33 protein-coding genes are annotated in these 42,711 nt (G+C 39.0%); 2 read left to right on the forward strand and 31 right to left on the reverse strand.

What is annotated here, in order from left to right:
* Nucleotides 1-330: 330 nt before the first annotated feature.
* Nucleotides 331-2,559 (reverse strand): glycoside hydrolase family 3 N-terminal domain-containing protein, encoded by a 2,229-nt coding sequence (locus DFR58_RS18920; protein ID WP_114299657.1) that lies wholly within the window; start codon nt 2,557-2,559, stop codon nt 331-333.
* Nucleotides 2,560-2,647: 88 nt separating this feature from the next.
* On the opposite strand from DFR58_RS18920, the gene DFR58_RS21980 reads away from it, so the two are divergent.
* Nucleotides 2,648-2,788, forward strand: coding sequence for a hypothetical protein (locus DFR58_RS21980; RefSeq protein ID WP_170138230.1), 141 nt, complete (start codon nt 2,648-2,650; stop codon nt 2,786-2,788).
* A gap of 131 nt (nt 2,789-2,919) precedes the next feature.
* On the opposite strand, the gene DFR58_RS18925 is transcribed toward DFR58_RS21980, so the two are convergent.
* The 18 genes from DFR58_RS18925 to DFR58_RS19010 form a co-directional block, all read right to left on the reverse strand.
* A complete protein-coding gene (locus DFR58_RS18925; RefSeq protein WP_114299658.1) occupies nt 2,920-4,245 on the reverse strand; it encodes a hexokinase family protein in 1,326 nt (441 codons plus the stop codon).
* An 11-nt stretch (nt 4,246-4,256) separates the two neighbouring features.
* The gene (locus DFR58_RS18930; RefSeq protein ID WP_114299659.1) at nt 4,257-5,171 is read right to left on the reverse strand and encodes a sugar phosphate isomerase/epimerase family protein; all 915 of its coding nucleotides are present in this window, start codon (nt 5,169-5,171) and stop codon (nt 4,257-4,259) included.
* Between the two features lie 407 nt (nt 5,172-5,578).
* Complete coding sequence (locus tag DFR58_RS18935) at nt 5,579-8,260, reverse strand: glycosylhydrolase-like jelly roll fold domain-containing protein (protein ID WP_114299660.1); 2,682 nt, start codon at nt 8,258-8,260, stop codon at nt 5,579-5,581.
* Nucleotides 8,261-8,394: 134 nt separating this feature from the next.
* Nucleotides 8,395-9,285, reverse strand: coding sequence for a carbohydrate ABC transporter permease (locus DFR58_RS18940; RefSeq protein ID WP_114299661.1), 891 nt, complete (start codon nt 9,283-9,285; stop codon nt 8,395-8,397).
* Between the two features lie 21 nt (nt 9,286-9,306).
* A complete protein-coding gene (locus DFR58_RS18945; protein WP_341457414.1) occupies nt 9,307-10,281 on the reverse strand; it encodes an ABC transporter permease in 975 nt (324 codons plus the stop codon).
* 77 nt (nt 10,282-10,358) lie between these two features.
* Nucleotides 10,359-11,909 (reverse strand): ABC transporter substrate-binding protein, encoded by a 1,551-nt coding sequence (locus DFR58_RS18950; protein ID WP_114299662.1) that lies wholly within the window; start codon nt 11,907-11,909, stop codon nt 10,359-10,361.
* A gap of 121 nt (nt 11,910-12,030) precedes the next feature.
* Entirely contained in the window at nt 12,031-13,632 is a 1,602-nt protein-coding gene (locus DFR58_RS18955) for a helix-turn-helix domain-containing protein (RefSeq protein ID WP_114299663.1), read from the reverse strand.
* Nucleotides 13,629-15,245 (reverse strand): sensor histidine kinase, encoded by a 1,617-nt coding sequence (locus DFR58_RS18960; RefSeq protein WP_207659283.1) that lies wholly within the window; start codon nt 15,243-15,245, stop codon nt 13,629-13,631. The genes DFR58_RS18955 and DFR58_RS18960 overlap by 4 nt, the downstream gene beginning before the upstream one ends.
* A gap of 513 nt (nt 15,246-15,758) precedes the next feature.
* On the reverse strand, nt 15,759-16,730 hold the full coding sequence (locus tag DFR58_RS18965) for a sugar phosphate isomerase/epimerase family protein (protein ID WP_114299665.1): 972 nt from the start codon (nt 16,728-16,730) through the stop codon (nt 15,759-15,761).
* A gap of 14 nt (nt 16,731-16,744) precedes the next feature.
* On the reverse strand, nt 16,745-17,176 hold the full coding sequence (locus tag DFR58_RS18970) for a C-glycoside deglycosidase beta subunit domain-containing protein (protein WP_114299666.1): 432 nt from the start codon (nt 17,174-17,176) through the stop codon (nt 16,745-16,747).
* Nucleotides 17,177-17,394: 218 nt separating this feature from the next.
* Complete coding sequence (locus DFR58_RS18975) at nt 17,395-18,399, reverse strand: ABC transporter permease (RefSeq protein ID WP_114299667.1); 1,005 nt, start codon at nt 18,397-18,399, stop codon at nt 17,395-17,397.
* Nucleotides 18,400-18,418: 19 nt separating this feature from the next.
* Nucleotides 18,419-19,900 (reverse strand): sugar ABC transporter ATP-binding protein, encoded by a 1,482-nt coding sequence (locus DFR58_RS18980; protein ID WP_114299668.1) that lies wholly within the window; start codon nt 19,898-19,900, stop codon nt 18,419-18,421.
* Nucleotides 19,901-19,993: 93 nt separating this feature from the next.
* The gene (locus DFR58_RS18985) at nt 19,994-21,058 is read right to left on the reverse strand and encodes a sugar ABC transporter substrate-binding protein (RefSeq protein WP_114299669.1); all 1,065 of its coding nucleotides are present in this window, start codon (nt 21,056-21,058) and stop codon (nt 19,994-19,996) included.
* Between the two features lie 225 nt (nt 21,059-21,283).
* On the reverse strand, nt 21,284-22,828 hold the full coding sequence (locus DFR58_RS18990) for an ABC transporter substrate-binding protein (protein ID WP_114299670.1): 1,545 nt from the start codon (nt 22,826-22,828) through the stop codon (nt 21,284-21,286).
* Complete coding sequence (locus DFR58_RS18995; RefSeq protein WP_170138231.1) at nt 22,828-24,420, reverse strand: response regulator transcription factor; 1,593 nt, start codon at nt 24,418-24,420, stop codon at nt 22,828-22,830. Before DFR58_RS18995 ends, DFR58_RS18990 begins: the two co-directional genes overlap by 1 nt.
* Before the next feature lie 28 nt (nt 24,421-24,448).
* Nucleotides 24,449-26,107, reverse strand: a complete 1,659-nt coding sequence (locus DFR58_RS19000) for a sensor histidine kinase (protein WP_207659284.1) — start codon at nt 26,105-26,107, stop codon at nt 24,449-24,451.
* Nucleotides 26,108-26,375: 268 nt separating this feature from the next.
* Nucleotides 26,376-26,768, reverse strand: a complete 393-nt coding sequence (locus DFR58_RS19005) for a C-glycoside deglycosidase beta subunit domain-containing protein (protein ID WP_114299673.1) — start codon at nt 26,766-26,768, stop codon at nt 26,376-26,378.
* Nucleotides 26,769-26,779: 11 nt separating this feature from the next.
* Complete coding sequence (locus tag DFR58_RS19010; protein ID WP_114299674.1) at nt 26,780-27,790, reverse strand: sugar phosphate isomerase/epimerase family protein; 1,011 nt, start codon at nt 27,788-27,790, stop codon at nt 26,780-26,782.
* A 551-nt stretch (nt 27,791-28,341) separates the two neighbouring features.
* Here DFR58_RS19010 and DFR58_RS19015 point away from each other — a divergent pair.
* Nucleotides 28,342-29,151, forward strand: a complete 810-nt coding sequence (locus tag DFR58_RS19015; RefSeq protein WP_114299675.1) for an AraC family transcriptional regulator — start codon at nt 28,342-28,344, stop codon at nt 29,149-29,151.
* Nucleotides 29,152-29,325: 174 nt separating this feature from the next.
* Here the strand turns inward: DFR58_RS19015 and DFR58_RS19020 are convergent, their stop codons facing one another.
* The 12 genes from DFR58_RS19020 to DFR58_RS19075 form a co-directional block, all read right to left on the reverse strand.
* Complete coding sequence (locus DFR58_RS19020; protein ID WP_114299676.1) at nt 29,326-30,252, reverse strand: flavodoxin family protein; 927 nt, start codon at nt 30,250-30,252, stop codon at nt 29,326-29,328.
* Nucleotides 30,253-30,382: 130 nt separating this feature from the next.
* Nucleotides 30,383-30,808, reverse strand: a complete 426-nt coding sequence (gene acpS / locus DFR58_RS19025; RefSeq protein ID WP_242987729.1) for a holo-ACP synthase — start codon at nt 30,806-30,808, stop codon at nt 30,383-30,385.
* The gene (locus tag DFR58_RS19030; RefSeq protein WP_114299677.1) at nt 30,792-32,243 is read right to left on the reverse strand and encodes an FAD-dependent oxidoreductase; all 1,452 of its coding nucleotides are present in this window, start codon (nt 32,241-32,243) and stop codon (nt 30,792-30,794) included. Before DFR58_RS19030 ends, acpS begins: the two co-directional genes overlap by 17 nt.
* Before the next feature lie 46 nt (nt 32,244-32,289).
* Nucleotides 32,290-33,552 carry an NADH-ubiquinone oxidoreductase-F iron-sulfur binding region domain-containing protein gene (locus tag DFR58_RS19035; RefSeq protein WP_114299678.1) on the reverse strand — a complete coding sequence of 421 codons (1,263 nt, stop codon included), beginning with the start codon at nt 33,550-33,552 and terminating at the stop codon, nt 32,290-32,292.
* A 1-nt stretch (nt 33,553) separates the two neighbouring features.
* Nucleotides 33,554-35,677, reverse strand: coding sequence for an FAD-dependent oxidoreductase (locus tag DFR58_RS19040; RefSeq protein WP_114299679.1), 2,124 nt, complete (start codon nt 35,675-35,677; stop codon nt 33,554-33,556).
* Nucleotides 35,678-35,711: 34 nt separating this feature from the next.
* On the reverse strand, nt 35,712-36,818 hold the full coding sequence (gene buk, locus DFR58_RS19045) for a butyrate kinase (RefSeq protein ID WP_114299680.1): 1,107 nt from the start codon (nt 36,816-36,818) through the stop codon (nt 35,712-35,714).
* 19 nt (nt 36,819-36,837) lie between these two features.
* Nucleotides 36,838-37,845, reverse strand: a complete 1,008-nt coding sequence (locus tag DFR58_RS19050; protein ID WP_341457415.1) for a phosphate acyltransferase — start codon at nt 37,843-37,845, stop codon at nt 36,838-36,840.
* A gap of 73 nt (nt 37,846-37,918) precedes the next feature.
* Entirely contained in the window at nt 37,919-39,670 is a 1,752-nt protein-coding gene (locus DFR58_RS19055) for a CocE/NonD family hydrolase (protein ID WP_114299682.1), read from the reverse strand.
* 57 nt (nt 39,671-39,727) lie between these two features.
* Nucleotides 39,728-39,976 carry an acyl carrier protein gene (locus DFR58_RS19060; protein ID WP_242987730.1) on the reverse strand — a complete coding sequence of 83 codons (249 nt, stop codon included), beginning with the start codon at nt 39,974-39,976 and terminating at the stop codon, nt 39,728-39,730.
* Between the two features lie 471 nt (nt 39,977-40,447).
* The gene (locus tag DFR58_RS19065) at nt 40,448-41,365 is read right to left on the reverse strand and encodes a LysR family transcriptional regulator (protein ID WP_114299683.1); all 918 of its coding nucleotides are present in this window, start codon (nt 41,363-41,365) and stop codon (nt 40,448-40,450) included.
* A 131-nt stretch (nt 41,366-41,496) separates the two neighbouring features.
* A complete protein-coding gene (locus tag DFR58_RS19070; RefSeq protein ID WP_114299684.1) occupies nt 41,497-42,150 on the reverse strand; it encodes an Mpv17/PMP22 family protein in 654 nt (217 codons plus the stop codon).
* 126 nt (nt 42,151-42,276) lie between these two features.
* Nucleotides 42,277-42,711: beta-keto acid cleavage family enzyme (locus DFR58_RS19075; RefSeq protein ID WP_147273215.1), on the reverse strand; the 435-nt coding region annotated here is incomplete at its 5' end.

The raw sequence follows: 42,711 nt of genomic DNA on the forward strand, positions 1-42,711 counted from the left end.
AAATACGCTCTGAAAAAGGAAAACCACCGCCAGAAACACAGTAAAAAGCTTTTTCTTTGACATAAAAACAGACCTCCCTATTAATTTGCGGTACATGAAACTAATATTTATTATTCCTTTATATAAAATAATGAATAACCATGATTATATATTCACAAGAGATTTATGTAAATATATGTTTGATTTTGAATATATTTTCTTAATTTTCAAAGAAGGGGGTTAAGACAGGATAGGGACGGTTATCCATTTTAGAAAGGAAGATCCGCCCCATAGCATCATTGCATTACTTGTATTTAGCTTGGTATTTTTTACTATAATTATAATGTTCTATTACAATATCCTTAAAACTCCTTCCAATCCTTCTGTCGAGTTCGGTCCAACACATATTTTAAATTCACCGGGCTCAACAATATAATTCATGTTTTCGTTATAGAAGCCCAGACTGCTTGCGTCAACTTCAAAACGAACCTTTTGCGTTTCTCCAGGCTTTAATGCTATCTTTTTGAAGCCTTTTAGCTCCTTTACAGGCCTTACCCTTGAAGCAACTAAATCGCACACATATAACTGCACCACTTCTTCCCCGAATATACTTCCGGTATTGGTAATATCAACCTCTGCAGTAATTACTCCATCCACACTTGCTTCAGAAGGATTTATACTAAGATTTTCGTATTTGAAAGTAGTGTAACTCAAGCCGTAACCGAACGGATAAAGTGGCTCAGTGGGGCCATCTATATACTTGGAGCTAAATCTGATCTTTCCTGCAGGTCTTCCTGTCATTGGATGGTTATAGTAAACAGGAACCTGCCCTACTGAGTACGGGAAGGTAACAGTAAGCTTTCCGCTTGGGTTGTAATCTCCAAAAAGGACATCAGCTATTGCATTACCGCTTTGCACTCCCAACTGCCACGCTTCCAGTATTACAGAGGCATTCTCTTTAACCCAGGGAATAGACAACGGTCTTCCATTAATCAACACTACAACCAAGGGCTTGCCGGTTTTCTTAAGCTCTCTAAGCAGTTCTTCCTGCTTTCCTGGCAGAACAAGGTCAATACGGCTTCCCGCTTCACCGCTCATTTCCGCACTCTCCCCTACTACGGCAATGACTATATCCGATTGTTCTGCAGCATATACTGCCTGCCCTAAGCCACCGGTATCATCATCAATTATTCCGCAGCCTTTTGCGTATATTACTTCCGTATTTTTATTAATTACGGCTTTAATTCCTTCAAGCACGCTGACCGCATCCTCTTGCTTTCCGCAACCTGCCCAGCTGCCGAGCATATCTGCCTTGTTATCTGCCAGCGGTCCTACAACAGCTATTTTTTGCACATTTTTACATAACGGCAAAGTATTATTTTCATTTTTAAGCAACACAATGGAACGGCGTGAAGCTTCACGGGCTAATTCAACATGTTCCGCTGCAAGCAATGTATTTGCTTCCTTTTCTTCATCGGTTCTGTACGGCTTCTCAAAAAGTCCCAGCATGAATTTTACTCTAAGCACTCTTCTTACCGCTTCATCGAGATCCTTTTGCTGTAACGTTCCTTCCGATACAAGTGCAGGCAGGCTCTCCCTATAGGTACCATGGCTCATGTCTACCTCAACACCTGCAAGCAAGGAATTTAAGCTGGCTTCTTTATCATCTTTTGCATGTCCGTGCATTACACATTCTGCGATGGAATTTGCATCGCTCACTACAAGGCCTTTAAACCCAAACTTATCTCTTAAAATATCACTCATAAGGTATTTGTTAGCCGCGCATGGGACACCGTTGAGATCGTTAAACGAACACATAAAAGTAGCCGATCCGGCTTTTGCAGCTGCTTCGAACGGAGGCAGATACACCTCATGAAGTGTTTGCAGCGACATGTCTGTGGTATTATAATCACGGCCGCCTGCAACAGCTCCATATGCAGCATAATGTTTAACACACGCAAGAACCCTATCAGTATTTGATAAATCATCACCTTGAAAACCCTCAACTCTGGCAGCAGACATTGCACTGCCCAAGCACGTGTCTTCTCCTGCTCCTTCGGCAACTCTGCCCCACCTTGGATCACGGGCAATATCAACCATAGGTGCAAAAGTCCAATTTATGCCTGCAGCAGATGCTTCTTTAGCTGCGATTTCTGCTGTCTTTTTTGCAAGTTCAGGTTCCCAGCCGCAGGATTCCGCGAGAGGTATCGGGAATATAGTTCTGAATCCATGTATTACATCAAATCCAAAAAGAAGAGGTATACCAACCCGTGATTCCTCCACTGCAATACGCTGGAGTTCATTTGCTTTTTTAGCGTTGGTTATACCCCCCAAAGAGCCAACAGTGCCTTCGCGTATTTCGTTTTCGTGATAATCACGGGGCATCTTTTCGAATTCTTCGACAGTGATTTGTCCATCAACTAACTGCTGTATTATCTGGTCCATATTCCAGGCTCCAAATATTGAAGGTGATATCTGGGTTAGCTGTCCTATTTTTTCCTGAAGAGTCATTTTCTCCAGCAATTCATTTATTTTTCTTTCTGTCTTTTCATTTACAAAATCCAATTGTTTGTTATACATTTGTATGCCCTCTCTTATAATAAAGCTTAGTAGAGAATGTTTCACTGTATAGGATGCAATAAAGATTTTACAAACATGGAGGATATAATTGCTTACAGAAATTTTTAACTACAACGAAAAGACGCCTTGCGGGGAAATGTCTCACGGGTATGTCATCAGGCGCTTTTCGGAAGATGTATTCCTTACGGGTGAAAAAAATTTCTTCCATCAAACTATATCCCCCATGTAAAATCTTTATTGCTAAATATATGGTACAAATTGCCTTTGTACAGACAGCGAGTTGTATCGCATTTATTAGGTGCAGCTACTGGTTAGGTGATTATTTCTTAAAATTAAGCTCTCTATAATTTTTATATTTTTCTAGTTTAACAAGCCCGCAATTGCAGTACCTGTAAGAGTTGCATTTTCTGTTTTGGCAAACTCGCAGAATATGCCTGATTCTTCATTGAAATACTCTCTGATATAATGATCAAGCTTGCCTCTAAACAGTTTTGATTTGTAGAAGGTTGTACCTTCGGCAGCTACACATACCGGCAATAATGGGTTTTTACCTCTTCCTGTTTTTACAATAACTGCCGCAAGGTTAATGGCAGTCAATTTAGCTGCTCTTTCAATAATTGCGTCGATTATATAGTACAGAGTCAAACGGTTATTTTCGTTGTTAATACTTTCTGAATTTATACACCTACCCAGAACATTATCTTTTGAGTAAGGATAGTAACAGAAATCATCTATGTCACGTGAAACAAGCTCTTTTATGCCAAGGAGGTTTTCTGCGGCTTTATCTGTAAACAGCCCATCTTGTGCAGCTTTCTTCATAACTGTCATAAGCAATTTTCCCTGATATGCACCTGAAATCATTTTTTCAAACTGCTGGCTGCCCGGATCAGAAGTTGTCAAATCAAGCTGTTCGTCCAGTTCTCCCCTCGTTGCTTTTCCGTAACCGCCGGACTCAATATTTATCATAGTTGATCCTGCAGCATCTGCCAGATCTCTGGCTTTTTTTATTTTGCTGTTTTCCTCTATATAACATGTGTTAGTACCCGTACCGAGAATAAAGCCTATATAGCTGTCAAACTTACGATCCGGGTGCGCGGCTTTCCCTCCAAGCAATGTTGCAACCGTATCATTTAACAGTACAATGCTTTTCTTATTCGTATAACCCTTTTGTTTTAATGCCTCAAGCAGACTGCTTCCTATCTCCACACCATGCATGCCCCTTACTCTAACCTCCTTGTTAAATCTGATGAGCTTTCCATCCTTGTTGGGAAGTATTTCTGTAGGGTATGAGAAGCAGAAACCAATTTTATTGCTTTTATTTATAACGGACTCAAGGTATCCTGCAATTGTATTGAAGAACTCATCCTTGCTGATTTCACCATTGGTTCCGGGCATGGAATACAGCTTAAAATCGTCTATAGCGGGCTTTTTGTCACTGTCAAAGGTAACAACTGCCACCCTGAAATTTGTGCCTCCTGCATCAATTACAATTACAGGCTCGTTAACCGGGATATCGCCCTCAGGGTTCAGGTAAGTACACAGCATTTTCAATGTACTCTCTTCACCTGCCAGGCCTCTGTCCATATCCTCAATAAATGTTCTCGAATCCCTTGCCAGATCTATTCCTTCATGATGCATCCTGTATTTCATTAAGAAGGTGTTTACTTTCTTTATTATTTCGTTCATAAGTACCTCCCTTAAAATAAAAATTGTCTCATGTAATTTCTGCTGAGTATAATAGACTTCTTAATTGACTCCTGTGTATCTTCAAACGCCTTATCCTCAACTTCTATACATGCATATCCCCTGTATCTGATATCTGTCAAAGCCGACACGAACTTACCCCAGTCCACGTCACCAAGGCCCGGGAGCTTCGGAGTCATATACTGCAAAGGTGTGGCCATTACGCCTACCTGCTCAAGTTTATCCTTATACAACTTGATATCCTTAAAGTGAACATGAAATATTCTATCCTTAAATTCATAAATAGGTTTGATGTAATCCATCTGCTGCCACACAAAGTGCGAAGGGTCATAATTCAAGCCAAAATTAGGGCTTGGAATCAACTCAAACATCTTTCTCCAGATAGCAGGAGTAGTAGCAAGATTTAATCCGCCCGGCCATTCATCCTTTGTAAACAGCATCGGACAATTTTCTATGGCTATCTTTACATTATTTTCTTCAGCCAGCTTTATAATGGGCACCCAAACAGCTTTGAACAAATCAAGATTTTCTTCAACTGTTTTATTTTTGTCTCTTCCGATAAAGGAAGTAACCGTACCTACTCCCAGCATATTTGCGGATTTGATTATTTCCTTTATATGGTCAATATATACTTTGCTCTTTTCGCTGTCAGGATCAAGCGGATTTGGATAGTAACCCAATGCCGAGATCTCAACGCCTTTTGCTTTTGCAAATTCAACTATTTCAGCAGCCCTTTTTTCATCCAGAGTATCTACGTCTATATGGGTTACTCCCGCATACCTTCTTTCTGCCTTGCCTTTAGGCCAGCACATTAGTTCCACACAGGAAAATCCGTTTTCACTTGCGTAAGTGATAACTTCTTCATAAGTAAAATCACCAAGTATCGCACTAACAAATCCGAGTTTCATCTAGTTTCATCCTCCTTAAAATCATTAAAATTTATCTGTGAAAATTATATATTTAGCAATAAAGATTTTACATGGGGGATATAGTTTGATGGAAGAAATTTTTTTCACCCGCAAGGCGTCTTTTCGTTGTAGTTAAAAATTTCTGTAAGCAATTATATTCTCTATGTTTGTAAAATCTTTATTGCATCCTATATAGTAGATTATTAACGTTAAAATTTATTTGTAATCGTTTTCTTTTTTTATGTTTCTATTGTAACATTATACTTCTAAAAACACAACGCTTATTACGGAAAACGATTACGTTTATTCCACTTTGTTTGCTGCCGCCCAGACATCAAGCTGCCTCAGTATTTACAGGAGTTAAATCATAAGCAAAACCTATCGCTTTGGAAATGGTAGCACTTTTATTATACTTCCAGGTCTGTTCCCATATTATATCTTATTTTTACGGGCCCAAGTAAACCAGACGGATCTATAGCCATATTAGTAGACATTGGATCCCGTACTTCTCTGATTAAAGTATTTGTAACATCAATCTGAAGCGTATTCACTCCCAGCTTTAGAAGTCTGCCGATATCAAAGCTGTAAGGGGGACATATCCTTATGCCTGCCGATTGTCCATTAATTTGCACATCTGCAACTTCAAATACTCTGCCAAGCTCAATCACTGCTTTATCCGGCTGAATATCCATGTTGAATTCGGTAATATATCGGAAGGTACCTGAGAAATCCGGGAAGTAATCCGGTGATGACATATTCACAAGGTTGTCCAATACAAACTCCCTTGTGAAATCAGGGTACTCAAGGGATGCAGCAAGTGAAACCTTCCACTTTCCTTCAATAATTGCTTCTTTATGGTTCTTATATGCCTCAATAAGCTTCACAGCCGTTAATTCAGAAAAGAAATCATTGTCAACTTCACCGGATATAATTACAGCCGATTCATAGCATGAAAGTTTTAACAGAAGACTTGTTGTATTTCCTTCCTTATTTCCATTCAGTGGTACAAGTTTATTGTCAAATGCATTGTACAAAAATAATTTACCTTCAGACTTCAGGCTTACTATTGTATTTATATGGTTTACGGGATGTTCATTAAAGAACATGTATATATCTGTGTCCCCTCTTCTATAGTGATAATAGCGCAGGTATGGCTCCTCATCCGAAAGACTGATATCATAAATTCCTAATGAGCGCAGCTCTTCTGCCAGACTTTCAAGATTTGTTACCCTGCAATCCTTCAAGTCTTCAAGAATTGCTCTGCTTCTAACCGGATCGGGCTCTCCGCAAATGCCCTCCGGCAAATCGTTGATAAAGATAACTTCAAATCCTTTAGCATTTGCAATAAATTGTGCCAAATCTTTTGTAATGTTTTGACTGTAAGGTATAACCAGACATCTGTAAGCCTCACCGTTAACATAAAGCTTTCCATCCCCAAATCCGGCATTATAAGCGTCCATATTGCTGAATATGTCGGAAGGCAGTATATCATGGTCAATCTGGCTGTTTGCAAGCCTATGTGCAGGCTTCTGGAAATACATATATTCTCCGCTCCATTCTGCCTCAGCATGATAAAGAACAGCAACAGGCGCTATGTGCAATCCTCCGTTCAGCAGGTGGCACATGCGGTTTGTATATTCCATCAAATGCTTAAAGTATCTGAACTGAGGATTCCTTCCTCTGGCATAAAAATGCGGAGGACAGTCGCGATCAGGAAATTCCTTTGCAGAGAAGGCATGCGGTACTATGTGGTTTATTCCCCTGACCAAAACATGGTCTACCATCCATTTGTTGAGCTTGACCCCTGATGCCCATCCCGAAGCACCAAAGATTTCGCATATGGTTCTCCCTTTTTTCTTTGGATCTATATGTCCAAGGGAAGATCCCAGCTTTGAAAGCCCAAAATGGAAAAATTCATTGTCAGGGCCTTGACCAAGAGGCGGATTTGTGTAGTTGACAAATCTGGGCAGTACCTGCTGGCCTATAACATCTATGCCTGACATATGCTGTCCCCAAAGCGCTCGGAAGAAATGACCTGCCCCGCACCCAAGCCTTGCATGGACATTCTGGTCTTCTATTACATGCCCGATATATTCTACGTTATGCTTTTTGCACCATTCTCCGATTTGCCCTGCAAAGTTCTTGGAATAAAGCCACGAAACGATATTCATATACTTGTATCTTACTTCCCAGGTTCTCTCTACTGCATTCGACCACAAGCATGGCAAAAGACGTTTGAACTCACTTCCAAACTCCTTTTTCAGAAGAACTTCAACATCCTTGCTCCAGGGAAGTACCATATTCTTTCTTCCTATGGATTCGTCAAAATTGAAGCCTTTTGTATTGCCAAAGCTTGGTTCATCTGAAAAAAAGCCTGCAAAAGTGCCGCCGAAGTCCTCCTTATATCTTACATAATGAGGTTCATGTACAGCATCTATCAGTACCCTTACGGAATCGGCATCTATTATATTGATATAGTCAGGATTTCCGCCCCAGCTGCGTGTGATAATTATAGTAAAAATTCTCCATGGACCTTCGGGCAAATCCCAGTACAATATACCATCACATACCTTGGAGGTCATATCTATGAGAGTTCCGTCAACACCTTCTCCTTCCTCACTTCTACGCGTGGCTACCACTGCGAAAAGCTCATCGTCCATATACAGCTTTTCACCAGCGTTCATCCAATCAAACCTGTTCAGCCAGTCTCCAACAAAAAATGCTCCATCTTTTAACGGACCATCCGCATCTATACTTTTTATCGTAAGATATTTCTTGCCCTTTTCATGATATTTATCCCTGATATGACCATTGGCAAAACCAGTTGGAAAATGAGCGTCATCCAGCACCCAAACCCTCATTCCTCTCTGTCTGGCTTCATCCATAATAATGTCCATATCCCTCCACCACAGGGGACCTGCAAAATCCGGATGAGGTCTGGCTTCTACACAAACAGCGCCAATACCCGACTCATTTATTCTCTTCATTTCGTCACGTAATACTTCCTCTTCCTCACCATGCTGCCAAAAAAAAGGCAAAATATAGTTTTCTCCTTTTCCTTCAAGAACTTCACGCAACCGTTTATCCATAATTACTCCTCCAGTTTTAATCATTTATAAAATCAGATATATCCCGGTGTCATAAAAATTAGGCACTCACTAAGGAGCGCCATTATTATTTTTTTTAATTATATTTATTATTCTAGTATTCCTTAAATACTCATTTATCCCTTAACTGCGCCTAAAGCAATACCTTTTACGAAATACTTCTGGAAGAATGGATACGCACATAATATTGGTACCACGCCAACTGCTGCCATTGCCATTCTTACAGTTTCAGCAGGCAGGTTTGTGGTTGATAATCCTGATTGGTTACCTGTATTTGTTGTCTGCAGGAATTGAATGTCTATCATTATACGGTTTAAGACATTCTGCAAACTGTACAGTTTCTGGTCTGTAAGGTAAATTAACCCGTTGAACCAGTCGTTCCAGTACATCAAGGCTGAAAGTAAGCCTATGGTGGCCAGTATTGGAAGTGACATAGGTATAACTATCATCATAAAGGTCTTTATTTCTCCCGCGCCGTCTATTTTTGCCGACTCAAGCAATGCAGATGGAATATTTGTTGAAAAGAAAGTTCTCATAAGCATTACAGTAAATCCGTTCAACAGCAAGGTCGGAATTAAAAGAGCCCAAATTGTGTTTTTGATATGGAAGTACTGTGTATATACAAGATATGTTGGAACCAAACCACCATTAAAGAGCATTGTAAAGACTACATAGAAATTCAAAATTTTGCGGTGGGGCAAATCCCTTCTTGACAACGGATAAGACAGCATTGCCGAAATCGCAAGGGAACTTAATGTCCCTACAACCGTAATAAATACTGAAATAAAGTATGCTCTTCCTATTTCAGCTCCTTTAGCCCATAAATACATATAGGCTGTCAAGCTAAACTTTTCAGGGAAAAATGAATACCCGTTAGTACCAATAACCAACTCATCCGTAAAGGACGCTATAATCAGCAATACAAAAGGTAAAACACAGGCAATGGAGAATAGACCCAGAATTATATGACTCGCAGCGCGAATTCCCCTATCTTCAGCTATTTTCATAAAATTATCCTCCATTCCGTTTTAGAACAACGCACTTTCTTTATCGACCTTACTTACAATGAAATTTGATACAAGCACCAGAACAAAACCTACCATAGACTGATAGAAACCTGCCGCAGAAGACATGCCTATGTCACCCATCTGCATCAAACCACGGTAAACATAGGTATCTATTGTATTTGTGGTATCATAGAGCTGCCCTGAATCCATAGGCACCTGATAGAATAAGCCGAAGTCCGAATAAAATATTTTTCCTATTGCAAGGATCGTAAGCATTATTATGACCGGTCTCAGAAAAGGTAGTGTTATTGTCCTTATCTGCTGCCATTTTGTAGCCCCATCAAGTCTTGCTGCCTCATAATACTCAGGGCTTATTCCTACTATTGTTGCAAGATATATGATACATCCAAACCCCAGCGTTTTCCATACCTGTACTAACGGTATTATGAAAGGCCAGTATTTAGGCTCTGAATACCAGCTCACCGGTTCCAGTCCAAAGGCCGGTAGTATGGTATTGTTTATCAGCCCGGTATCTACGCTTAAGCCTGCATAAACAAGGTATGCAATTATAACCATAGATATTAATGACGGTAAAATTATAAGGCTCTGGTACATCCTTAAAAAGAATTTGTTTTTTATTTCATTAAGCAGTATAGCAAAAGCCACCTGAACTATTATTCCAATTATTATGAAGGCTACATTATACAAAATAGTATTTCTTGTTATTATAAAAGCATCTGATGTGGCAAACAGATACTTGAAATTTTCAAATCCAACCCAGTCACTGCCGAATATACCCTTTTGAAAGTTTACATTTTTAAAGGCTATTACCAGACCGAACATCGGCAGGTAGTTATTTATAAAAAAATATATTAGTCCCGGTGCCATTAATAAAAACAGCGGTAAATATCTTTTATAGTCAACTCTTGATTTAAGATTAACAGGCTTCTGATTTGCTTTTATTGCCGCATTCTTTATTACTGACATATCTCCCATATTCAACCCTTCCCTTTTAAAACCGTACAGCCCAACCAGCTCTTAGGTGATTGGGCTGATATACGGTTAATTAATGGTTATTTTACATTGTTTTGCTGTGCCCATGCGTCAAGTTGCTTTTGTTTTTCTGCAATAACCTTTTCTATACCCGCAGCTTTAAGTTTTGAAATGAACTGTGGGTAAATCTTCTCGGGATCAACGGCACCATTTTCAAGTCCCATTCTGTATTGCTGCCAGATGTTATTAAGAGCAACAACCTCAGACTTTACAGAAGTTGAATCAAATGCAAAACCCATAGCCTTGGAAATAACTGCACTCTCATTAAATTTCTTTGTCTGCTCCCAAATATCCGCAGGGTTTCCGGTCCATACGTGAGTAAGGAATTCGTTTCCGAACATCCAAGGTTGATTTGTGAAATAGCCTGAGGTCTTATCTGTTACCCCTGAAGGGAACCCAATTGTCCCATCAGATTTCTTCTCATAATGCTTTCCTTCTATACCCCATGCAAGCAGATTCTCAAGATCTGCATTTGTGTACATGAGATTAAGCATCTGCACAGCTTTATCAGGAGTTTTACATGAAACGGGAACAACCCACTGCCATAATGATACGTTAAACGTGGATGCAAACGGCTTGCTGTACTCCTGTACATAACAATCATATCCGTTTTGAGCCGATTCCTGTGTAGCTATACCCGGTTTGCTTGGAGATATATATGAGTATACCTTGCCTGTCTTAATCAGAGTATGCTGGTCTTCCTTGGAAGTAGCGATGCTTTGCATTATATAGCCCTTTTGATACCAGTCTCTCATCAATTTTAATTTATCTTTATATTCCTGAGATTCAAAGTAATTAACTACTTTAAGATCCTGACCATAATCCATAAGTACGCCGAAGCTGTCACTTAAAGTGTCATATTTAAAAGATGCTTCCACCTGAAGAATGCTCATTCCCTGTGAGCTGATTCCTAAAGGATATGCATTTGGCTCTTTATCTTTTATCGCTTTCAAAACATTTCCTATATCTGAAAAGGTTTTTATGCCGGACAAGTCGATGCCGTATTTATCAACTATATCTTTGCGTACTACAAATCCGCCGTTGCCACCTATCTCACTTATTGGTCTTACTCCGTATATCTTTCCGTTGACCATACTTCCCTTTAAGTAGTTGCCTAATGCATCTTTAACTCCCTGTCCGTATTCATCAAGCAAAGGGCCTATCTCCTGTATCCTGCCCTGTCCAACCAATGACGTATAAGTTGTTGGGAAGGTGATCATTAAATCCAGTTTTTCACCGCTCGACAGCATCAGATTATATTGCTGCATAGCTGCACCGAAATTAAGAGGCATAAGCTTTATTTTTGCATTGATGGCAGGTGTAACAATCTTGTTTACTTCATCCTCAACCAATTGCAGATCTGCCGGAATAGAACCTGTTACAAGGAATGCCATTGTTAAATCTACCGGTGGTCCCTGTGTTTCTGCTTTTGTCTTTTCAGCTGCATTTGCTGTTGAAGCAGTTGCTTCTGATGAATCAGCTTCCTTTGAGTTGCTTCCGCCGGAGCCGCAAGCTGAGAATACCATAAGAATTGCCATTAGTAATGCTATAAGACTAATTTTTCTTTTCATTGTATTCCTCCTTGAAATATAATGAGCTACACTTATAATTTAACACAGCGGAATAATGTCAACTGCTCCAACTCAAACTTTTTATTTGCACTTTTTTAACCTGTTTATGCATTCGTATCAATTAAGTTCTTTGTGCAAGCTTTTTCCTGAAATCAACCGGTGATAGACCTGTATACTTCCTGAACATCCTTGAAAAGTGGGAAAAATTTGAGTACCCCACATGTGCTGCCACATTGCTTACAGGCATATTTGTTCTGGACAACAAATCCTGTGCAACCTTAAGCCGCTCCTGCTGCAGGTATTCCGATACTGCCATCCCGGTTTCCTTTTTAAAAATCCGTGTCAGGTAAATGGGATTTAAAAACACCTTTGCGGCAATTTCCTCACAGGTAATCTCCTTATCTATATTCTGTGCTATATAGCTTTGGACCTTTCCTATGACAGATTGTGATTTTTCTACTTTATTTACACATTGAAGCGCCCTTTCAACATCATGGAGCATCCACTGGAGCATGTGCCTGACCGACCTTGTGGCACTGCTGAAATAAGCGATAGATTCATTGTCTTTAAAAAGGATGTGAGCTTGTATACTTTTACCTTTTAAAAACAAACTCAGCATCTGAACAAAATCCAGTTGAATCTGATGCATAACATTGGAATTCAGCTCCATTGTGTCCATCAGGTTTTGCAGATATTTTTCTATCTCTGAAAATAATTTATTCTTTTCACCCTGCTCCAGCATCAATGCCCATGTACTCATATCGGGCAGATTAATTTCAGTGCTTGCCAAACTGCTGTCACATAGGGCTATAACCTTATTTGTGTGCGTAACATTATTCAAATCCAGCATTATTAGTCTTTCCACCGTATTCCTTAGATCATGACTAAGTGCCGTACTTCCCATATAACATGAAAGTTCACATTCCAGATACCTTTGGCAAGCTGTTATATATTTGCTGCAATCTTCTTTTACCCCATTAAAATCTATATGTTCTGAACTCTCAATGTAAATCATGGCAATCAGGGCTCCATTACCGGTGTCTATGATGATTCCATTTCCGGATTCTTTTAGTATAACCTCCTGTGCAATATTTTTAAGAGCGAACTCCATAAGCTTTTCATCTCTGGGGTCCAGCTTCTTGGGCCATCTCTGCGTCCGTATTAAAATAGGAAAAACCTGCATTTCCTCAAGGCCTGGAAAATTGATCTCCAGTGCAGCTTTTCTCATATCTTCATGAGTAGAAGGAATCTTATGACTTAAAACATCCAGCCAAAAATGTTCTACAATCAGGGGCTGATGTTTAAGCCAGAGTTTACTGAAACGGGTGTTATCTATAATTTCACTTGCCTTTTTTATACTTTCAAGAGCCTTTCGCACAACTTTCTCCAATTCATCAGGCTGTGCAGGCTTCAGAAGATAATCAAGGCTGCCTAATTGTATTGCCTGCTTGGCATAATGAAAATCTGCGTGGCAGGTAATGAAAATACATTCTGTTTTCGGGAAGTGCTCCTTAACCCAGGTAAGAAGCTCCAATCCATTTCCTTGAGGCATTTCTATATCACATAGAAGAATATCGACCGAATGGATTGAAAAAAGCTCTTTTGCCTTACGAATGTTTGAGGCCTCATATATTTCAGATATACCAAGCGCCCGAAAATCCAGAGTAGATTTTATCCCCTCAATTTCCAGCAGTTCATCATCTACAATCATTAAGTTAATCATACACTCCCCTCCCCATTTTCAGCATTAATTTTTTCATCCGCAAGTTGAAAAGCCGTTTTGAGCGGTACCTCCATCTCCACTCTTGCGCCTGATTTCTCTCCGTTAGAAAATGTTATTGCCGCTTCGCCCGAATACAGAAGCTCAAGTCTTCTTTGAACATTCCATACACCTACATGTTCACCTTGTTCGTCTACAACGCGTCTTCCTTCCCGCAGTTCTTTCAAAACTTCTTCAGAAAATCCCTTGCCGCTGTCGCTAATAATAATCTTCATAAATTCTAATCCATCAATTTTTTTATATTGAACATTAACACACAGGTGTACAGGCTCGTCAAGAGATACTGCGTATTTCACAGAGTTTTCAACAAAGTTTTGAATTGCCAGGGGAGGTATTGGCTGTTCCAGCAAAAACTCTTCCGCCTTAACCTCATAGGTAAGATTCCCCGGGAAACGCAGTTCCTGTATCCGAATATAGTTTCGCACATGCTGCAGTTCATCTTTAAGTGCCACAAATTTGAGATTATTTTTGAACATGTACCTGAAGTATTGCAGCAGACACAAGGACATCTCCTGAATCAAATCGTACCTTCTGGTCTGGGCCATACGGTAAATAATATTAAGCGAATTCAGAAAAAAATGCGGATTTACCTGAAGCTGCAAATGTTCAAGTTCTGCCTTCTGCTTGCTCAGTTTCTCCTCATAAACATTGATTTTCAAATCATGAATTTCATCAAGCATGGTATTAAAAGTATCATTTACAAGCTTAAATTCGTCTGAGGTTTTATATTTTTTGATTCTTACTTCAATATTACCGTCTCTGATCTTTTTCATTGCAGAAATTATTCTGTTTATCGGTACCATAACTACCCTGTGCAGCAGAATCAGGCTGAGCGGCAGCAATAGAATTGAACCAAAAGCAATAGTATTTATTACATGCTGCAAAACCGGCAAATTTTCAAGGATTTTGTTATCCTGTATCAGAGCTACCAGATTAAAATCACCTTTGGTGGAATTTGCTCCTACCAGCAAATATTGATTTCTGGTTCCTGTAAGGTAATATCGGTTAAAGCTTTTCGTTAAATCAACATTTTCGTCGGTAACATCGTTTGAGCTGGTCATCGGTATACCGTCAGCCGTTGTCAGCATGGATGCACCGCCATTACCCATATTAATAAAATTCAAAGGAAACAACAGCTTCTTTACGCGAACCCAGGCACCGACGTATGAGGTATCGGATTTAAAGAGCCTCATGAGATAATATTGTTCGTTAATTTTTTCTGTTCGCCATCCCTTTGGATATAAATAGGCATCTACTTTTGGATCGTTATTTATCAAATCCGTAATATACGTTTTCATTCTATCACGCTCACTAAAGCTTTCACTCTCACCCATTCCATAGATAAAATCTTCACTCACTGTATTGTATATAAAAATACAATCCATGGATCTGTATGCAAGTATATCTTTACCAAGCTTGCTTGACAGATTGGCAGTGGACACAAGGCGGCTGTCTTCATCATATTGCAGGTTCAGAATTTGAAGGTCAGGATCGGATGCTGCCATAGTACTCAAATACGAATCCACAACATCAAGGCTGCTATCGATTTGCTTCATATATTGAAACAGCATGTTTCTATTTGACTCGGCTACCTGATTGTGAATTACTTTGATAGCATAAAGGTTGTTGTATATTAACAAACCAATAAGGGGAATCAGTATACAAATCACCCCGGCAACAAGTTTAAAGCGAAATGAATTTCGTGAAATACCCCTTATTTCCCCTGTCATGTACTTTCTCCCCTTCGCAACCTTCAATTTCAAACTTAAAACTGATTATACACTATCTTAAGTCCTTTTTTAAGGTTATAAATATTACCATTGTCTATTCCATCCATTTAATATCCAAATGCGGTTCGTTGCGTTGGATTTCCCTTACAGGTCCATTCGAGTAACCAATCATGCAGGCATTAAAGCTGAATTCTCCTTCAGGCAGTTCCAGTAATTTACTAATTTGAATTTACGTTGCAGCACATAATATACCTCCGAGAAATTTAGATTTGAACAAAAAATGGTGTTAAAAATATAAGACATCCCTGTTTGAGAAGTCTTATAATATTATTTTGAAAATTACTTTTTTAAAATTTTTCTTTCCATTTTCAGGTGCCGCTTTACCATATCGTATTCTTCAATATATAATTCATTTTCAAACTCAGACATGATAAAACCCTCAAAATCTGAATCCTGAATGATTGGAAGTATTTTATCATAAGGAATGCTTGCTTCTCTGTCATTTTCATCAAGGTAATGGAATTTACCATGAAACTCAAAACAATAAGGCATTATTGCTTTCAAACCTTCATAATCCGGTGCATTTGTAAACTGTACAAACCCGTACATTCCCTGAAGAGCTGCAAATACGGCACCGTTAGCACCCGCTTCCGCCAATTTTTTCTGAGCCTCTGCCAAAGGTACATCTTCATAACGCATTTTTGCCGCCATTTCCAACAGCTCCAACGATGCCCCGTTTTTAATAGCCCTATCCCAATGAGGTTTGTTTGGCTTTGTTGCAAAACAGCCAAAGTCAGGAATGAAGCCAAGATACTTCGAGCCTGTGTTTCCAATAGCCTTTAAACATTCCTGAACATATGGAGTAGAAGGAGTTTCCGGATTATGGATTTCAAGTCCCACTTTAATACCATAGGCTTCTGCATATGGAGCCAATCGTTCAAATACTTTCGGAGGTAAAACAAACTGCACCCTCATAACTGTACACCCCAGCTTATGGGCACTTTTCAAGTCGGTAATTGCAGCTGCCAGCATTTCATCATCTGTAAGATCCCTATCAAATCTCATCCCTCGGTCATTGCTTGCCGCATAACAGGAAGGCCCGATTCCATATTTTCTTTTCAAATAATTTACTTGACCTAAAAACTCATCGCTTATATACGGATAAGAAGGGATCATTTGTGCTGCGACTATTTCGTATCCTTCAGCCCCACACTCTGCAGCCTTTCTTACACAGTCTTCGAAGGAATATTTTCCTGTAGCATATGCCATTGTAAAGCTGAATAGTGTTACTCCCAGTTTAATTTTGCTCATTTTCATACTCCTCCTTATTCTACAACTTCCAAAGTTTTTTCACCGCAGCTGTCAAGCGGCATATAGTTGTGATCTCCACCTAAAGCCATATATGGTACTCTTAGCATCAATTTTATTTCGATATGATGCTTACCTGCATTAAGTCCACCATCTTTAATTACGCTTATTCTGGCTGGATTCCGTAATCTCCAGAACTCATTAAAACAGTACTTCAACTGGCAAACAGAAAACTCTTTACCATTCAATCCGAATCTTACAGTTTCTTCAGGCACTTTCTCTCCATCAACATATACCTCCAACAGATCAATACAGGACAAGTAGTGTCCTCTGTAATATGCTAATCGGATATCAAATTCAAACCCCGCATTATTGCCATTTACATATACATTTTTTAAGCTATTGTCACAAACAACGTCTACAAAAGCTATTCGTAAAGCAAATCCCATCTTGTTACCTCCTTATATAATTATGAATTATAAGAAAAACCGATCGAAAATAACTGTAATCGTTTTCTTATCTATTTCAATTGTAACTTAATAACACTAAAATTGAAAGTACTTTTTGGTTATATATCAGCTTTTAAAAAGTATTTCTTTTTATAAAAAATAAGGTTAAAAACTCAATAAGAATTTTTAACCGTTTTAATTTTATTCCTTAAAAATCATCAAGCAAGTTTTGGAGCTTTTGCGGCTTTTGTCTTCTGATAAGTATCAAAGCCCATAGCAGCAAGCAGGATAGTACCTTTAGCTATATACTGTGCGTATATGCCCAATCCTATGATTTGCATACCGTTTGCTAGTATACCTAGAATAAATACTGCTATTATAACGCTCCAAATCTTTCCTTCTCCACCCTGAATTGCTATACCGCCCAGTACTGCTGCCGTCAAACAGGTAAATTCACTGCCGGATGCCATGCTGGCATTTGCGGAGCCTGTTCTGGCAACGAGCATTATTGCTGCAACTCCGAAGAAAAACCCACCAAGGATAAATATCATCATTTTTATTTTATTTACCTTTATACCTGCAAGTCTTGCGGCTTCAGTATTTCCACCCACTGCGTAGATGTATCTGCCAAAGTAGGTAAGGTTTAAAATAAAGCTTGCTATTACTACAGCAATTATCATTATAATCGCTGGCAAAGGAATTCCCAAGACCGATCCCTGACCTATGAATTTAAAGCTGTCAGGCAAATTGTATATCGCCTTCTGATCTGTAAAAATATTCGAAATACCTGAGTAAATTGTCATGGTACCTAATGTTACCATCATTGAATTGATTTTAAGTTTAATTGCTAAAATACCGTTTATTGCACTAAAAAGCACACATACCGCAATTCCTAAAAGAACCGCCGCCCATATGGGCAGGTTCCATTTAACAAGACTTGTTGCCGCTACAACTCCACCGAAGCTAAGCTCATAGCCTGCAGCCAGGTCAACACCGCCGCTGATCAGAAGGAATACCATTCCCAGGGTAGCAACTACAAGATAAGAATTCTGCCAGAATATATTCAATATATTTGTTAAAGTTAAGAATTTGGGATTTATTATCCCAAAAACAGCAATACAAAAAATAAATACAAAAATAATTACATATTTTCTTAATATTTCGTAGAAGGAAAAGCCTTGTCCGGTACTTATACCTCCTGCTGTTTTAGTTTCCAGTGACATTTTATACCCCTCCGATTAATTATTCACCCGAAGCCATTTCCAATATAAGCTGCTGGCTGAAGTCGGTTTTTGTTAATTCACCTTTTATTATGCCTTCGGCCATTACTATGATGCGGTCGCTCATGCCCAAAAGCTCTTCCATATCCGATGAAACCATAATTATTGCTTTTCCCTCATTTGCAAGGTCACGCATAAGATGATATATTTCCTCTCTTGCTCCTACATCTATACCTCTTGTGGGTTCGTCGAATATTAGAATATCCGTATTCGCAGCCATTACTTTTGCGAGTACTACTTTTTGCTGGTTACCGCCGCTAAGGTTCAATACCTTTTGCTCCTGTGAAGGTGTTTTAATTCTTAAGGAATCACAGTAATATTTTGCCTGATCTTTTTCTGATTTACGATTCACAATACCGCTTTTTGATATCTTTTTAATGTTTGATATGCATATATTCCATTCAATGGAGTTTTGCAGAAAAGCACCATGATGTTTTCTATCCTCGGGTATCAGGCCTAAACCAAGTTCCAGAGCTTCTGCCGGAGATTTTATCCTTACAGGTTTACCCTTTATGAGAATCTCACCACTTTCCATCTTGTCTGCTCCAAATAGAACTCTCATTAGCTCAGTACGCCCGGCCCCTACTAAGCCCGCCATACCAAGTATTTCACCCTTTTTAACATTGAAATTGGCATTTTTTATACCGTTTCCGCTTATATTTTTTACTTCCAATGCAATATCCGAAGGTTCAACTTCTGGTTGCGGGTATGAGTTTTTGAGTTCCCTTCCAACCATCAGGCTTATTAAATCCTTGCGGCTTGTATCTTCTATATTTCTTGTTGTGATATATTTACCGTCACGCATAATGGATACCCTGTCTGCGATTGTAAATATTTCATCGAGACGATGAGAGATATATATAATTGTAATTCCATTCTGCTTTAGTTCATTAACTATTTTAAAAAGCTCCTCAACTTCGGCCATTGTTAATGGTGCAGTGGGTTCATCCATAATCAATATTTTTGCGTTTTTATTTATGGCTTTAGATATTTCCACTATTTGCTTATAAGCAGGACTAAGGCTTTGTACCTGCGCCTTTGGATTTATCTTTACATTAAATTTATCAAAAATTTTTTTTGCTTTTTGGTTCATTTCCTTAAAATCAACTAATTTTTTGTCTGAGATTTTCTCACCAATAAAAATATTTTCGGCAGCGGTTAATGATTCAAACAAGTTGAATTCCTGATATATTACTGAAACACCATTGGAAATTGCTTCCTGAGGAGTCATTTGCCGATAGGTCTTTCCATTTATAATTATTTCACCCGAATCCGGAGTAATAGCACCTGCTATAACCTTAATGAGGGTTGACTTTCCGGCTCCGTTTTCTCCCATTATCGCGTGTATCTCTCCTGTTTTGAATTCAATAGATACATCGTTGAGGGCTACAACGCCCGGGTATGTTTTAGTTATATTACTTAGCTTCAGAACTGTATTATCCATATTATTCAAACTCCTTAAAGGCTTACGGTGGGTATATTTAATATATCCACCGAGCCTCTATTTGTTTATGAATTTTACTACTTCAATTCAAAATTATTCAATTTGACCTTTTGCTGCAGCATCAACATTTTCAGGTGTTATTGAATATAGCTTTGAGAAATCCTTCTTGTCTTTTAATGTTCCTTTAAGTGCTGCTATTGCATTGTCAAACACCTTTTCGAATAATTCATCCAAGGATTTACCCATCATAACTGTTCCACGCCATACGCTCTTATTTTCAGTGGATTTCTTTATTGAATCAGCTGCAGGACCATTAAAATCCACTGCAAAAGTTGCAAAATGAGCCTTATCTTTAATTTGTGAGTTCAGTGACATTGCATATGCGTCTACGCCCATTGCCGTATCACCATTATGACTTAAAATTACTTTTACATTAGGATTGGTTAACATTAAGTTTTCTGCTGCTGCCTGACCGCCTTTAGGAGTTGTATCAACACCTACGGTTTTTACTACTTTTGCTTTTGGAGTTAATTTTGCAATTTCCTGCAAACCATCTCCTCTTTGTGCGGCTGTAGGCTTGTCTCTGTTTTCAAAAATTGCTACTTCTACACTGCCCGGAGCTGCATCAGGAAAAGCCTTCTCAATCCACTGTGCTGCCATTTCAGCTTGCTGCTTACCTGTAGCGAATTCATCCGAACCGAGGAAAACATCATATTGATCTGTTTCCTGCGAAAATGCTACTATTTTAATACCTTTATTCATTGCTTTTTTAACAACATCTGAAAGACTTGAAGGGTCTACTGCCATGATAATAATTTCATCAACGCCTAAAGAGATAAAGTTTTCGATCTGCTCGATCTGCTTTGTTGGGTTGAAATCTGATGATGCCACTTCAAACTTGTGACCTGCTTTTGTAAATTTGTCTGTAAGCTGGTTTGCCAGCAAGGACATGAAGTCACCCTCAGTAGACAAAGTGGAGAAGCCTATATAGTAGCTGGACTTTTCTGTGTTTTCAGGTGCTGCTGTTGAAGCCTCTGCTTTTGGTTCTGTGCTTTCTGTCTTTGTAGAAGCATCGGGATCTGTAGCCGCTTGCTGACCACAAGCTGCCATACCAAGTACAAATACGACTGCGAGTAACAAACATAAGATTTTTTTCATTTTGTATCCCCCTTAACAAGTTTTAATTACATCTTAATTATAGAACCGCAGGAAATATGTCACTACCTTAATGTCGACTTTATACTTTTCTAATTTCGACTTTTGCAATATATTTCAGTAAACGTTTACTGCCACTATATAAATTAGGATGCAAACTATCTAAAAAGAATGCCATTAATCAAAACAGCATCCTTACAAGAAAATTTCAAATTAAATTAGAGGGACTTATTTTACACTATTTCCCTTTGTCCACAAATCCAGCTGTCTTTGCTTTTCCGCAACTACACTGTCGACGCCGGCTGCCTTAAGCTTTGAGATAAATTCCGGCAGTATTTTTTCCGGATTTACTGCTCCCACACCCAGAGGTCTCTGGTATTGCTGCCATACACTTAAGCAGGCAGCATACTCATTTCTCACAGGAGTAGAATCAAATTGGAACCCAAATGCCTTTGACTTTATTGCGGTTTTATTAAATTCATCTACTTGCTTCCAAAGGTCTACCGGGTCGCCTTTCCAAACATAGGACAATAACTGATTTCCGAATATAAATCCCGAGTTCATACCATATCCTGTATTATATGCGTTGACTCCGGGCGGGTAGTCTATTGTTCCATCCGGCTGCTTTACGTAGTGTTTTCCTTCAATCCCCCAATCCAGAAGGTTAATAATTCTACTGTCGGTGTACATGAGATTTAGAAAATCCATGGACTTTTCAGGAGTTTTAGCGTAATAAGGAATAGACCAAACAAAAGCAGTAACGACATTAGTACTTGATATTATTGGCGCCAATGCTACAACTACCATATCTCTGGCACACTGCCTGCTTACCTGCCCTTCAATACCCGGTTTTATATCCTGCAGGAACGATGCAAGCTTTCCTTCCTTTACCAAAATGTATGAGGATTCGTTGTTATTAATAATACCTGGAAATATATAGCCCCTCCGATTCCATTTTCTCATGAGCTTGATCTGGGAAGCATATTCCAGAGTTTCATAATAATTTACTGCTTTTAATCTGTTATCCAGAGCATTCATAAGAACACCGCTAAAGTAGTAATCGCTTGCCAGCGTATCTCCGTTTGGAACCCTCATAGCTGTGTCTATACTATGCGTTGCTTCCTGTCCCGGGTAGAATGGAGCAATGTCAGGGTCATTTTCCATAACCAATTTAAGAATCGGCTCAATATCCTCTAAACTCCTGATTTTAGATATATCAATTTCAAGCTTTTCTACCAAATCTTTTCTTATGGCAAAGCCTGCAGCTTTAGCCTCATCTCTTAGTGTAGGTACTCCATAGATGTCGCCTTTTACTTTTGCTGCCTCCAGAAACTCACCAACGGACGCTTTTATTCCATGTCCGCCTTTTTCAATAAGATTGTTAAGAGGAAGCAGCTGATTATTGGCAACCTGTCCGGTAAAATCTATAAAACCCAGTGTCCCGGTTACTATCAGGTCCATCTTATCCTGCGAAGCAATCATTAATCTGCATTGCTGTGCATAATTAACAACGCTTATGCCGGTCATCTTTATAGTTGTGTTAATTTCATACTTTGATATTTTATTTACTTCACTAACAACTTCATTTATGTCTTTAGGGATATTCCCCAGCTGGGGATATACCATATTAAGCTGAGAAACCTTGTCACTTTTTACTTCTTCATTCTTTTTCGGCTCTGCCGGCCAGGATATCTTATTATTAGAATTACAGGAGGTAAAAAGCAGCAAAATAATTAAAATTACCGACAAATTAACGATCTTCTTATATCTCATTACTTGTGTGCTTCCTTTCGATAATCAATTGGATTCATGTTTGTATGCTTTTTAAACGCAGCTGAAAAGTGGGACATGTTTTTGTATCCAATAGCTACAGCTATTACACTTACAGGAAGCTCTGTCTTTGATAACAGTTCCTGTGCTTTATTGAGCCTTTCCTGTACCATAAATTTTGTTACAGACATTCCGGTTTCCTTTTTAAAAATTCTGTCAAGATAGTCAGGATTCAAATAAAGGTGATTTGCAACTTCTTCACGGGTCATCTCCTGTTCCACATTAACGGTTATATATTGTTTTACTTTATTGACTATTGTCTGTGTTTTTTCAACATCACCTGTGTAATCCACCACTTTCATGACTACATGCCTTATCCAGACCAGCAAGTCTCTTACTGAGTTATCGGAGTTATCATATAGCTTGACAGACTCTGTATCGTTAAAAAGCTTGTGAGCCTGTATGCCCTTCTGTTTCAGGGTTGAATAAACCATTTGCATAAAGTCGTGGTGAAATTCTTTTAGTTTACCTGCTTTAAAGCCTCTTACTTTCGACAAGCCGTCAAGGTAAGTTAAAATTTCTGAAAGAAGGCTTTCGCCCGAGCCTTCTGCCAGCATTATTGACCACATGCCCATATCCGGTAAATCTATATTATCAAGTACTTTATTTTGCTCGTTCAGTAAAAACACTCTATTGTCATGGAAAACATTATCCTTTTCCTGCTCATATAAATTATCCACCATCACAGGCAGTTCGTAGGCATAAGCCTCGCTGCCTATGTGACAGGCAATGTCACACTTCAAATACTCATTGCTTGCGTTTAAGCAGGCTTGACAGTCCTTTTTAAGAGTACCAATATCAAGCAAACGGTTGTTCCAAATAGAAAGAATTATGATGAATTTTCCTCTTTCCATTTCAATAAGCTGACCTTTGGAACCATCTTTTAAAACAACCTCGTTTACTATATTTTTAAATCCATACTCCATAAGCTTTTGATCCTGAAGGTTCCAATCGTTGTGCCAGCGTCTTATATTGAACAAAACCGGAAGAAATTTCATATTCTCCGCATACGGAATATTTCTGGCTTCCGCAGCCTCTTTTATAGCCTTTTGGTTAGTACGTATGGTTCTGTTAAGTATATCAATCCAGAAGTGTTCAATCACCAGAGGCTGATGCTTAAACCAAAATTCCCCGAATAGGCTTTTTTCAAGGAGTTTGCTTTCTTTGTTAATTTTTTCTATAGCTTTGGATATGGCTTTTTCCAGTTCCATGTACGGAACAGGCTTTAAAATATAATCCAGACTCCCAAGACGGATAGCTTCCTTGGCATAACTGAAATCTGCATGGCAGGTTAAAAATATAGACTCGGTTTTAGGGAAATTTTTTCTTACCCATGCTAAAAGCTCCAGCCCGCTGCCCTGTGGCATTTCTATATCACAAAGCATAATGTCTATTTCACTGTTAAAAAAAACTTCTTTGGCTTGTCGTATATTAAAAGCTGTAAACACTTCGGTTATGCCTAGCTTACTCCATTCAATTGAATTCTTTAAATCCTCTGTTATAATTATTTCATCATCTACTATTAACAGTTTCAATGGAAAGCCTCCTTTCTGCATAGTCTGTCTATATATTTTTAGGCAGGAGCATTTCAATGATTGCTCCGCCACCTTCACTATTTGTGCATATGAATTCTGCCTGTCCCTCATATAGTATCGACAATCTGCGCTGAACATTTCTGATACCGATATGCTCACCCTGTTCGTCTATAATTTTATGTCCTGCTTGTATTTTCCCTATAATATCTTCTGCAAAGCCTTTCCCCGTATCCTGAATTATGATTCTTATATAATCTTTTTCATTTCTATCAATGACACTGACTTTAATGGACAGTTGTATGGGCTCATCAAGTGTAACCGAATGCTTGATAGTATTTTCCACAAATGTATGAATAATAAGCGGAGGTACTGAGGCATCCATAAGAAACTCAGGAATATCTATTTTAGTACTCAGGCTTTTTGGAAAGCGCATTTCCTGAATCCTTATATAATTTTTTACGTGCCGCAGCTCATCCTTAAGAAAAACAAAAGGTGTATTACTTCTAAACATGTAGCGGAAGTACTCTACCAGACACATCGACATTTCCTGAAGAAGTTCGTAATTTTTTGTTCTGGCCAGTGTGTTCATAATATTCAGCGTATTAAGAAAAAAATGAGGTTTGACCTGAAGCTGCAAATGCTCAAGTTCCGCCTTTTGTCTGGTGATTTTTTCCTCATAAATATCAATTTTAAGATTTTGGATCTGAGTCAGCATATCATTGAAGGTTTCATTAAGGAGCAGAAACTCTTCGGATGTCTTAAACTGCTCTATTCGAACCTTCAGATTTCCTTTTCTGATCCTTTTCATTACAGTGAGAATACGGTTTATGGGAATTAATACTGTCTTTCTCAAAACAAACAGGTATATGGGCATAAGAATCAATGTAGCTGCTGCTACAAATATAACTATCCTTTCTATATACGGATAACCGGTTAGTATCTTGCTATCCTGCGTTATTGCTGCTATGCTGAAGCTGCCCTCTTCAGATTTTTCACCTACAACCAGAAATTTGTGTTCTATCCCGGTTAAATAATGCTTTTGAAAGTTTTGCTTTAAATCAATCCCATTAGCCAGAATGTGCTGTGAATAGTTCATGGGCTCTCCATGCTCTGTAACAAAAACAGAGATACCGTTAACTCCAAAATTCCCGTCGTTTATCTGAGCTAATAATTGATCTGCCTCAATCCAGCTTCCCACATAGGTATTACCCTTTTTTAGAATCCGTACAAAATAATATTTTTCATCAACCTGTTCCACCATCCAGCCTTCGGCAAAGAAGGAATTCGGATGAGGATTTCTTTCTATAATGTTCTTAATACTGGTTTTTGGGTCATTAAAAGCATTTGAATAATCAGCCCCGTTTTTCGCCAGAATAAACTCCCGCTTTGGCATTGAATAGATAAAAAGTCCGTCTATATACTTGTAAAGTAATATATCTTTTGATATTTTAATTTTTAAACGAACGTTTGCCAATACGGATTCATCCTCATTTGAGTATGACTCAATTTGGGATATATCGGTATCGGTACCTGCCAAATCCGCAAGATACTTGTCTATTTCCGAAAGATTGGAATCTATCTGATTCAGGTATAAGCCCACAACATTTTTGTTGGAAGCTGCAACCTGTTCACGTATGGCATTTATAGCATAAAAGTTGTTATACGCAAGCAGCATAACAAAAGGCATCAGAAAAATCAAGACGCCTATGATTAGTTTAAACCTAATGGAATTAAAGAAACCATGTCTTAGTTTAAGCTGCATATATACTAATCCCGCTTTCTTTTAATTGTTTAAAATATTATGAAAATTAATAAGATAAAGTATTTTCTTTTATATGCATATATATGCATATGTTTTATTTCAATGTATAAAAGCACCTGTGGCCAAAACCAATTATATCTATTCAGAAAAATAGAGACAGGTTATTTCATTAATAACCGTCTCTGATTTTAGCTTATGCAATTACTACTTTTCGTGTTTTAAATCCTCCTACAGGAACCGGAATATAAGCCGTGCGAATGGATGTAGTAAGAGTTATCTCATGTTCACCCGGCGCAAGCCCGCCTTCCTGCTCAACAAATACCGTTGCTTTTTCTCCAAACTCCCATTTATAAGATGTTACGGTTTCAAGCTCATCCAGCGTAAAAAAGTCTTCTCCATCAGGACTGAAAAGGATTTTTTCCCTTGGAACTTCCACCCCGTCTGCTGCAACTTTTACTTCATGAATCATTGAACAAGGTATCCCCCTGTAGTATGTTATTTGTGTCTGCATTTGATAGCCTATAATCTTCCCGTCTTTGCTAACATTTTTGCAGGAACCTTCAGTAAGTATATAGTTTTCAAACATGATTTCCCCTCCTATAATTCCTCAATACACTTTTTTAACAGTGCCTGATGAGCTTCTGTATTTTCTTTTTCCTTCATTGGGCTGCCCGGCAAAGTCCAGCGGTTGCCTTCATATTCAGTTGAAATATACCCTTTGTAGCCTTTTTGATCAAGGTACTTGATAAGTTCGTCAAAGGGGATTGAATATTCTATACCTTCTTCAGTCATTTCAAAAATTTTTCCATGGAAATGCGTAGCGTAAGGCATATATTCATCCAAAATATCAAATGGACTGTTTTCATAGCCATCTGCAAGAAAAGCGTACTGTGTTTCTGCAGGTGTTTTGATTAATGCTGCTACATCTTTTGCAAAGCGCTCACCCGGTTTGCCGTTTTCTGTATTATAAACCTTCATATCCGATCCGCTTGCAAAAACTTTATCTGTTAAAGCTATTAATTCCTCATTTACACCCAGATGCCTGAAGTAATTTGCAAATACTCTTGGCTGTCTTCTGCAGAAGATACCCGTATCAATTGTTAATCCGACATATGGAGAATTCAATTTTCTCATTACTTCTACGAACTCTTGTGTGTGTGGATTGTCAAAACTCATTCCCGCATGTATTTCCAATGAAAGTATTACATTGTACTTTTCAGCATATGAAAGTACGGGTTCTATAATATCTGCCTGTGTCTTTGATACCAGACGAACCATTTTGAAACCAAGACGGTTGGCTAACTTAATTTCTTTAATTAAAGCATTTATAGATTCCTTTTTTGTAAAGGAACGGTTTTTGTAAAGACAGGTGTTGATGAAAATATCATTGCATACTAAGGTTGGTTCATATTTCTCAACAAGACTATCCCATACTTTTAAATCTTCTTCTGTAGGCTCCGGTGTATTGTGCATCATCTGATCGCTGATAAATTCAAGTCCTGTGCCCATCCCATTCAAGTATTCAAAAATCTCAGGCAGCTTCATGCTACCCCTTGCATATTCATCCTGCAAGCTGTACATGCTTACAGAGCGTTTTATATTACTCATTTTTATTACCCCTTTCTCTGTTTATTAACATCTTTGTATACGTTTTCTAAATGGCAAGGCTCAATGTGTCGCCCTGAACAAGCCTTGTTTTTTATGATAGACCTGCCATTATTTTAAATTTGTCTTATTATATGTGGGACATTAAGTATGCTTAAATAAAATATATCTTTTTTTATTAGTCATTCAAATACAAAAAAGAAACACATTAATGGACAAAACGCATTTTACTATTTATAATTTATCTTATATATAGGATGCAATAAAGATTTTACAAACATGGAGGATATAATTGCTTACAGAAATTTTTAACTACAACGAAAAGACGCCTTGCGGGGAAATGTCTCACGGGTATGTCATCAGGCGCTTTTCTTAGATGTATTCCTTACGGGTCAAAAAAATTTCTTCCATCAAACTATATCCCCCATGTAAAATCTTTATTGCTAAATATATATAAACAATATTTGCGCACAAGTAATGTACAATTAGAATTTCATGGCAAGTAATTCTCAGAATGTGCCAATCGAATTTTTATATGGAAAGCAGGTGGCAATATGGAAATTGTAACTGTTGGAAAATCAATGCAGGTATATAACAGTTTTCCCGTACATCAGCACGGCTACTGGGAGGTTATCTTAAACCTCCAGGGTACCGGAACTGCAACTATTGATAATAAGGAATACTCCTTTAAGGAAGGCACCATATTTTATATTCCTCCTGAAACTCCTCACAGGAAAGTTTCAGAAGAAGGCTTTATGGATGCGTGTTTGTTTATAAAGGATTTTACTCCTTTAAACAATGAGAAAATAGGTATATTTCAAGATGACGTAAGCCAAACCTTCAGAAATTTGATTTTACTTGCTTTTGATATTTTTATTAAGAATATCACCAATGCAAATTCAATTTTAAATTCATTGGGAGAAACCATGTATCAGCTGCTGGTAAGTTTTAACACTGAAACACAAAAGCGCAATTCTCTGATCGGAACCTTTACAAATATAATGGTTAACAATATCTCAAACTGTCACTTTGATATAGCTAAAGAAGTAGAAAATACAGGTTATTGCAAGGGTTATTTCCGAAAGATCTTTAAAGAAGTCACAGGTACTTCCCCTGTTAGTTATTTTAATAATATAAGAATAGAATATGCCAAAAGGCAATTTCAACAGTATCAGGGAAAATGTCCTGTAAAACAGGTTTCATTGGAATCTGGGTTCCGGGATCAATATTATTTTTCCAGGATTTTCAAGCAATATACGGGAATTAGTCCTCAGCAGTATGCAAAACAGCTTGGTGAGTATGAGGTGGAAAAGGTTGTAGGGTCTTCTCCGGATAAGTTGTATGAGAAAACAATCGGAATTTAGACAAAAAAACAACAGAGGGAGTCTGTTGCATTATAGCTTGTTTGAATTTCTCTTATTCTTTATAGAAACTGCTGAAAAACTCAGCTGTCTTAATATACGGATTTGACTTAAAATGTATACCTTAGTATGTGAATTCCAAAAATACGGCAACCATGCCCGGTTGCCGCATTTTTATTAAATTGAAGCCGGTTTATAATCCGTATACTTCTTGCGTTTCTCATCTATTTTTTCAAGATTCATAAAATATTTCTTCATAGTATCTTCAATTTCAAAAAAATGGTCCTTTGCCCCTCTGCCATCCAGCATGGACTTTTCATCTCCATTTTCCTGAATAACAAATTTCCATTTGCCGTTTTCATCTTTCTGCAGATCTCCTCCGCAATGACATATTGGACATTCTATAACAAAACCTTCGCTGTTCCAGTGAGGCTGTCCTAAGGATAAAACGTTGGAGTGGCATACCGGACACCAGCCCAGATTTTGGTCTCCAAGGAACTTAACATTTTCATAATCCTGAATTCCCTTTATAACATTTTCTCCAAGCTGTCTTGCTCTGTTTAGTGCTGCTTCGTCAAGAAGGATCTGCCCAGGTCTTGGAGCCCGGTTTGCCATCATCTGGTCAACAACTTTGATATCCTGTGTTATAAGTGTAATGTTAATACACTCAAGGGTAAGTGACATCCAACTGCGTGTGGAACCACCGTTACCAATAATTGCTCCTACTCTGTGTTTGAAATAGTCCTTGTTTCCAACTTGCTTATGGAAATTTGGCTCATATGCCAGATGACGGTCTGTAAAAATCCTGTAAATTCCGGCAGGCATATAACTGAATGCAGGCACTGCAACAATTACACCGTCAGCTGCCAGCCATTCCTTCATAATTTTGTCCATATCATCTTTATAAATACATTCCGGAGGTTCATGCTTCTGTGTAAACTTGACGGTGCAGGATTCACAGCCTGAACATGGGGTAATATTATAGTCATGAAGGTTAATCATTTTTACCTCAGCTCCCAGCTCCTCCGCTCTCATTAGTGCTTCCTTCACCAGAATTTCACCGTTTCCGTTTTTTCTTCCTGCTGTAACTGCTAAAATATTCATAAGATCCTCTCCTTAAACGATATGATAATAAGTGTACTATATGAATTAGGATACAAACTATCTAAAAAGGATGTAAAATAATTTCCGAAGGATATTATTTTACATCCTCGGTTATCCGATATGCAAAAGCCTAAACTATATAACTTTCAACTATTGCATACGCTACAGCATAATCGGTATCATAAGATAGTGATATATAAACGTTTACCACTCCTTTTTGAGCAGCAATGTCTTTTAATTTTCCTAAAAGTGTTACTTTGGGTTGGCCTGTATCGGTACCAAGTATCTCTATCTCATTGAGTTTTATTATGTTTCCGTCTATCCCCAAGCTCTTGAATACAGCTTCCTTACCGGCGTAACGAGTTGCAAAGTACAATGCCGGATCGCTGCGTTCCACAGCCTGCTTTTGCTCTTTATAAGTATAAGTTTTTTTAATAAACGAATCCTCATTACTTGTATAGCTTTTTCGAATCCGATCAATCTTAAGAATATCCGTTCCGATACCTAATACCATTTCCAGCCTCAATTCTACATAAGTATTATAATTCGTCAGCATAATCAGAAGCTGCTTCTCCCGCCATACGACCGGTATTTATAGCAAAACCCATACTGTTTCCGGGCATGTAGAAATTATAGCTGTCGCCGTAGATGGTATTTGCGTCCTGTCCCGCAGCATACAGTCCCGGTATTACTTCATCCTTCTCATTAAACACTTGACACTTTGAATTTATTTTAAGTCCCCCGATCGAACCGTAAGCACCCAGAAAGAACTTACCGACGTACAGTTTACCTTTTCCTATTGCATGCAAATACTTAGGATTTTTACCGAACTTAGTATCCATGTTCTGATCACACATGTCATTGTATTCATCTATGGTATCCTGCAACTTATCCGCATCAATACCCAATTTTCCAGCCAATTCTTCTATCGTATCCACCTCAAAGTACCCTTCATAACCTGTTTGCTCCGCGCGTGCAGCTTCCTCTTCAAAGCCGTAGATTATGGAAGATGGATGAACCATATCAACCTGATCAAGTCCATTTCTCAGATAATGTTTCTTTATGCCTTCGTCCATTATACAGTAAGCATATCTGCCTGGCTGCAAAGCAATTGCATTACCTGCAAAGGTTGTATTTTCAAGCTGTTCTTCGTTCATGAAACGGTCACCGCGCTGATTTATAAGAAGGTTTGGCTGGCGCAATACTCCATCCAGACAGAACCAGCTCAAGTTGTCGGGTAATTGATAAATAACTTCTGCACCGATTCCGTATTTTGCTGCTCCTATCTCCCAGCACATATTAAGTCCATCACCTTTAAGTCCCGGAATCATAAACGGGAAATAGTCTTCTCTACATTTGTAGCCCAAATATTTTTCAATCATTTCAACATTATCGCCAAATCCGCCCGTGGCAATGATTACAGCCTTTGCGCGTGCGTCAATTTCTTCCCCGCCTTTTTCGGCCGCAATCACACCGGCAACCTTACCATTCTCTACTATCAACTTCTTTACAGGTGTTTCAAGCTTTATATCAACACCAACTTCTTTTGCATGCTGAGTCATAATCTTATACATAGCAGACGCTGCACGCGGGCCTACAACTCCATTTTCAGGCTTTACAATATGCCAGGTAGCTTCAGAACTTGAAAAATATTTGAATGCACCCACAAATTCTACTCCCATTTCCTGCAGCCATGAAATTGTGTCTGCGGATTTTCCGAAATAAGCTTGCACCAAATCTGCATCAACACGGTAATGTGTATACTTCATATGCATATCAAATGCTTCTTCTTTTGAAATTTCTATAAAACTGTCCCTCTGCAAACGTGTTTCAACAGCAAATGGTCCCATACCCATGTTACCGGCTCCACCTGTTGTGTTTGCTTTTTCAAATGTTAAAACATTCTTTCCAGCTTCTGCAGCCGAAATGGATGCGGCAAGACCCGCAGGACCTGCAGCAACTACTATTACATCTGCTTCCATTCTTTTCATAAAATAACCCCCGTTTTTTATTAGTATATTTGGATTTTGCCTTACACTAACGCTTATTAAATTTCCCTACCCTTGTCAGCCTCTCAGGAAGCTTTGGAATACGTCCTTTAGTTTTGATAATGGCTTTCTGCCGACATACTTCAATACATTTCCCGCATTTTGTACAGTCAAACTCGTCTATCATGTGAATAAATCCGGGTTTACCTTCTATGCAATCAGCTTCACATACATCCAGACAATCGCCGCACCCATCACAGATAGATGGAGCAATATAAACATTCATGAATGCACTGCAGCTTTCAGCAGGACATTTCTTTCTCCTTATATGTGCTTCTACTTCATCACCAAAGCTTTGCAGGGATGACAGAGCAAAATTTGCCCCTGTAAGTCCTATACTGCAAAGTGATGAGAATCGCATTGCCTCACCTATTTCCTTAATCATACCTATATCTGTTGCCTTACCTTTTGCACCTGTTATATTTTTAAACATAGTGTGAATTTGAATTGCACCCTCACGGCAGAAAGTACACTTTCCGCACCCTGTTTTTCTAACCTCCAGCGCTGCTTTTTCAGCCTGGTCTGCAATACAGCATTTACTGTCATAAAGGGTAATTACACCATTTTCAAGCGGAAACACTTCATCAACAACCAAACTAAAAGCTGAAACACCGTATAAGGTTGAACCCACCGCTATTGCCTTTATTCCAGCATTTTCATCAATTCCTGCAATTTCTGCAATGGTCTTACCGTATGGAAATTCTACAGCCTTATCAATTGTATCACCGTATTTTTTTACTGCCGCTACAGCAGTTTTCATGTAAGAGCAACTGTCTTCAAACAGCGCAGTAATTGCAGCGGACGTTTCAAAATGGTGAATAATGCTATTTCCAACAGCACGTACATTTACCATCCCATATGATATTGAAAATGCCAAATCAAAATCCTTAAATGCTTCACAGACTTTCTCTGTAAGGTCTTTGCCCTCATATGGCAGCACAACTTCCACAGCATTAGCACCTGATAAATAGGCTGCAATAGCAAGGCCCTCGATTACAGCTGAGGTGTTTTCTCTTATTACTTCCAGCAGCATATACTCGGTATCGCTGTTATTCAAAGCACCTAGTATCTTCTCAGGCTTTTGGCTGCCGGATTCAAAATCTCCCCATTCATCGGCTACAAATCTGTTGTTATATACTCCGTATTCTCTTAAACCTATAGCCTTTACCAGCTCTATAGCTTTGTTCTTTCCAAGCTTCTTCGCATTGATAAGTGCCGTAGCCGGTGGATAATTTCTTTTCAAAATACTCATTTTATTCGGCCCCCTTATCTTCCGAAGAGTAATCTCCCCATAGCCTTGGCGGGGAAATTTGCAAACGGAGGTCACACTGCAGGCAGCGTTCCGATTCACCGCAAATATCTTCATCACATATGCCAAAGTTAATGAGGCTGAAACTATTTAATCTATCGGATGCTTCTGCCACTTTGCTTTCTTTGCGCTGTTTATAGCCGAAACCTTCTATTTTTCCAATACAAGAATTTGGGGCTTCCTTTGGGGCCAAAACCTCTGAAATATCTCCATCACCGCCGAGGAATTTATCAATCTCAGAAGCTGCATCACGGCCTGAAGCTATTGCTTTTATAACTGAATTGGTTCCATATACGACATCTCCGGCAGCAAATATTCCAGAAACTTTTGTAGCCAGGTTACCTTCTCCTACCGCAACGGTATTCCCTCTGCCAAGCTCAATCCCTGCAGTTTCCAATATGTCAGGTCTCTGGCCCACAGCGAAAATCACCGTATCTGCTTCTACCGTGTATTCAGAGTTTTCTTTTTTTGCAATAATAGCACGTCTGTTTTCATCAAATGTAAAGGATTCGATCTCACTAAAGGTAACACCTGTAACTCTGTCTGTACCTGTAATCTTTTCGAAAGCTCTTCCCGAGTGTAGCTTCACTCCCTCTTCCTCACCCTGGTGAATTTCTTCCCTATCAGAAAGCATTTTTTCTCTTGCTTCAAGACATGCAAGATGAACCTCTTCGGCACCAAGTCTTTTTGCTGTTCTCGCACAGTCAAAAGCAACATTACCCCCGCCAAGAACAACAACTTTTTTACCGATGCCGGTTTCTTTACCCATACTTGCAGCTCTAAGGAAATCTGTGTTTATAATTACTCCCGGGAGTTCGTTACCTTCCAGCGGCAGTTTTACTCCTTTATGAGTACCTATTGCCACGAGTACTGCATCGTAGCCTTCCTTGAGAAGCTCCTCAGGTTTTCCCACTTTCGCATCAGTTTCCAGCTTAACTCCGGTATCAAATATCACTGAAGTCTCCTTTTCGACTACCTCCCGTGGCAATCTGTAACTCGGTATACCGTATTGAAGCATTCCTCCTGCTTTGGGAAGGGCTTCTTTTATTGTTACTTCATGTCCCTGCTTTCTCAGATAGTATGCAGCAGTAAGACCGGCGGGACCTGCTCCGACAACGGCAACTTTTTTACCTGTCGAAGGCAGCTGTTTGCCTTTTTCGTTCCATATTTTCCCATAATCATTTTCTGCGGCATAGCGTTTTATATTGCGTATTGAAAGAGCATCATTTACTTCTTTTCGTCTGCAATGAAGCTCACATAAATGATTGCATATATATCCCAGTACCATTGGAAAGGGTGCTTTTTCACGTATAACCGCCGCAGCTTCTGAGAATTTCCCCTCTTTTACATAGCGTATATATCTTGGTACATCCGTATGTGCAGGACATTGGGCACGGCATGGCACCAATGCTTCCTCTTTGCTTGAGCTGCTGCTTAGGAGCTGAGTCTTATCACGTATGGTTCCTGTCGGACATACTTCCGCACATGCACCACAGAAACGGCAGTCCGCATCCTTTAGCAGTTTATCATGCACAGTGCCCACATAAGTTTCAAGCTCTTTCTTGTTATATTGAAGAACGCTTACTTCTCTCAATTCTCCACAGGCACGTACACATCTGCCGCATAAAACACAGCGATTCATATCGTGTATAAAAAGCGGATTTCTTTCTTCACTTTTAAAACCTTTTATTCTTGCCCTCATACGTGAATTTGTTGCGCCCATATACTGGATTAATGTCTGCAATTCGCAGTTGCCGTATTTCGGGCATGTGGAACAGTCCTCAGGATGGCCTGCCAATAAAAGCTCCAAAGCTAAATTACGCAGTTTGCCTATCCTCTCACTGTTGGTACGGATGTTTAAGCCCTCCTTAGCTCTGAGGATACAGGAAGCAACTACATTTTCTTCTCCCTCTACGTCAACAATACAAAGTCTGCAAGACCCGTGTTCGCTTAAATCCGGGTGATGGCACAGATGAGGAATATAAATTCCTGCTTCAAGTGCGCAATCCAAAACACTTTTATTATCTTGCACTTCAAGCCGGATACCATCAATCGTAATAGTAGCCATTTTTCACACCACTTTCTAATTTATATAATTCTGCTTATTTGTACGATCCGTTCCAGACGGGGACACCTGTATAAATTTTTGCTTCTTCCTGTCCTGTGAGTACTCTTAATGCACCGCTTGCCAGCGCTTCCATTTCAAACTCACCTGCTGTAACCTTAACTGGAGCGATATATTCCACCATATCGGTAACTTTTTCAACAAGGTACCGATCATTAGCAATACCACCGGTCAAAATAACAGCATCTACTTCTCCCTTTAAAACCGTTGCGTAAGCACCAATGTATTTACATATTTGATAAATCATTGCGTCATATACCACCTTTGCATATTCGTCTCCGCTATTAATACGGGCTAATATCTCACGCACATCGGATGTCCCAAGATGATCAACCAAGCCGCCAGTCTTTGTTATACGGTCATACATTTGTTTTTCTGTGAACTTACCTGAATAACACATTTTTACAATGGCATTTGCAGGAATGGCACCCGCTCTTGTAGGAGCCATAGGACCATCACCGTTTATTACATCAGTTGTATCAACCATACGCCCCTTTCTATGCGCAGTTACTGAAACTCCACCGCCAATATGGGAAATTACAAGGTTCAAATCCTCATAACGTTTTCCGATCTCAGCCGCATATCGTATACCGACTTCTTTTTGATTCAGTGGATGGCTTCTGCTCTCACGTGCCGCATCATCAAGACCGCTGACACGTGCTACCAGTTCCATTTCATCCACGTCGGGAGGATTAACGACGAAGGAAACACCCCCGTAAGTTTGTGAAAAATCATAAGCAAGCTGGCTTCCCAAAGCTGCCGGATGCTTTACTGTAAAACCTATTCTTGCGTGATGAAGCAGGATATCGTTAATTGTATAGGTTCCACCTTTCAAACCTACAAGTCCGCCTCCGCGTCCTACAAAAGCATCAATTCCTTCGAGAGAAATGTTTTTTTGAGCCAGTAATGCCAGAATTGTCTCTTTTCTATAATCAAACTGATCGCTGATCTGTGGGAATTCCTTTAGTTTTGCTGCATCATGGGAAACATTTGAAGAAAAAATCAGTTTGTCATTTTCAAATAACGCAATTTTAGTAGAGGTCGAACCCGGGTTTATAGTAAATAGCTTATAACTCTTATTCATATTAGTTCCTTTCATGTCCTTATTTTGCTGCCCTGACTACCAGCATGATCAGATTTCCAACTATTTCATCCACCGGAGCGCTTCTTGAGAAATCAGTTACAGGTTTTGCAAAACCCTGTAATAGTGGACCGTGTGCAAGAGCGTTGCCAAAGGTCTGTATGAGCTTTACACCTATATTCCCTGCATTTAAATCCGGGAAAACGATAATATTTGCCCGGCCTGCAACCCTGCTTTCCCTTTTTACTTTTTTAGCCGCAACTTTCTGATTTAATGCTGCATCAAGCTGAAATTCTCCGTCTATCGCAAGATCCGGCCTGCGTTCATTAGCAAGCCGTACTGCTTCAACTACCTTTTCTGTAATTTCGTGCTGTCCGCTTCCATCAGTAGAGAAACAAATCAATGCGGCTCTGGGCTCCCAGCCAAGCAAGCTTTTCATAGTATCGGAAGATGCACATGCGATATCTGCAAGTTCTGAGGCATTTGGATTCTGACACACCGCACAGTCTGTAATAGCAAGCAGATTGCCTTCCGAGCCTTGGTAATCCGGGGCTTCGACAATGCCGATACTGGATATTATCTGAATTCCTTTCTGCATTCCTATAAACATCTGGCTTGCAAGTATAACCTCACCTGTAGTGTGATCAATACCTGCCGCCAGACAGTCTGCTTTTCCGACCTTAACCTGTGCGGCTGCAAAATTTAACGGATCTTTCAATTTTCTGTTCAGAGTCTTTTCAGTGAGTTCGCGACTTACAGCCAGATATGCTTGTACTGTATCAGCTATGGTTTTTTCGTCTGTATTATCAACATAATTGAATCCGTCTGTTGAAATGCCTAGATCAGCTGCAAACTGTTCAATTGCTTCCTTTTTTCCTACAAGTATGGGAAATGCAATACCAATATCTTTGACCTTTCTTGCAGCTTGAATAACTTTTTCATTGCCTGTTTCAGGAAAAATGATGGATTTGGGACTGTTTTTAGCCTTTTCTACTAATTGCTCCATGAATGTACTCATATTAAGTTCCAATCCTTTCTCAAAAGATAAACGGTGGCGGACTATTCCACCACCGTTTATTTGAAATTATTAATATTTTTAAATATTAGCGGTATACATATCCGCTCTTTGTTTTATATTTTGGTGGGATTACAGGTATCTGCAGGAAGGAATCATATTGCCCGCCCGTATGGATAATATGTTTTCCTTTATTGTCTGTTTCCCATGCAAGCGGCTCAAACCAGCCTTCACGTATATAGCGTCCTGCTACTTCTACACTAAGCTGCTGTCCTTTATGCCAAACCTTACTTGATGGGACTATAGCGATATCAACAGGCACTATTTCACCTTTTGAAAGTTTTTCTTCCTTCAAGTGGGATTGTACAGGTTCAAACTTGGTTGAAAGCTTCGGATCCAAAGCTCTGTGTGAAACTCTCATTTTACCCCATGTACCGGGATGTGGTTCTCCCAGAATGTAAGTTGGCAGCCAGCTCCCATCTTCGTCCAGCTTCTTGATGGTTACAAACATATCTATTTCGTTATGCTCTTCGGCTTCTACCCAAAGTCTCAGATACATATATCCCGTAATTTCAGTATCTTCCTCAAACGTAATGTCAAAGTTTACCTGTCCTGTCTGGCTGTCATATGATACTTTTGATACATTTGTCATGGGCTCTTTCGAGAGTGAACCGTTTGATGCATCCAAATACAGCCTTTGATATTGTGTCCTTGCCAAAGGAAATTCTTTTTCGGCCCTGTTAGTACGGTAATCACAATCAAATGCGTCCATTACTTCTATACGGTACCTTGATGTCATTTCCCATCCGTTGTGAATATTTTTCAAGTATCTGTCAAAATAGCGTTTCAAGTCTTCAATGTTGCCGGGATTATAGAGATCCGGCCACTCCTGCTCCCTGTGCGCACGCATCCATTTTCTTGTTGATCTTACCTTTCTGAAGGCATCGAAGGAACCGTGCAAGTGGAAATGGCTGTAGGATGCTGTTGCGTATACTGGGATTTTTATATTCTTGAAGTTTGGAATCTTATCTTCCCAGTATTTATTCATCAACGGGTATTTCCTTCCATTAGCAACAAGGTCATCTACCAAATTCGGACCTGTCAGGGATGCGACTATGAACTCGTTAAAGCTCAATGCCGGAACTCCGCCTTCATACAAGGATTCCCTATAAATATCTACAGTAGCTTCCCATGGTGCAATACAAGTAAGATGAGGCGGCTGCTGTGCAGCTATCCTGTATTGTGTCATTGCTACGCAGGAGTTTCCGCTCATACCCACTTTTCCATTACACCAGTGCTGCCTTGCTACCCATTCTATAAAATCATATCCGTCTAAAGCATCCTGAGTGCCAAACAGGTTAATGTCACCTTCGGAATGTCCACAGCCTCTTGGGTCAACATTCGCTACGGCATAACCATGATGACACCAGAACCCCGGGTCGGGTGACTCGAATTTTGACATGGTTGATATTGTTCCCGGGGGTACTCCCATTACCTGCCATTCAGACATTCCGTCTCCGGGACGTTTGCCGTAATAACTCCATGATACAAGACATGGAATGTTGGTTTGTCCTTCCGGACGATATATATCCGTATAAATAACTGTTCCGTCTCTCATTGTTACCGGTACATCCTGCTCGCAAATAATTCCATCTTGTGTTTTATACGTACGCTGATTGAATTTTGCACAGAAACCGTGAGCAGTTGCTGCTATTCCTTCCATTTTTGAAAGATCCAAGCCTTCTTCAGGATCAACAGGAATCCTTGCTTTACGGTAGAAAACTTCAATTTCTTCTCCATCGAATATTTCCTTTTTTGAAAACAATTCTGGCTGATTCATTTTTAATCCCCCTGTAGCATATTTTAAAATAGCATTATCAAAAGTAATTTTTCTGGTTTATCCTTCCATAATACCTTCCACAAACGCAGCTGCTTCACCGAGAGTTTTCTTTCTTCTAAAATCCATAAAAGGGATTTCTACTTCAAATTCATCTTCTAGGAAAGTAATTATTTGGCTGTAATTTACTGATTTTGCCTCAAGATCTTCTGCTAATCTTGTATCAGCATTTAATTCTTCCTGGCTTTTATTAAAAAGTCCTGATGCACGTTCTATAATTTTTTCTAATATCTCTTCTCTCAGTTGCATATGTTTGGTCTCCTTTTTATTAAAATTTTCTATTCTTTAGAATCAATATTATTTTTAAGTACCTATATATTTAGCAATAAAGATTTTACATGGGGGATATAGTTTGATGGAAGAAATTTTTTTCACCCGTAAGGAATACATCTAAGAAAAGCGCCTGATGACATACCCGTGAGACATTTCCCCGCAAGGCGTCTTTTCGTTGCTATTAAAAATTTCTGTAAGCAATTATATCCTCCATGTTTGTAAAATCTTTATTGCATCCTATATATTGTATAGTTTAAAGAATTGCTTATGACTTGCTAATTCATAATTAAATTTTAACAATCTTATTCGGATTGTTGAAATACATTGTTAGAATTACACTTATGCATTTAGGTTATAAATAAAACCAAACTACAAATTACCGTAAAACAAAAAAGACTGTCCTTTATAAGGACAATCCTTTATGCATTGGAATCACACTTATTATTTTTAACTATATGTCTCTTCTATTCTTGTTTCCTTAAGGACACTGGTAGTTAATAGTGATATGGAAGGGTTAAGGTTATCCTTCTTCCACGCCATAATAACATTCATTAAATCCTCTTCAATTTTAAACATTTTAAATCTGTCACTATTATGAATTCTAACATTATAATCAAGCAGGGAAATACCAAGCCCCGATTCAATACACATTAGAAGTGATTCTGCGTTTGGGAGCTGCTTTACAATGTTAGGAGTAAAACCATATTTTCTGCATAGTCCTATTATTGAATCAAAACCCTTTGGAGATTCATCCCTTGATATCATTACAAACTTTTCATCTTTTAAGTCTGAAAGTGATAATTCCTCACAGTTTGCCAAAGGATGGGAAGCCGACATTACTATACTGCCCCAGGTCTCATATACGGTATCATATAAAATACCTAAGGAGTCATTCACCTCGAAGGAAAGAGTGAATATAACGTCTAAGCTTCCGTTAATTAATTTTTCTCTCAGAACCTTAAAGGAATGACGCTCCAATACAATCGTAACCCCAGGATAACGCTGCTTGAAGTCATTTATTACTTTCGGTAAAAAGGTGCCTGTATTTAATACCTCCAAAAACCCGATAGTTATTGAACTTTCTTCTCCTATATCAGGTTTCCTTGCCTTCTCTATGGCACTTTCGATTTTGTGCTTGATTTCCGTTAGCTCTTTCAACAATACGGTTCCGGCAGGTGTAAGTCTGACAGTTCTTTTATTTCTAAGCAAAAGCTGAGTACCTATCTCCTTTTCCATCTGTGCAATCTGCTTGCTTAAAGATGGCTGTGAAATATACAGACTTTTGGCCGCTTCAGTAAAGTTCAGATACTGAGCAACCGCCAGAAAATAATCAATCTGCAGCATATTAATATGTTTAGAAATCATAACTTACCTCCCGAAATAGTCTTTGTAGCACATGGGTATTATATCACAACTTGTACAATAGTTTATTGTATTTTTTTACATAAAAAAGTGCAGCCCTTATTTAATCAAGGACTACACTTTATATAATTAATTTATTGTACTTTTTTTCTGCGTGCGTATGAAAGAATAATTCCAAGTGCAATTGACAGATAGGCAGCCCACAAAACCCTGTATTGGGCCGGTAATAAAAAAGTAATGGTATGTGCCGGTATCCAGAAATAAGGTATGGTTTTCCGAATAACAAACTTGATAAAACCCTGCCAGTCTGTTTTTGAAACAACATCAGCTACTGATGTCTTTTGTCCCTCAGCCCTCAGATCTATATAGGTATCCGATATCCTGTGAGCTGCCATAAACATCGGACCAAAGGTTAGATTAATTATAACACTGATATAAATTGCATCAAGAACAGTTCCTAAAACTCCATCAAATTTATACAGCAAGCCTGCTTTTTCCGCTGCCGCAACACCGCCGGAAAAAACAGTGAACATTAGAACAATCAGCATACCTACTATACCCCAAATAATAGCCTTATATTGCATTCCTGAAGTTTTATTCCATTTACCCGATATAAGTCTCAGTGCAAGAAGTTCTCCCATTGAAGCCATTACTGCAAATTTAACAAACCCCATAAAATATGGGTGTGCATTTGTAGTAGCAACAAAAACTTCATGTGTTGAGGGTATTATTAAAAATGCTGTAATTCCTAAAAACACCAATCCCCAAATTAAATCTCCGTGTTTCATTTTACTCCTCCAGATTTTAGTGTATTTATTATAGCGTTTAGTAAAAATATTAGTCTGCATAATATAAAAATGCGCACATTGTGCGCAATTTTTATAACCATGAATCACAACAACAATATACTAATATTAGCATTTAATTCTCAATATTTGTCTTGCCTCATCCGGTGTGGCTATTTCCTTGTTAAGCTCCCTTACTATCCTCTTTGTTCTTTCTATAAACTCAAGATTTGATTTAGCCAGCACTCCCTTTGCATAAAGGATATTGTCCTCCATTCCCACCCTTACATGTCCTCCAAGCGCTAACGCGGCGTACATGATGGGCAGATGCCCTTTTCCTATTCCAAGCGCACCCCAGGTCGATCCGGCAGGTATCAGGCTCTTAAGGAACACAAGATTTTCTACCGTTGCATCCATTCCGCCCGCGGCGCCCAGCACAAATTGGAAATGAAGCGGAGCTTTCAATACGCCTTTTTTCAAATAATACAAAGCGTTATAAACCATGCCGGCATCAAATATTTCTATCTCAGGCTTTATTCCGTTCTCCTGCATTACCATGCCCAG

The organism is Anaerobacterium chartisolvens (assembly GCF_003337415.1).
Taxonomy (GTDB): Bacteria; Bacillota; Clostridia; order Acetivibrionales; family DSM-27016; genus Anaerobacterium; species Anaerobacterium chartisolvens.

Bases quoted from the DNA above. Each gene is read 5' to 3' on its own strand.
- DFR58_RS18920 (WP_114299657.1), bottom strand. From the start codon at position 2,559: ATGTATAACAAACAATTGGATTTTGTAAATGAAAAGACAGAAAGAAAA.
- DFR58_RS18925 (WP_114299658.1), bottom strand. From the start codon at position 4,245: ATGAACGAAATAATAAAGAAAGTAAACACCTTCTTAATGAAATACAGG.
- DFR58_RS18930 (WP_114299659.1), bottom strand. From the start codon at position 5,171: ATGAAACTCGGATTTGTTAGTGCGATACTTGGTGATTTTACTTATGAA.
- DFR58_RS18935 (WP_114299660.1), bottom strand. From the start codon at position 8,260: ATGGATAAACGGTTGCGTGAAGTTCTTGAAGGAAAAGGAGAAAACTAT.
- DFR58_RS18940 (WP_114299661.1), bottom strand. From the start codon at position 9,285: ATGAAAATAGCTGAAGATAGGGGAATTCGCGCTGCGAGTCATATAATT.
- DFR58_RS18945 (WP_341457414.1), bottom strand. From the start codon at position 10,281: ATGGGAGATATGTCAGTAATAAAGAATGCGGCAATAAAAGCAAATCAG.
- DFR58_RS18950 (WP_114299662.1), bottom strand. From the start codon at position 11,909: ATGAAAAGAAAAATTAGTCTTATAGCATTACTAATGGCAATTCTTATG.
- DFR58_RS18955 (WP_114299663.1), bottom strand. From the start codon at position 13,632: ATGATTAACTTAATGATTGTAGATGATGAACTGCTGGAAATTGAGGGG.
- DFR58_RS18960 (WP_207659283.1), bottom strand. From the start codon at position 15,245: ATGAAGCAAATCGATAGCAGCCTTGATGTTGTGGATTCGTATTTGAGT.
- DFR58_RS18965 (WP_114299665.1), bottom strand. From the start codon at position 16,730: ATGAGCAAAATTAAACTGGGAGTAACACTATTCAGCTTTACAATGGCA.
- DFR58_RS18970 (WP_114299666.1), bottom strand. From the start codon at position 17,176: ATGGGATTTGCTTTACGAATAGCTTTTGTAGACGTTGTTTGTGACAAT.
- DFR58_RS18975 (WP_114299667.1), bottom strand. From the start codon at position 18,399: ATGTCACTGGAAACTAAAACAGCAGGAGGTATAAGTACCGGACAAGGC.
- DFR58_RS18980 (WP_114299668.1), bottom strand. From the start codon at position 19,900: ATGGATAATACAGTTCTGAAGCTAAGTAATATAACTAAAACATACCCG.
- DFR58_RS18985 (WP_114299669.1), bottom strand. From the start codon at position 21,058: ATGAAAAAAATCTTATGTTTGTTACTCGCAGTCGTATTTGTACTTGGT.
- DFR58_RS18990 (WP_114299670.1), bottom strand. From the start codon at position 22,828: ATGAGATATAAGAAGATCGTTAATTTGTCGGTAATTTTAATTATTTTG.
- DFR58_RS19000 (WP_207659284.1), bottom strand. From the start codon at position 26,107: ATGCCTTTTGTTATGCTGCTTGCGTATAACAACTTTTATGCTATAAAT.
- DFR58_RS19005 (WP_114299673.1), bottom strand. From the start codon at position 26,768: ATGTTTGAAAACTATATACTTACTGAAGGTTCCTGCAAAAATGTTAGC.
- DFR58_RS19010 (WP_114299674.1), bottom strand. From the start codon at position 27,790: ATGAGTAATATAAAACGCTCTGTAAGCATGTACAGCTTGCAGGATGAA.
- DFR58_RS19015 (WP_114299675.1), top strand. From the start codon at position 28,342: ATGGAAATTGTAACTGTTGGAAAATCAATGCAGGTATATAACAGTTTT.
- DFR58_RS19020 (WP_114299676.1), bottom strand. From the start codon at position 30,252: ATGAATATTTTAGCAGTTACAGCAGGAAGAAAAAACGGAAACGGTGAA.
- acpS (WP_242987729.1), bottom strand. From the start codon at position 30,808: ATGCTGACGAATTATAATACTTATGTAGAATTGAGGCTGGAAATGGTA.
- DFR58_RS19030 (WP_114299677.1), bottom strand. From the start codon at position 32,243: ATGAAAAGAATGGAAGCAGATGTAATAGTAGTTGCTGCAGGTCCTGCG.
- DFR58_RS19035 (WP_114299678.1), bottom strand. From the start codon at position 33,552: ATGAGTATTTTGAAAAGAAATTATCCACCGGCTACGGCACTTATCAAT.
- DFR58_RS19040 (WP_114299679.1), bottom strand. From the start codon at position 35,677: ATGGCTACTATTACGATTGATGGTATCCGGCTTGAAGTGCAAGATAAT.
- buk (WP_114299680.1), bottom strand. From the start codon at position 36,818: ATGAATAAGAGTTATAAGCTATTTACTATAAACCCGGGTTCGACCTCT.
- DFR58_RS19055 (WP_114299682.1), bottom strand. From the start codon at position 39,670: ATGAATCAGCCAGAATTGTTTTCAAAAAAGGAAATATTCGATGGAGAA.
- DFR58_RS19060 (WP_242987730.1), bottom strand. From the start codon at position 39,976: ATGCAACTGAGAGAAGAGATATTAGAAAAAATTATAGAACGTGCATCA.
- DFR58_RS19065 (WP_114299683.1), bottom strand. From the start codon at position 41,365: ATGATTTCTAAACATATTAATATGCTGCAGATTGATTATTTTCTGGCG.
- DFR58_RS19070 (WP_114299684.1), bottom strand. From the start codon at position 42,150: ATGAAACACGGAGATTTAATTTGGGGATTGGTGTTTTTAGGAATTACA.